We start from the raw sequence: 54,682 nt of genomic DNA, 5'->3' as shown, positions 1-54,682 counted from the left end.
CAATCGCAAAATCAAATTCCACAAAGCGGGCATTAGCCGGACTGCGTACGCGTACGTACTTTGTCAACGTGGGCAAGCTCGTGTCTGACATCGGTTCTCCTCCTGATCAAGCTGTTGCATGAGTGTCCACAGCCTGTCCATAGCAAACCGCGTGCCAACTTTACATTTGAAGAATTTAACCCTTTAGGATTAAAGAGATAGGAAGAGTCAGAGCCAGATACCATGCGCTGTTGGCTGGCGGCCTGAATAGAAAATTGATCATTTGATCAAGTGCTTAGCGCCGTTTTCATCAAATGCTGAGCTAGGGTAAAGCCCTAGAAAAAACCGTTTTATCCGTCCTCTGGACACTATTCTGTTTTCCTTGAGTCGCCCGAAAGACAGGCGGCATACTGATTTTTAAAACACCCAAAACCACAATAAGAAACAACAGATGGAGACAGCCATGGGGGCTACTGAACTCACACTGCCATTAAGTCAGGACCTGATCGACGCCATTCGCTTTGATGCGCGGGAAGGCAAAATCTGGTTTGGCGAGCAACGCATGCTCTTGCTGCACGCCAGCGGTTTTGGCCAGCTTCGCAAGGAGCTGATTGCCTCTTTAGGCAGCGAGCGCGCCAAATACTTTCTGATGCGCTTTGGCTACCACGCTGGCATGAAGGATGCCGAAGTATCACAAAAAGTGCGCCCGGACCTGTCATTGAAAGAGACCTTTCTGGCCGGCCCGCAAATGCACACCATCCGCGGTATGGTCAAAGTCGTGCCTACTTCGCTGACCTTTGATCGCGATGCTGGCCGGTATTACGGCGAATTTGACTGGTTTGACTCCTATGAAGTCAGCAATCACCAGAAAGAGCACGGCCAATCCAGCGAGCCGGTCTGTTGGAGCTTGCTGGGCTATGCCAGTGGCTACACCAGCTTCTATATGGGCAAGAGCATCATCTACAAAGAAACCCAATGCGGCGCCATGGGCCATAGCCACTGCAAGATCGTGGGCAAGCCTGCCGAGGAATGGGAGGAGGATGACCCCGAGATTGACCGCTTCATGCTGCCCGACCCGGTCCAGGACGAACTGTTTGCCTTGCGATGTGAGCTGGTGAAGTTGCGCGAACAGGAGTTCAAGCACTCCAGCGCCAACTTCACCTTGCCCAACTCCATTGGTCAGTCCGCCGCTTACCAAGCCGCCTGTCATCTGCTGGAAAAGGCGGCGCAAAGCAAAGTCTCCGTGCTGCTGCTGGGAGAAACCGGCGTGGGGAAAGAAGCCTTCGCGCGCGGCCTGCACGCCGCCAGCGACCGGGCGGATCAGCCCTTTATTGCGGTGAACTGTGCGTCCATTCCCCCGGAGCTGATTGAATCAGAGCTGTTTGGTGTGGAAAAAGGCGCATATACCGGCGCGCATAAATCCCGCCCCGGTCGTTTTGAGCGTGCCCAGAGCGGCACCATTTTTCTGGATGAGATCGTAGAACTGTCGCCACGGTCCCAAGCCGCCCTGCTTCGTGTTTTGCAGGAACAGGAGCTGGAGCGCGTGGGTGATGAGAACATCCGCCATATCGACGTGCGTGTCGTGGCCGCCACCAACGAGGATCTGGCCGAGGCCGTACAAAAAGGCACCTTCCGTGCCGACCTGTACTACCGCCTGAACGTCTTTCCCATCCACATCCCGCCACTGCGTGAGCGCAAGGAAGACATTCCACTGCTGACCGAATACTTTCTGAACAAATACTCCAGCATGTACAAAAAGCACGTGCTGGGCGTGAGTGACCGCAGCCGGGAATTGCTGATGCAATACGACTGGCCGGGCAATATCCGCGAGTTCGAGAACATGATCGAGCGTGGCGTCATCCTGACCGAACACAATCATGAAATCGAAACCCACCACCTGTTCCCGCAGCAGAAAAGCGCCTTGCAGTATCTGAGCAGTCTGAACACGCAAGGTTTTATGGCGAAGGAGCCCTGTTTCAGCGCGAACCAGACGCAATATCTGGAGCATCTGCTGGAAACCCCCTTCAATCTGGATGATCTGGAAGAACAAATCATCCAGCTGACCTTGAAAAAAACGAACGGGAATATTTCAGAAGCCGCACGCAGGCTGGGGCTAACACGGCCTGCGCTGGCATACAGGCTTAAAAAAGTGGCTATGCCAGCGTAAACACCACCAGGCGCACCGGTACCAAACCGCCCACCCGGCGTGCCGGGTGGGCCTGATCTGGCGCTTGCCTTAACCAAATAGATGCAGCCCTTGTAGCAGCCTTGCTCCTATACCTGCAGCACCCAAGGCAAGCAAACCGATCAAAATGGCGTAAAGCACTGTCAGATACCAGCCCAGTCGTTTACCGATACGCTGACTGGCTATCGGTAAAGCACAGCAAACACGGTCGTACGCGCGGTTCATGGCAAAAATCAAACCAGAAAAACACAGACCCAAGGCGGCAAATACATAATTGATCAACGCGAATTGACGCTGCGGGTTCGCAAACCCATCCACTAAAAACACCAAAGACAGGAGCAAGACTAATAAGGACAGCCCTAGTCCTGATGTAGAGGCAGCGCAATGGAAAAATACTTGTCTTTGACGTTCCACGGTTTATCCCAAAGAGCCTGCAGCGCGATAGCAAGACACGGCGCGTCAAGAGCCCATGCACACAGAAGCGGCAAGCACCTTGACCTCGCTATAGCGCCCTTGACTGGTCTTGACCATAACGCATGTTTGGCTGACACGATTCCACCAGGTCGTACTCAAACCTTTTGTGTTTACTGCGACATACCCTTCTCTTTGCAGCCTCATTTCTCCCCCGGCCGCACGAGCACCTTGAAGGCTGAGCGGATCAAACTTCGACGCCTGGCCCTGCCCAGACTGCACGGCTTGCACCTGAATGACCGAACCCTCTTGGCTAATGAGCGCCTCTTGACTGTGAATCACGCTATCTTTGCCGATCACCACTACATTGCCCGACGCTTTCAACGAATCCGTCCCCAGCATTTCAATGCGGTCCGCCTGCACATGAACCCGCCCCACACGGGCATTTTCTTGCCCGTTGGCGGCGAAAGCCGAGGTAGACACCCACACCAGCCCCGCGGTCAGCGTTATACGTAGCATCGTCATTATTTTCCTTTCCTATTTTTCATACAAGCGTTAAGAGTCCATAGACATTACAAGGTTCCGTGATCCGACTCATCCCCTCGCTTGTCAGCCCCCATAGAACCCGCATCCGCGGCACAACTCTGGCCTGATTTTCCCCACCTACTACAATGGGGGCTTATCTAAGGAGTCTTATGTTGGAATTTCAGCCCCGTGAACGGGCGTATTTATCTGGTATCCGTGCCCTGTCGCAAGATCAGGACGACCATGAAGTGTTTGTAGGTATGACCGTAGCCGAATCCATTTGGTACGCAAACTACGTAGCGCAGTCATACAAAGGGGATGTAGCGCGAGGCGATGAGGCCGAGGCACGTTACCTGGCCCTGCATGATCAGCACGAGCAGGCACGCCGTGCCGTACTGGCAGCAGAATCTCTGCTGCAATCGTTCGACACGCCCACTCAGCGATCCTGAGTACATCGCGACACACTCCAGGCCGGGCTTGCATGTCATTAGCCCTGTTTCATCAAGCCTGGATTACTCGCTCATAAAAAAGCCCGCCCATTTTTCAACAGGCGGGCTTTTTTTATGGATGCGCACTCCAGCGTCTGCTACGCACAGCTTGGCTTGGCTTGGCTTGGCTTGGCTTGGCTTGGCTTGGCTTGGCTTGGCTTGGCTTGGCTTGGCTTGGCTTGGCTTGGCTTGGCTTGGCAATCATCAAACCAGTTGCCGAGCAAAGACACAAGCTACAGACGCAGTTCCTTGGACAAAAAGGTTTGCACGCGCTGTGGTCGGCCCTCCAGATCACCAAAAAACACATCTGTGGGCACGTCCTCCAGAATCTGGCCCTGATCCATGAAAATCATCCGATCCGCCACTTTGCGGGCAAAGCCCATTTCATGGGTGACGCACATCATGGTCATGCCCTCTTCCGCCAAGCTGACCATCACATCCAGCACTTCGTTAACCATTTCCGGGTCCAAGGCCGAGGTAGGCTCATCAAACAGCATGCAGACCGGATCCATGCACAAGGCCCGTGCAATGGCGACACGCTGTTGCTGCCCGCCCGACAAGCTGGCCGGATAGCGATCCGCCATCGCTTTCAAGCCCACGCGATCCAGGTACAGCAAGGCCCGCTCATTGGCTTCATCACTACTCCTGCCCAGCACTTTACGTTGTGCCAAGGTCAGATTGGCCACGACATTCAAATGTGGAAACAGCTCGAAGTTCTGAAAAACCATCCCGACCCGACTGCGCAAGTCTGGCAGATTCGTTGCCGGGTCACCAACGGAAATCCCATCCACAACAATCCTGCCCTGCTGAAACGGTTCCAGACCATTGACGGTTTTCAACAAGGTGGATTTGCCTGAGCCCGAAGGCCCGCACACCACCACCACTTCCTGACGGTCCACTTGGGCCGTGCAATCCCTGAGCACCTGAAACGTGCCATACCACTTGGAAACACTATCGATACGGATCATTTGCCATCCAGTCGCAGATGTTTGTCATAACGTCGGGCCACCCGATTCGCAATCAACTCCAGCGTTGCGCAAATCACGTAGTACATCAGCCCGACAAACAAGAAGATTTCAGTGGGGTGCACCATGACCCGATTGCTGACCTGAGTGGCAACAAAAGACAGCTCCGCCACACCAATGACATAGGCCAGCGAGGTGTCCTTGATCAAGGCAACCCACTGATTAATAAAAGAAGGCAGCATCACCGGCAAGGCTTGCGGCAGGATGATGGACTTCATGATTTGAGCGGTTTTCAGGCCCAAGGCCTTGCCCGCTTGCCATTGCCCCGCCGGCAAGCTGCTGATACCCGCAAACACCGAGTGCGCCAGATACGCACCGCCAATCAAGGACAAGGCGCAGACCACGGTAAACAAGCCCGGCACATCCACCTTGAACAGAATGGGCAGTAGAAAATACACCCAGAAAATCAGCATGATGACGGGGATGGCGCGGAAAAAGCCCAGAAACAGCAGCAAAGCGGTATGCGCCACACCGCGGCTCAAAACCAGAGCCACCCCAAAAACCAGCCCCAGAACGGCGGACAAGCTAGCCGATAGCACGCTTAACAAAAGCGTCAGCGCCGCCCCACCTAAAGGGCCATGCGGATACGCCCCCACCAGGAAGTACAGCAGATTGTCATGAATTACGTCGAAGTTCATGACAGCCCACCTCTCACTTGCAGACGATGACGCTGCAACCACTGCCCACCCACTTCCACCAGCATGACCAGCAAGACATACAACAGCGTCGCAATCCCAAAGGACTGGAAAGTCTTGAAGGTTTCAGTTTCCACCTGACGGGAGGCATACGACAGCTCTGCCAAGCCGATAGCCATGGTCAGCGAGGTGTTCTTGATGACATTCATGTACTGCCCGATCAGCGAGGGAAAGGTATTACGCAAAGCCTGCGGCATCACTACATAGCGCCAGACCTGCATGGACGACATGCCCAAGGAGGCTGCTGCTGCCCATTGACCTTTGCGCACTGCCCGCACGCCGGAGCGGAACTCTTCAGCCACAAACGCCGTGGTGTAGATCGTCAAACCCACAAAGGCGGCCAGCATCTCGAAACTGGGCCAATGCACATCGAACAAGACCAACTGCAAGACATGCTGAGTATTCAACCATTGAACCAGCTCCGGCGGCATCAAGGCCGAGGCCCCGAAATACCAGAAGAACAATTGCACCAATAAGGGTGTATTACGGAACAGACTCAGGTAAGCACGTACCGGCCAGGCCAAGCAGGCAAAGGGCGACAGTCTGGCAATACACACCAGAAAACCCAAAACAGTTGCAGCGAAGGAGACGACTAAAGAGAGCTGAATCGTGACCCAGAACCCTTGAAGCAACCAGCCCACATAGTGGGGTGCCAGCCAGAAATCAGAAGACGGCATAGCAAACACCAAAAAGCAGGATCAAGCGATCCCGCTGTTAAAAACACAAACAGGAAAAGGCCAGCCTGAACATTCAAGGCTGGCCTGCAAGCAAGTGATGACTTACTGTTGCTGACCGATGCGGTACAAACGCTCCAGCGGCGTTTTGGACTGAGGGCCAAACCAGACGTCGTAAATGGCTTGTGCCTTGCCCTGGGTTTCCAGCTCCAGCAAGGTTTCATCCACAAAAGACTTCAGTGCTGTCTCGCCCTTGGGGATACCAATGCCGATCAAGTCCTCGGAAATGCTGAAGGCCGGGATTTCATAGTTTTCCTTGTCCGGCACATTGGCCAGCAAACCAATCAGCTTGGGACCATCCTGAGTGATGGCTTGTACATTGCCGTTACGCAAAGCGGTAAAGGCGAAGGGCGTATCGTCATAGGCCACCAGCTTGGCCTGAGGGTATTTTTCACGCAGGACGATCTCATTGACCGTCCCTTTATCCACGCCAATACGCAGCGAGTTCAACTGCTCGGGCGAGGACAAGACGCCTTTTTTAGCCAGGAACTGCTGGCCTGATGCAAAGTACGGAATGCTGAAATCAACCTGCTTGGCGCGCTCTTGCGTGATGGTGAAGTTGGCCAGAACCAGGTCTACTTTATTGGACGTCAGCAGCGGCACACGATTGGCCGGATTGGTTGGCAAGACTTCCAGCTTCACGCCTAGCTTGTCAGCCAGAGCCTGGGCAAAATCCACATCCAGACCTGTGATCTGACGGGACTTCTGATCCACAAAACCAAACGGTGGATTGCTGTCGAAAGACGCTACTTTCAAGACACCCGTTTTCTTGATGTCATCCAGACGATCAGCCTGGGCCACGCCAGCCACCAACGCCAGGGTAAGGGTCGCGGCAATGCTTAAAAACGACTTCATAGTAAAAACATTCCGATAAAAAAATGGCACGTCCGATACATACCGTCGTGCCATTCGACCACAGCCACAAGCTATTCAAAACGATCTAATTTCCCCATGCTTATTACTAAAAACCCTAAGGAGATGCTTTGATTTATGCAGGTGTTGATCGAGCCATTACCGAATACGCGCTACTTGTTGGTCGGTACTACCTTTTGCACCGCGAAGCCTTGCGCGGCTGCGTAATCCAGCAATTGGTTCACGACCTGCGGATCAGCCTGTTTTTCCCTGGATAGAACCCAGAGATATTTCCTGTCCGGTGTCCCGACTAAAGAGTATTGATAGTCCCCTTCCAGCTTCATGATCCAGTAATCGCCCCAGACCATGGGAAACCAGGACAACCACTTCGGAGCAAAGCGCACTTCCAATATTGCCGGATCCGCAGGTTCCATACTACTGGACAGTCGCCCTTGACCAATGGCTTCCTGCTCTTTTCCGTCCACACCCTGGCAGCGGTTGGTAACGGTAATCGTCTTGTCGGCTTCCATCACGTAATTGGCTTGCACATCCCCGGCGCACTCGCGCTGAAAACTATTGGGCAAACGCGCCTGCTCGTACCAGGTGCCCATGTATCTGTTCAGGTCTACGTCTTGCTGAGTCGCAAGGTCAGCGTTGGAAGAGGCGCAAGCGGCCAGTAACGCAGACAGCGACAGGAAAAGGATTGGTTTCATCACAGCGTTGTCCTTGTACATGAACCAGGATCAGGAAAACAACTTCACTACCTCTTCGCCCGTCATCTCCCGCGTTTTATTAGCAAACGCATAGTTATCAGGTTTATCATCAATAAAGACCTGCAGCGCGAACGGCCAGCTCCCACTATCCTTGAACAAGCCAGCAGAAATAGCATGAAAACCACCCGCCTTGAGCCGGTAAAACAAATGCGTGCCGCATACAGCACAAAAACTGCGCTCCGCCCACTCCGAGGAAGCATAGGAGCGTACGTGCTCCTCCCCTTCGACCACCGGGATTCCATGGGACTCCAGCGACAGGAACGGACCACCGGACCAATGGCGACAGATGCCACAATGACACGCACTGACCGAAGGCTTGTCTTGCTGAACACGGATTGAAACGGCACCGCACAGGCATTTGCCGTGAATCATGGACTTGTCGTTTTCCATATGCGCCTCTTTAGGTAGGTAGACATGTCATTTTAGCGGCTGGATCAGCCAATGACAGCAAGCCGATGTAAGACGTCCTCAAACCGGTTAAGCCCCCATTCCCGGCTCTACTCTTGTCTTCTGACATAAAGCCCCAAGATACGCCCCTGGTGCGTGAATACACCACCTCAACTGACTTTTTATGTGTTTATGAAGATGACTAAAAGCGCCCTTAACCCGCCCACTGTATTCAATTCTTTGCAATATGGTTTTAGCCAAGGTCTGGTTGTTACCGGCCAACGCCGTGTCATGCTGTCCGGCCAAGTGGGAGTCGACGCCCAAGAGCAAACCGTCAGCGGCGGTATGCGCGAACAAACCGACGCGGCACTGGACAATATAGAACGGGTTCTGGCTGAAGCAGGCGGCACCATCGACCAAGTCATCATGCTGCGGATTTTCATTCGGGAAGATGCCAGCTCGCCCCAAGAGCAAGAGGCCATTGCCGCCGCATTGCTCAAACGCTTCCCCGTCAATCCCCCGCCCTCATCCTGGATTCTGATCCATGGTCTGGCCCGTCCGGAATGGTTGATCGAGATTGAAGCGGAGGCCATGCTGGATTAAACCCAGGCCTTTTTGCACGCTGTTGCCCGGCTCACCTAGTCTGAGCTGGGCAACCGCAACCAAGCCAACGCCAACTACATTCGCATAAGTCGCGCGGCATGGACGTCTCTTAGGCAATCCATCACGTCTCTTACACGCTAAAGACGGAGCCCCTTAACAAGAGACATTTAGACACACTGCTAAAACAGCGTTGCCCAAAATAGCACCGACGACGCCGCTATACTAGGCGACCGATTGTTTAACCTACAGGGGAAGTTTGTTTTGCATACCGTCATCAAAATCGCCGCCATGAGCAGTGCTATCGTTTTGCTTGCCGCCTGCGGTAGTGCCAAAGATGCCAATAAAAGCAATTTCAGCACGGCGATTCAAACGTATCTGGATACTCAAAAGGGACTATGTGCTGCCATTCCGGCAAAGGGCTCGCCATTTACGCTATCCAATCGTGGCACGATAGGCAGCAGCAAAGAACGGGCCGATGCGTTGGTAGAAGCCGGCTTACTCAGCAAACGCGATACCGAAGTCAAAGCGATGTTCGGTAACAAGATGGAACCGGGCTCCGAGTATCAGTTGACTGAAACCGGCCAAAAATTCCTGGTTCCGAACGGGGCCAACACAATGGGCGGACACGATGCCTTTTGCACAGGTAAATTCACCGTTGTAGCGGTAGACAACTTTACTGAGCCCAGCGACATGATGGGTGTCAAAGTCTCACAAGTAAACTATCGCTTCAAGCTGGAAGATGCAGAAGACTGGGCCCAATCCGAGGGGATTGGCGCCACTTACAGAAACTTTGCGAAGCAGGCAAAGGCTGAGGAAATCTCGGGTAAAGCCGCTCTGATTCTGACCAACGACGGCTGGATGCACGAGCGTTTGTTCAAACGCGGCTAAGCCTTCGACTCCAAAGACAGCACAAGCCCCTGCTTCGGGGGCTGATGCTGTTACCTCATACGCCGTCCAGCCGCCTGACTGAAACACATAGGATTTATAGCCCCCAGTGTCCCAAATCCGGATAGCGAGAAAGTCGGCCAAGCGCATGTTCAACAAGATGGGCACAATCGAGCAAGGCCGCATCGTGTCCACGCGGTGTCAGTAATTGAACGCCTGTGGGCAAGCCCGGCTCATCAAAGCCGGTAGGCAGGGAAATGGCCGCTGCTCCCAAGAAGTTGCCGGGACGCAGTAACTTCCCCAAGCCCGCATGCCGGACATCCTCGGGATCCAGCCCTTGGGCCACCTGATCACAAGCGGGCATCAACAAGGCGGCCCACCCCTGCATTGCTTGCGCAAAAGTGTGCATGTCGGCCCTGCGTCTTTGTAAAGCGGCCTCATAAGACGCGCTATCAATCATCCCGCCTGCCAGAATACGGTCCCGCACCACCGGCCACAAGACTTGTCGAGAATCAGTGGCAAGCTCACCATAATAACGATAGGCCTCATAGGCAAGCACAATTGAATTATCGTCTGCCAAACGGGTAAACGATAAAGTGGGCGGTGGTGTCCACGTTTGTATCTCCAGGCCCGCCGCTAGCAGGCGATCCAGCGTGTCCTGCCAACTCAATTGCGTTGCGTGGTCCAAGGTGGCGGGCCAGGCCTGGGCATCCAATACCGCAATGGGGCTATGTATCGGTGCCGCATGTGCACGCAGGGCGGCCACACAAGCGGCGGGCAAAGCCAAAGTCGAGGGGTCTGCTATGTCCGGCCCCGCCAATACAGCCGCCAACTGGCGTGCATCGGCCACACTACGAGCAATCGGCCCCAGAACATCCAGGGTCGCAGACAAGGGCAAGCTGCCCGCGCAACTGATCATTCCGGTCGAAGGCTTATAACCCACAAGGCCATTCAATGTGGCAGGCGCGCGCACTGAACCACCGGTATCCCCTCCCATGGCGATGGGCGCCAAACCGGCCGCTACCGCCACGCCACTCCCACTGGACGAGCCACCCGGAGCGCGGGCTACCGTGGCATCCCACGGATTACGTGCCGTCCCCTGGGTCAGGTTCTGTCCAGACAAACCGAAGGCGAACTCAGTCATTCTGGTTTTGCCCAGCACCACCATGCCTTGTGCAGTTAGCGAACGCAGTACGGTGGCCGTCTGCGTACTGATCGTGCCGGCACGGCTTTGCGAACCCAGAGTCGCCTCGGTTCCTTCCCATTGCATACTATCCTTGACCACAACGGGCACACCATGAAAGGGCCCGAGCACGATGCCAGCAGCCAGCAGACGATCGGCCGCGTCTGCTTGTGCCAAGGCGCGCTCGGCTGTGATCACACTAAAGGCATTGAGCTCGGCGGCACGCTCGATACGGTCCAGAAAATAAGTGGCAACGTGCCGGGCGCTGAATCGGCCCTGTCGAATCTCGAGACCGATCTGAAGAGCATCTCGAAAATGAAGGGCGACATCTTGTTTCAACATGGAGCTTCCTGAAAGTCACACAGCCCGCCTGGCGGGCTGTAGATGCCCGGCCTGACACCGGGCGAAACGGGCGCGATCAGCGCAGTTTTTGTCCGACTGTCTCGGGCATACGGATGAACGTGACCAAGGTAATCACGGCACCGGCCAAGACATAGTAAAAGAACCAGCGTTCCAGGCCGTTGCTTTGCAACCAGGTCAACAAATAAGGTGTGGTGCCGCCCAGCAACGCCACCATCAGGTTATAGGGTGCCCCGATACCGACCGCACGTACACTGGTTGGGAACTGTTCAGACATAATGGCAGGGCCAATCGAGGTATACATGGCATACAGCACCAGGCCAAACAGCTCCACCATCAGGATGGAACCGAAAGACGGCCCCAGCGTACTCATGAGCGGATAAAAGAAGAACAAATACCCGGCAGCAAACACAATCAATTGCGGCTTGCGTCCGATACGATCAGACAAAGCGCCAAACAAGGGCTGCACCACCATGAACACAATCAACGCCACCGTGTTGGCCGCAAAGGCCACCTTGGGGTCGGCCTGCACATGGCGGATGGCGTAGGTCGGCACGTAAGCGACAAAGATATAAAATGCGAAGGTCGTCAGAATGGAAAAACCGATGATACGCAGCACTTCCACGGGATACTCACGCAACAAGGTGCGCAAAGGCTGTTTTTCAACACCCGCTTTTTTGCTTTCGGAAAAAGCCTCGGTCTCGGGAATCGAGCGCCGAATCCAAAGGCCAACCACACCGCCCAATGCCCCCAGCAGAAACGGAATACGCCACCCCCACTCGGACATCTCCGCCCGGCTCAACCAGGTCGTCAGCACCCAGCCCACGGCCGAGGCCGCCAAAATACCGACCGCCGCACTGAAAAAGACGAAACTGGAATAAAAACCACGGCGATGAGGGGGCGCCATCTCGGTCAAGAAAGTGGTGGCCGATGCATACTCCCCTCCCAGAGACAAGCCTTGCAGCAAACGGGCCAGCGTCAACAAAAGAGGCGCCGCCAAACCTATTGCAGCATAGGTCGGGGTTACTGCGATAATAAGCGACCCTCCGGCCATCATCAGGATAGTCAGCCCTAAAGCGGCCTTGCGTCCGTAACGATCGGAGAAGATGCCAAGCAACCAGCCACCGATGGGACGCATGAAAAAGCCCACCGCAAAAATGCCGAAACTAGCGAGCAAGGCCGTGGTTTCATTGCCTTCAGGGAAGAACTGGCTGGAAAAAAAGATAGCAAAGGAAGCGTAAATGGTCCAATCAAACCATTCAACCGCATTGCCTACACTGCCAGCCACAATGGTACGAACGCGCGAGACCGGGGCAGGGTCGAGACCAGGTGGGGCGCTCGGACGATGAGAGGGAGAGCTCATGAATTCCTCAATTTATTTATTTTTAGACAAAAAAAGATTAAAAAGTTTATTTTTTAGCAATTGAAGAAGGTTAATTAGATGAATATGGTCACGTCAAGCAAGGGTAAACCCTTGCTGCCCACGATCGATGACACCGATCTGGCCTGCTTGATTGCCTTGCAAGCAGACCCACGGGCCTCCTGGCGGGAGCTGGGCGCAGCCGCAAACATTGCCGAACGTACCGTGGGCAGGCGAATCAAACGTCTTTTGGAAACGGGCGCATTGCGCGTCATTGCAGAAACCGACCCACTGGCAACAGGCAAGGGGGTCGTACTGCATGCCTGGGTGCGTTGCCATGCCGGTCAGGTCCCTCACGTGGCTGACGCACTGGCTCAAATGGAGAACTGCCAATTGGTTGTCACCTTGGCCGGCTCGGCTGACCTGATGGCGGAACTGACTCTGGCCGATGAAGCGGACATGCCCGAACTGGTGACCCGCATTCTGCCCTGCATGCCAGGAGTCGAGCACGTCGATGCTCGCCTGGTATTACGGTCTTTTCGACGCGCAGGCCAATGGCGCATACAGGCCGACCCAAACGACAGTACAGACACACGCTCCGCACACACCCCTCTTGCCCTCACCGAGGCTGAACAGCGGATCGCCAACTGGCTAAAACAAGATGGACGGGCCAGTCTGGCCGAACTGGCGGAACAGGCAGGCGTGAGCGAACCCACTGCACAGCGACTGTTGCAACATTTGGTGGAACGTAAGGCGCTGTCATTCAGGGTTGAAGTGGAGCCCGCTTTAGTAGGATTCCCAGTTGAGGCGGTGGTATCCGTGCAGGTACGCCCCCAAGCCGTCAACACCTTGGCAGCACACCTGGCGCAAGACCCCAATACCCGTTGCCTGTTCGGTACCAGTGGCCCTTCACAGCTTTTCTGGCATATTTTGTGCAGAGACAGCCTGCAGCTCTGGGATGTGGTGACACGTCGACTGGGGGAAATAGAAGGCGTGCTCAACAGCAATGTTGCTGTCGTCATGCAAGCTCATAAACGCTGCGGCGTCGTGCGCGGCCAAGAAAAAGCACTGGAATAGTCAGCGCGAAACGGATGACGGGCCAGCCTGCTAACAGTCAAGCTGCACTGCTCATGCCGCCCAGCCGTAAGCGTCTGCACTTGGCAATCAACGCAAGGCTTGCCCGCTCCGGATCAACCATGCCCATCTGACGCTTACGATGGTCTCACCCAGGCGGGCGTGCCAGCGGCAAAGCCCGAGATACCAATGCAAACGGACACACGTTGACGTCCGCCCACCTGAATGACGAAGGCAGGCGGCACGGGTTTCTCATCTACTCCTCGACAACCGGAGCATCGGGTATCCCTTTCTTCACGGATTCAATACTGTTTTGCGCGCTCTGCTTGCTGGTATAGCCTTCCGAACTGACACAAATAATATTTCCATTCGCCGCTTTAAATCGCCACCGCCATTCGCCACCTTTGTCTTTATAAAGCACAAACTTCATGATTCTCCTCCCTGAACAAGAACGCACGTCGCGCTGTTCTTATCCTAGGGCCGGGCAGGTTCAGCAGAAATTAGGGTTTACCTGAGCGTCTCGGTACGCTAAACCACGTACCTAGGCGAGGACTTGATAAACACCAATGCGAGACCCTGATTTATCCACTACGCTTTCCCCTTACGACTACGGTCATGCAATGTACATGCAACCTACCTGGAGAGAAGAAAAAATCATGTATTACGGTGAACGATTCAATGCCTGGACCCATCTGATCGGTGCAGTTCTGGCTGTGGGCGGCGTATCCTGGTTGCTTGTCATGGCCAGTTTTACCGGTGATCCCTGGCGCATCACCAGCACGGCCATCTATGGCGCCACACTTATCCTGCTTTACCTGATCTCCACCCTGTACCACTGCTTCAAGGGACGAGCCAAAAACGTATTTCGCAAGATGGATCACTTTTCCATCTACTTGCTGATTGCGGGCAGCTACACGCCCTTCTGCCTGGTCACGCTGCGAGGGCCTTGGGGATGGAGTCTGTTCGGTGTGGTCTGGGGCTTGGCACTGATTGGCATCCTGCAGGATATCCGCCCTCGTTCGCCGGCACGCAGATTGTCCCTGGTGATTTATGCCGTTATGGGGTGGATTGTATTGTTGGCGTTAGGGCCACTGGCCTCCAATTTGGGCCCGCAGGGCTTTTCCTGGTTGGCAGCAGGTGGCGCAATTTATACCGCCGGAATCATTTTCTTTGTGTTTGACGAACGCTTTCGTCATTGGCACGGTATTTGGCATCTATTCGTGCTGGCTGGCAGCGCAGCGCATTTTTTTGCTATATCTCGGTATGTTGTGACGTAAGGTGAAGTACAAAGATCGCTGAACCAATGGGGGGGGCAGACTACCTGAACGAACAACTGGAGAAAGCGCCAAAATAGCCATGCCCTCCCCCATTCATGCCCCCAAAATACCTTAGCGGGGCTTGGCACAGCTTGGAACGCTGGGCAACAAAAAAGCCCCAAAGCATTGATCTTTGGGGCTTTTCTTGGCACAGCTTGGAGCTGTGTGCATGTATTCTGGTAGGCAGTACTGGATTCGAACCAGCGACCTCTACGATGTCAACGTAGCGCTCTAACCAACTGAGCTAACCGCCTGCGGTGAAGAAATGAAATAATAGATCTTCCCTATGAGGCTGTCAACACTATTTCGTGTTTTTATATAAAAAAAGGTGATCTTTTTTTTATGATTCTTCTACAAAAGTAGCCTCTTAGATAAAAAAGTATCGCAATTCTTTGTTTTATAAGAATTAAATGAAAAAACAGGCAGGTTTTCAAAAATTCACGTCCCTCCTGTCTCGGCAGAGTGATGAAACATATAGATACACACAATCTGTCTCCAGCCAGCATCAAGCTACCCCACTGCCACACGATTTTTCTATTCAAGTTCTTCGGGCAAAAATAAAATAATTGCTTTACGCCTGCAGATCATCGATCTCGTCTGAAACGGATCTGCGGCCGCTACGGGACACCTACGCACATGACTTGCTCTTCTCTCCCGCCTACCCCGACTCAATTCCTGGATTTACCCGGCACTCAGGAAACCACATTGGAATCGGTGCTTTATACGCCACCCAATGACGAGATTTTTGATGAAAACCCCTGTTTAAGCTGCGGCGTGTGCTGTTCCCATTTTCGGGTCTCTTTTTACAGCGGTGAGCTAAGCGGCGAAACAGGCGGTACGGTGCCTGTCGAGTTGACCACTCAGGTTGGCCCATTACGCGCTTGTATGAAGGGGACAGAGCAAGGTGAAGGTCGCTGTATTGCTTTACGTGGCACCTTAGGCCAGCCTGGGATTCATTGTGCGATTTATCCAGATCGCCCCACCCCTTGTCGCGACTACCAAATCTGGGAACTGGATGGCAGCCCCAATGTGGATTGCCAGCGTTTGCGCAGCAAGCACGGTTTGCCTTTGCTGCCGAATCGTCCACTACCTGCACCCCCTGCCTTGCCGGAGCATGATGAGGCGGCCTGAAACAGCTCGGCACTACAGTCGTGCCTCAACGCAAAGCCATCGCAAATAACTTGCGATGTTTTTTTTATGAAGAATCTGTTCAATCGGCACAGCGGCAGGCTGGCTAAATACGCTACCATGCACGGTTTGTAGGGCCGCCCGGCCCTGCGTTTTCGGGAGTCGAAGTAAATGAAATACCGCAAGCTGGGCAATACAGACCTGGACGTCAGCCTGATTGGTTTGGGCACCATGACGTACGGGGAGCAAAACAGCGAGGCCGATGCGCACGCTCAGTTGGACCTTGCCCTGGAACTGGGTGTGAATCTGGTGGATACCGCCGAGATGTACCCTGTTCCCCCCATGGCGGCCACACAAGGTTTGACCGAGCACTATATCGGCACCTGGCTGGCTAAAACCGGCCGCCGCAAGGACATTGTTCTGGCCAGCAAAATCGCCGGTCCCCAACGTGACCCCAAGCGCCCTGGCCATATCCGCAATGGCGGCACCAGCCTGGATCGCAAGAATCTGGAACAAGCCCTGCATGACAGCCTGCGTCGGCTGCAAACAGACTATCTGGACCTGTATCAGTTGCACTGGCCAGATCGCAGTACAGTGACGTTCGGGCAACGTAGCTACCCCTGGAAAGAAGAAGACACCATCCCCATCGAAGAGACCCTCTCGGTACTGGACGAGTTTGTGCGTCAAGGCAAGGTGCGTCACATCGGTGTGTCCAATGAAACACCCTGGGGTGTCTCGCGCTTTCTGGAGTTGTCGCGCTCCCGCTCTCTGCCTTTGATTGCCACGATCCAGAACCCCTACAACCTGCTGAACCGCGTGTTTGAAGAGGGGCTATCCGAATTCTGCCGTTATGAGGGCCTGGGTCTGCTGGCGTATTCGCCGTTGGCGATGGGCGTGTTGACGGGTAAGTATGACCACGGTGCGCGTCCCGAAAAAGGACGTTTGACCTTGTACAAGCGCTTCACCCGCTACGATGCCCCTCGTGCCCGTGAGGCCGCGCTGGCCTACAACGAGCTGGCTTGCGAATACGGTTTGACGCCCACCCAACTGGCCTTGGCCTGGGTGAACCAACAAGCCTTTACCAGCAGCAATCTGATCGGTGCGACCACGCTGGAGCAACTACGTGAAAACATCGCCAGTGTGGATGTTCAATTAAGTGATGAGCTGATCACCAAGATCAACGCGATTCATCATCACACCCCGAACCCTGCGCCTTAAAGGGTTTTCTCCCCGCTTTGAGCCCAAGAGTCCAAAGCGGGGCACCCCTCTTTTTTCTTCCCCTCTCCCGTTCTTGTGCTTGCAGAACACCGATTTTTTATTTATGCTCAAAAAAAGCATAACAATAGAGACACTCTTCTTTTCGCTCAAAAAGTCATATTTCCCATTTTTTTAATCCACTTATGCTCAAAGTGAGCATCAAGGACGAACATGATTCAGCATTTCCCCATTGATGTCTGTCAGCCCGGCGCTAAAGACGCGTTGAGCCGTCAGATTGCCTGGCATGAGGTCCCTTCCAAACTCAACCTGCAAAGCGATAAGGCCACCTTGAAACAAACCTTGGCCAAGCAGTTAAAGGAACAAGACGCCGTACTGGTCGCCCACTACTACACAGATCCTGATATTCAAGATCTGGCCTTGGAAACCGGGGGCTGCGTGGGTGACTCTTTGGAAATGGCACGCTTTGGGCAGGAGCATGCGGCCAGCACGGTGTTGGTGGCCGGTGTGGGCTTTATGGCTGAATCTGCCAAAATCCTGAGCCCTGAAAAGCGCGTACTGGCTGTACATGACGAGGCAACGTGCTCGCTGGATCTCGGTTGCGCGCCCGAGGATTTCAAGCAATTCTGTGCTGCGCACCCAGACCGGGAAGTGGTGGTGTATGCCAATACCAGCGCAGCCGTCAAGGCTCAGGCGGACTGGGTGGTAACGTCCTCTATCGCCCTGGACATCGTGCGGCATTTACACGCACAAGGCAAAAAGATTCTGTGGGCACCAGATCGTCATTTGGGCTCTTATATTCAGAAGCAAACCGGCGCAGACATGCTGCTCTGGCAAGGTTCCTGCCTGGTCCATGACGAGTTCAAGGCCGATGGATTGAAGGCCTTGATGAGCGAGCACCCCGATGCCCAAGTACTGGTGCATCCCGAATCGCCCGCCTCTGTCGTGGCGCTGGCAAATGTGGTTGGCTCAACAACGCAACTGCTGCGCGCTGCCATCAACCATCCTGCCAGCATCTTTATCGTCGCCACTGATCAAGGGATTTTGCATGCCATGCGCCAGCAGGCGCCGGGTAAAACCTTTCTGGCTGCTCCCACAGCGGGCGAAAGCGCCACCTGCAAAAGCTGCGCCTTTTGCCCCTGGATGGCTTTGAACAGTCTGGAGGCGTTGCATCAACGCTTGAGTCAAGCAGGTCCTGGTATTCAAGTGGACCCTGACCTGCGTGAAGGCGCACGACGTTCCTTGCAACGCATGATGGATTTTGCTGCTGCACTGCAAAACAATCTGCGCGTAAGCACGGACTTGGCCGAACACAGCCAGCAATTCCAGCATGTAGGAGCCGCTTGATGCAAGCAGGCTCAACACAGACGGAGGTGCTAATCATCGGCGCGGGACTGGCGGGTACCAGTCTGGCCCTGTCCTTGCCCTCCTCGATGCAGGTAACGTTGCTCAGCAGTACCCCCACGCCTTGCGGGGCCAGCCCCATGGCCTTGGGCGGTCTGGCCGCCGCACTCAATGCCGAAGACAGTCTGGAACAACACATTGAAGACACACTGGAAGCCGGTGCGCAGCACTCGGATCAGGAAGCGGTACGCGGAATTCTGCAAGCCGCACCCGCTGCAGTGCATTGGTTACTGGAAAGGCAGGTTCCTCTGGACAGAACGGAAGATGGCCAATTGCATCTGACTCGCGAAGGTGGGCACAGTCAGCGACGCATCGTACACGCAGCCGATGCCAGCGGTTACGCCATCATGCACGCTCTGTTTCCCCAATTGGCTCAAGCCCCTCATGTCCAGCAGCGTACGGACTGCCTGGCGCTAGCCCTACGCCGCAACGAACAAGGCGCGGTGGCGGGCGTGGATATCTACGACAAACACAGCCGCCGCTACGAAACCATTGTGGCTGACCACGTGGTGTTGGCAACAGGTGGGTTGGGCAGTCTGTATGCGCACAGCACCAATCCTGACAGCGCCTTGGGCGAAGGGATTGCCTTGGCCTGGCGCGTGGGTGCTGCGATACGCGATCTGGAATTTGTGCAGTTTCATCCGACCTGCCTGCATGCTCAGGGCCCGACCTTTCTACTGACCGAAGCCTTGCGTGGTGAAGGAGGACATCTGCTGGACAAGCAAGGCCGCCGCTTCATGCCGGACTACGACGCTCGGGCCGAGCTGGCGCCGCGCGATATTGTGTCGCGTGCTATCGCAGCGCAGNATAATCGATCAGATTCGAGGCAGTAATCATGATGCGTATCCTGAGGTGTCAACTAAAACAAGCTTGAAACCATGGTAACTGCCCACCTTCAGAACACGAAGTCAACGATTGTCAAGAACAGACACAGCGCAGACACAAAGACGAGAACCGAGCTACACAAACTTACTTCTGCGGCAAAAAAAACAGCAAAGGCTCACAACGCGCAACAACAGGCCACACAAAGACGCTTTGCATCTGTGCCCTATCACTTAAGAACGGTAAAAATCACATAAACCACAGGGACAGCCAAGGGCGTAATCATTAATAAAGCCGTATCCCGTTTCCATGTCTGGGGACGGGTATGACAGAGTGTGATGCCCAATAACACCATCACCAGCAGATATACGCCCACAATAATGACAGCAGCAGCCATCCCCTCTCCCTTGCGATTGTTCTACTCTGTTGTTTGTTGGGTAATCACAAAGCCAGAATATCCTCCGCGCTTTGCCCGAACAGAGGCGGAAACGTATTGGCCGCCCACTGTCCCAACCGTGCTGCCGCTGCCTGGTTGGCCAAATCCAGGGCCTCTGACGGTTTCAGGCCCCGTTTCCAGGCCAAGGCAAAGCTGGACAGGAACGCATCCCCGGCCCCAACTGTTGAACGCACCATGACTTTGCTCGCAGGCTGCACATACTGCTGTCCATTGAAAGCCAGCACCGCCCCCTGCACACCCAAGGTAATCAACACAGCTTGCCGGGAATGATGTTGCACATGTCGAGCCAGCTCGTACGCTTCCTGAATGGATAATTCCAGTTGAATATCAGCGTCCTGAACGCCTGCCAGCATTTGCGCCTCCACCGCATTCAAACCCAGCACATCTGCGCGTGCGTAGACCTGTTTGAACCCCTGGCCTTGATGCTGCAAACACGCCACACTGGGATTGACCACCAAGCAAGCTGAGGTATCCCTTCTTTCCGCCAAGGCCTGCGCCACACTTTCCATAGGCTGCAAGGCCAAGGGAGCCACATAAATCAGGTCTGCTTGCAAGTCTTGAGCCTGGACACGCAGGCAGGCATTTGCCCCACGTCGTGCCAGCACCGAAGCACTGCCGGACGGCTCGACCAGGACAATGGCTTTACCGGTGAGCTGATCAGGACAGATCTGCATACTGCTGACATCTATTCCCAACTGCTTGATCTGTGAGCGCAAACGCGCCCCCAGGCCGTCTCGACCCAGCGCCCCCAGCAGCCGAACCGACTCGCCTTGCCCCATAAAGCTGGCTGTCGCATTCAGCGCACCACCTCCGGGGTACAAATCGATCGAACCCACTTCCTGCTTGTCGCCACGCGCCAGCTCGGCTGGCATGCCTGAGACCACAATATCAACGGTAATACTGCCAATTACGACAAGCTGCACCCTGAACCTCGGCCATGAAAAAGAAAGCGTAAATCTGTTTGAAGCAGTATACCTACGGGCTCGGGTAGATCGTCTATGGTGGAAAATCAGGGCTGGGCGAGCTGTGCAAAGCCGAACAAGCGCACGCATCTTTTCAGCCTGTTTGGGGGTGCAAAAAAAAGCCGACTCATAGTTGATGCCACAGACATCACAAAAATCTGGCTCAAGATAAAAAGACATGCTAAATTACTGTTTATCCATACAGCAAAAAGAAGCATCATGTCCTATACCATCACTTTGCACGACGCTCCTTCCGATATCACCGAACGCGGCCGCCGCGAGGCTGAGGAGCGTTTTCGCCGCAGCTTAGAAAAAGTCATGCAAGGCCCGGAGGCCGTGGTCCAGGCCTATCGAGCGTGGCAACTGGCCGAAGAAACGGCAGAGACGGAATTGTCCGGGGAAGACATTGCCCTGGCCAAGAAATGGATTGCCGCCGCCACGCGCGCCATGAGCGATGGCTTTCGTGATCTGGGCGAGTCCGAAGCCTACTTTGAGGTCCGTATCGAACGCTAATATAAAAGCCAGCAAATAGCTGGCTTTTATGATCTGACATCAGGACTTTGCCGAAGGGTGGTCACGGCGCATCAGCTCCCACTCTTCAATCACCGTGCCATCCGGCAAGGTACACATGCCCACTTGCCCTGTTGGTGTGTTGACGATATCCAAACGCCCGCCCTTCTCCAGGCAATAAGCCGAGGCCGGATTGGCAATACCCACGGGTGGTTGTGTCGAGGCTTGATTGGCGCAAGCAGACAAGACGCCAACCAGTCCCAGGATTCCCCATTTCTTCATCGTGTTCTCCGGATAAGTTCTGTACTGCAGTGTACTGTGCACGGACTAGTTTTCGGGCTGATCTTTTGGTGCTGTCAAAGGATTGGAAATATTTCCCCAGTGCTGGCAGTGAACTGAACGGTGTTCGCCGTGTGAAATGAGCTTGCAATTCATACCAACCTTGGCTTTGCCCTCCACAAAAGGAAAGGCAAAATCGTAACGGGCCGGAATCCAGATTTTCAGTGATTGATCGTGAAAGCCCATCTTCCCTTTGGCGACGAAACGAGCCAGACCCTCTTCAAAATAATCGGGGCCGTTGTCGTAAATAAAGGGGCGCAGAACTGCTTCGCCCCTTTCATTTACATAAACCCAGCCTTGTTCATCCTGTATCAGGCTTTGCCCTTGTGCGGCGGGGCTGAATACAGGTTGTAGAACCAATATAAAAGCAGATAGGGCTGAAAGCATCCGTCGTCCGGATCCAAGTCCAACAGCTTGCAATCCTGCAATTGCTGTTGCTGTTGCTGTTGCTGTTGCTGTTGCTGTTGCTGTTGCTGTTGCTGTTGCCGTACCAGTATCCACGCATGAACCTATGCCATTGCTCATATCGCGTACGGTTTCCACCTTGGCCACCACACTAATACGATTACTGGCACCAGTCCCAGTCCCAGTCCCAGTCCCAGTCTTACAGCTTGCGCGCTTCAAACGAAATAATTCCGTCAGTGTCCTGCGGTGTCTTGCCGTACTGATACCCGCCGGAGATAACAATCTCGCCAAAGCCCACTTGCTCCAGCGCCATGCGCAGTTCCTGAACACCCCACCAGCGCAGCGAGAATTGTTCCAGCTGGGTTTCCAGCAAGACACCATGCTCCCACAACTCGTAGCGATGCATTTCACGGCTTACCTGGGCGCAGTAATCTTTGTCCAGAGCGGTGGCATTGAGGGTAATCAGTCCATGCGGAGGGGCCGACCAGGTCCGCATACCGGGATGCACATTGACAATCGCCGCGACCGGGTCCAGATCCAACAACAGCCGTCCACCTGGCTTCAGGTTGGCATGAAAACGGCGTAGCGCGGCCATGCCTTGCTCAAACGAGTCCAGTAGTTGAAAAGAGCCGGCCGGCACCACGATCGCCTCCCAAAGACGATCTGCTGTGAAATCCGTAAAACCGGCCAGTTGAATCTGTGAGTTCAAAGACCGCAGGTCCAATTCACGTTGGCAGTAATCCAACATTTCCTGCGACAGATCGAAGCCGCTGACCTCCAGCCCCGCTTGCAGCAAGGGAATCAAAATACGCCCTGTGCCTACTGCGGGTTCCAGAATTGGCCCGCTTGTTCCTCGCAGACGCTCCAGGTAGTACTCCACATCCCCGAAAGAGCGTCCTACCGGCTTATCCAGGTGATACACCAAAGAAGCCAGCTTGCCGTAGCGATTGTTCATCATCGTTCTAACACCCTGCTATTTATCTTGCTCAACAGCTTGAACACGCATTTCAGCACCTTCTACTGCCAAGACCACAACCGCAGCGCCCTGCTCCAGATTCCGGGTCGCAGTAGCACTGTAATAACTATCGTTCAGCCGAATACGTCCCCGGCCATTTACAAAACCTTCGCTAACCTGAGCATGAGCACCAACATAAGCACTCAAGCCGGTATTCAGAATGTCGGGCTGATTGCTCCGACTGCGCCGCTGCCAGCGCACACCGACCACCACCCAGCCCAGCATGGCAACGGCCAGAATCAGCCATTGCAACCAGGAGGGAGCATCCGGCCAGACGGCGGCAAACAAGCCCACCGTCAAGGCCCCCAGGCCCAGCCATAATAGGTAGACGCCGGAAATAAGGACCTCGGCGGCGACCAGCACGACACCAGACACCAGCCAATACCAAAAGGAATCGAAAATGAATGACAAGATCAGCACCTCCCGCTGTTCGCTTAGCCTTGCCCCGCCTTGTTAGCGGTGGTCTTGAGCAGCTCGGTCACACCCGCCACTGCACCAGTAATACCGCTTGCCTCCAAAGGCATCAGCACCAACTTGCTATTCGGGCCTGTACCCACCTCACGCAAGGCTTCCACATACTTCAAGCCAACAAAATACTGCAAGGCCTGAACGTCACCACTCTTGATGGCTTCGGACACTTCACGGGTGGCGCGGGCCTCAGCTTCGGCTTCACGTTCACGCGCTTCAGCACGCAAGATAGCAGCTTGCTTTTCACCTTCAGCACGCAATACGGCTGCTTGCTTTTCGCCTTCAGCCTGCAGCACTTCCGCTTCTTTCTGGCCACTGGCCTTGGTCACGGCAGCACGACGATGGCGCTCTGCCGTCATTTGCAAATTCATGGCTTCCTGCAACTCAGGCGCCATATTCAAATCACGGATTTCCACGCGAGTGACTTTCACCCCCCAAGGTGTGGTGGCCGCATCCACTGCCGCCAGCAAACGATCGTTAATGACTTCGCGGTTGGACAGCATATGGTCCAGTTCCATCGAACCCAGAACCGAACGCAGGTTCGTGGTCGTCAGGTTCACAATGGCCAGTTCCAAGTGATCAATCTCATAGGCAGCCTGGGCCGCATTGTCAATGCGATAAAACACGACGCCATCCGCTGTCACCGCCACGTTGTCGCGGGAAATCACACTTTGCGAAGGCACATCCAGCACAGACTCCATCATTTTGAGCTTGCGGCCCACGCGATCCATAAAAGGCACCAGCAAGGACAAGCCTGGTGTCAAGGTGCGGGTGTAGCGACCAAATCGCTCAACTGTCCATTGCTGACCCTGGGGCACAACTTTGACCCCCGCCATCACCACGATCACGGCCAAAAACGCCAATACCACCATAAAAGTAAAGGAGCCACTCATATCGATACCTTCTCCAAGAACACAACTGAAAAAGCGATTTTAGCCCAGCCTTAGTGACAGATCCGCTAAAGCGGATGTTTGACCACCCCGCAGCCTTTCTCAGTGCTGTTCAAGCTGAACGGCGATGAAAGCTATGCACGTAAAAGTCAACGAAAAGACACGATCAAGCTTTAGTAACGCGGTGCAGGGGCATAGTGCCCATTGCCCTTATCGGCAGGAAAAGGATTGGGCGACCGCACGGCGGGTTGGGCAGACGTCACCGGGCGCACTTCATACAGCACCGTACCGATCACCCCAATATTGCGCGCGTCGCCCGCCAAGGTATTCGCGGCATAGGACCTATCTTTAGGAGAAAAACGGAAAGCCGCCACTTCATCAGCACTTTTACGAAAGCCTTCAATACGCAAGACAGCGCCAGCCTGCAAGAGATAGCCGTTATGACTGCGGCTGCCCGGTTTGCCCGACAAGACATCCAGGCCATCTACCGTGGTGACGATCTCATAAGGCCTGGAGCTGCGATTGGTATAGACCAGGACGTACCGCTCGCCTGCTTTGCCCGCCAACTGATAGTTTTTCTGCCCGATGCTGCTGTAAATCGTCAAAGGCACGTCACGTCCATCATGCACAGACAATTCCACTTTACCTTGATCCAGCAAGATGCTGCGCTGGGCATCCAGGTTTCGGCCCAAAGCCTGATAAATACTACGCTCATCGGAATAGGTCAATTGCAGCTCATCGCGCTGTGGCTCGATGGGCTGGGCCTGGACGGAATAGACTCGAGACTCACGCCCTTCTCCCCATTGCGTACCCAAGGTCGAGGCCGTTTGTGGGACAGTCGCCAAGACCGCCTGGCGCTGTACCGATTGTTGAGGCACACTGCTGCAAGCCGATAGCAACAAGGCAGCGGCCAACACGCTCCAGCATCGATGATGGCGTGCAGATAATAATGATTGAGACAGACTCATGCGCTTCCCCTTTTGTCATTACAAGTGCCATGACGAACCCTTGTTGAGCGCGAGTATTACTGATCTGGCTGCGTTTGTGACATCAGCAAATTTCTAAATTGAAATCGCCTGTATCAGGAAAAATTGATAAGGCGGCAAATCAAACGCCGCAAACAGGCCTACTATAAACAGCCCCCCTTCAAACGAGCCACAAAAGCATGGATATTCAGAACCTACCCTTTTGCACCGTCAACTGGTCTGACATTACGCCCACTGAACACAAAGGCGAAACAGGCATGGCCTTGTGGCGCACCCAGCAATTTGGCCCCATTCGCGTACGCATGGTGGAATACAGCCCCGGTTATCTGGCCGACCACTGGTGCGTAAAGGGCCATATGTTGCTGTGCCTGGAAGGCAAACTTGATACTGAACTGAAAGACGGACGCTGCTTCACCCTGGAGCCAGGGCAGTCCTACCATGTGGCTGACAATGCCGAGCCGCATCGTTCCTCCACCCAGACGGGCGCCAAGCTCTACATCGTCGATTAAAGCTGGTTACGTAAAAACATCCTTTGGGCGGTCAGGGCTGGCTGCTTGAAGGAGCACTAGCATTTTGATTTCCCCTGCAGCAGGCAATTGGTTTTACGCTGCTCTCGAAGTTGCTCTTGCATCAATCTACGGTTTTCTTCTTGTTGCGCGCGCAGTTGCCGCAAGGTCTGCACCCGCAAACCGTAATCCGCGTCCTGTGCATAACCGTCTCCCAAAGGACGTTTGGCCATTTGATAGCCAAAAACCGGAATCCGGGGAAGGTGCACCCGATTGCTATACGAAACCCGGTATCCACTGAGCCACTGCGCATAACAAGAGTCCGTATAAAGAACTCCTATGCGCTTATCGTCATCGCTAAGCGCATAGCGAATGGTCAGTGGGGTCTCACCATAGACGTTGCCATTGCAAACGACAGTGGCTCCTTCGGGGTCGCTATGATAAGTAACGGCGATACTGGAGCAAGCGCCAAGAAGCAGGGGAAAACATAAAACAAACAAGGTCTTGACGCCCGTCATTCTTTTTCTGCTCCGTATTGTTTCAAGCCACCAAGCGCAATAAATCATAATTTAAGATAGCCCAGTGGGGATTCCCTGTCATAGGCGATTCAGCATTGAAATATTATCAATAAACGACAGGGTGAACCTTAAAATACATCACTACAAAAACCAGAACACTTAAACACCAATGAAAAAGCCGCCCATAGGGCGGCTTGGCTGGTTAATGGTCTCCGTTTTTCTTGGAAATCTTATATTGAATCGTGTTTACTCGGGAAATCACTGGGCCAGTTCATGGGCATATCATTCATATCCAAGCCTCCTGCTATTTATGTAATAAAAAAGCCTAGGACGAGTTTTCATCCTAGCAAAAAAATTACAAACTTCAAGGATTAAACAACATATTCAGTGTTTACCCTGTACAAATAGAAACACAAACAAAACGGGCACTTCCCACAACAACATGGGAGTTTTCAAGCTTTTTGTATTGAACTAAAAAAAACACCCATAAAAACATGAGGCTTGGCCTTGCCAAGCGGATGACAGACATAAAAAAGCTCTCGCAAGGAGAGCTCTTTTTCACAGACCTAGGCGGGCCTATCACATCAGGAACGTCGCGCCATGGCCAGGATCACACCAAAACCTATCATCATGCTGCCGCTAATGCGGTTCACCCAGCGCAGACCACGCGCATTTTGCATCACGCCGGACAGCCTGGTCCCCACATAGGCATACGCCGCAATCGCGATCACTTCCAGCAGCAGGAAAATCACACCCTGTGTCATGAAGCTGGCCCAATAGTTATTCATATCCACAAATTGCGGGAAGAAGGCGGTGAAAATCAGAATGGCCTTAGGATTACCAATCGCCACGAAGAACTCCTGACGCACCAGGCCCCAGATATCTTTTTTGCTCACCTCAGTCTGCTCTGCTGACGTTTTACCACTGGCACGCAGTACCTTGATGCCCAGCCAGATCAGATACGCCGCCCCCGCGAGCTTGACCACGGTAAAGGCCGTTTCCGAGACCATCAACAAGGTTCCCATTCCCAAGGCCGCCACCACAATCATGATGGCAAAAGCGACCAGACGCCCCATGGCCGCCACCAGGGCAGTCGACACGCCTTGCTTGGCCCCTACCGTCATGGACAGCAGGTTGTTGGGGCCGAAGGCCATATTCAGAGCAAAACAGGCGGGTAAAAATAACAAAAAACTGCTGGCGGTCATGATTCTGGCTAGCTCCATAGACAATGCCAGCCATTCAATTTGAAAGGCTGGCATGCGTCGATTGAAAACGGTGTAGATGAACCTTGCTTCTGGCAGCCCCACAATCAGGAAGCTGCCGGAAAGAACAAGTATAACGATCTGGAGCCTGTTGGCACGACTCAAGCCCGTTGAGAACTTGGCATGACCATTTCTCCACCTGCCCTGGTGCTTTCAACCTACCACAGCATTGAAAGCCACTTTAGGTGATGAACGCGAGGATGCCAGAAACACCAGAAACGCGAGCATGGCGATAAGTCCCGGTACGGCAAAGGCCATGAAATTCATCTGCAAGGGCAACTTCGCCGCCATCAAGGTACCGCCCAGGAAAGGCCCGGCAATGGCACCGATTCGCCCTACTCCTGACGCCCAACCCAGGCCCGAAGAACGCATGGACAAGGGATAGAACTGCGCCGTATTGGCGTACAGCAGGATCTGCGTGCCAATGGTGGTGGCACCGGCAATCACGATCAACACGTACAGCACCAGCGTCGGGCTCTTGAAACCCAGCAAGGTAATGGACACCGCCGACACCAAAAAGAACCAGGCGACCACTTTAGGCAAGCTGAAACGGTCTCCCAGCCAACCACCCAGAATCGCACCAAACATGCCGCCCAGGTTCAAGGCCACCAAAAAGGACAGGCTGGAACCCAGGCTATAGCCCGCATTGGCCATCAGTTTAGGCAACCAGGAACCGAGGGCATAGACCATCAAGAGGCAGCAGAAAAACGCCACCCAGATCATCAAGGTGCCCAGCAAGCGCCCTTCCTTGACCAGATCCAGCATGGGCACGCCCGTCTGTTTCTGTTCATTCAAAGTCAAAACGGTATCTTGAGACACGCCCATTTCAGGGGCCAGAGCCTGAACAATACGCCGTGCTTTTTCCTCTTGCCCCTGACGCATCAGAAACGCCAACGATTCTGGCAGCTTCCAGACAATGAAAGGCAGCAGCAACAACGGAATGGCCGCACAGAAAAACATGGACTGCCAGCCAAAACGCGGCAGCATGTAGATACCGATCGCCGCCGACAACAGGCCGCCCAATGAATAGCCACTGAACATGATCGCCACCAAGGTACTGCGCGAACGTTTAGGCGAATACTCATTCATCAAGGCTACGGCATTGGGCATCAAGCCGCCACAGCCCAGGCCAGCCAGAAAGCGATACACACCAAACTCGGTCGGTGAACTCGCAAAACCATTCAAGAATGTAGCCAGACTGAACAAGGCAAAGCAGATCGTCACGCCTTTTTTGCGGCCAATCTTGTCTGCCAGCGGCCCGAATACAAATGCACCAAACATCATGCCAAACAAGGCGTAGCTGCCCAAAGCCCCGGCTTGCACCGGCGTCAAATTCCACTCGTCCATCAGCACCGGCAAGACCACGCCGTAAATGAACAGGTCATAGCCATCGAATATCAGCAACAAGGCGCACAGGCTCATCACCATCCAGTGAAAGCGCCCGAAGCGCGCCTGCTCAATCACTTCATTAACTTCTCGTGTGTTCATGATTTGTCTCCCCCAAATGGAGTTTTTTTGTCTTGATGCCCTTCGCTCTACCAGCCGCGCGCATCGCTTGATCAGCCCTGGTCGCCGCCTCCTACTGGCAAGACAGTGCCGGTGATATAGGACGCCTCGTCCGAGGCCAAAAACAAAATGCTGGCGGCCTGTTCATCCAGGCTGCCGTAGCGCTTCATCAAACTGCTGGACACGGTCTGATCCACAATCTGCTGATACCAGATCGCTTCCTGGGGATCTTCCTGGTTCTGGGTATTGCGAGGAATGCGCCGTGGCGGTGCCTCGGTCCCGCCGGGTGAAACAGCATTGACCCGAATGCCGCGCTGGGCATTCTCGAAAGCCAAAGAGGCGGTCAAGGCATTGACGCCCCCTTTGGCCGCGGCATAAGGCACGCGGTTGATGCTGCGAGTGGCAATCGAGGACACATTCACAATGGCCCCGCTCCCCTGCTTTTGCATGCTGGGCAACACGGCATGACAGGACCACAGGGTTGGAAACAGGGAGCGGCGTATCTCGGCCTCGATCTGCGTCGGCGTGTAATGTTCGTAAGGACGCGTCCAGATCGTGCCCCCGACGTTATTGATCAAAACATCAATACGCCCCCACTTATCCAGCGCCGCCTGGGCTGCGGCCTGCGCACCTTCAACGGTTTCCAGATCCACTTCCAGCGTCAAGACCGCCTCGTCGGCCAGTTCCCGCACCAGTTCCGAACGGTCTACGGCCAGCACCCAAGCCCCTTCGGCCTGCAAACGCTCGGCAACACGACGACCAATGCCTTGGGCTGCGCCCGTAACAATGGCCACTTTTTGATGAAAACGCACAGGCGCAGTCATGATCTTTCCTTGTAAGAGTCATCCAGCACAGTACGCCCCGCCAAGGGGGCGCTGCTTGAATGCATTTATTGGCTGGTGATGAATTTTTCGTAATAGAAATTCATGGGGGCATGGGCTTGCGCATCAATGAACTGGCTGACCGCATCCACCATGGGGGGTGGCCCGCACAGGTACACATCCACCTGCCCCTCATGCCAATGCGCCGGATCCAGGTGCTGGGTGACGTAGCCTTTGCGTTCGTGGCGGGATTCTGGATCGACCACGCAGGTGGTGTAGCTGAATCCGGGCAAACGCTGGGTATAGGAATCCAGCTCAGCCAACATCACCAAGTCCTGATCACGCGTGACGCCATAAACCAGATGCACAGCTTGCGTACAGCCTTGCTGGACCAGGACTTCCAACATGGACAAGAACGGCGCCAAGCCTGTGCCACCGGCCAGGAACAGCAAGGGGCGCGTTACCTGACGCAGATAAAAACCGCCCAAAGGTCCGGTCATTTCCACCTGCTGACCTAGCGGCTGCGCCGCCAGCCAGGAACTCATCAGGCCGCCCGGCACTTGCTTGATCAGGAAACTCAAACGCGGCCCTCCCGGCGCAGAGCTGAAGGAATAGGAGCGATGCGCCTGCCCGCCGGGCACCGTGATATTCACGTACTGCCCAGGCAGGAAAGGCAAGGCCTCATCGGCCGCATCAATCTTCAGTTCGTAAGCCGCATCCTCATACTGACGGCATTCCGATACCTGCCCCTGCCACTTAGCCACGGCGGTCTTGCACACACCCGATGAAATCGGCACAGCAATCACGCAGTCCGACTTGGGAATCATCTGGCAGGTCAGAACCAAACCCTTGTCCGCTTCCTCTTGCGTCAGGGCATCCTCGATATAGTCATCGCCCTGCTCATACTGACCACTTTCGGCCTGACATTTACAAGTGCCGCACACCCCGTCCGAGCAATCCATAGGCAGATTGATCTGATGGCGATACGCGGCATCCAGCACTTTTTCGTGTTCCCCACAGTCCACGAAACGGGTGACACCGTCCTCAAAATTCAGCGCAATACGATAGCTGTTCACGACTAACCCCCGGCTTTAAATGTGATACACATCAATCACTTGACGGATATAGTCGTTCTTGAGCACTACCTTTTTTTGCTCGATCAACCAGCCCTGTTCCTGAGACGACAAAGTCAGATAAATGGTGCCGAAGAACTGATCCGTCACCCGGTAGCGATGGTTCATCGTCAAAAAGTTATAGCGGACGTCCACCTGTCCCTCGCGCTCGGCCAGAATCTCAATATTGCTGAGCATATGAGCAGTACGCGGCTCCGGCGTAGAAGCACCAGAACGCTCGGTCTTGATGCGAAACACCCGATCTTCCAGACCGTTACGATTGGGATAAAAGATCAAGGAGATCTCGCTGTGCGGATCTTCGGTCAGTTGATCATCATCGTCCCAGCAAGGCATCCAGTATTGGGCGTTGGGGCTATAGCATTCCAGCCATTCATCCCACTGACGATCGTCCAGCAAACGGGCTTCGCGATAGAGGAAAGCGCAAATCGAGTGATACGTTGCGTGCATGGCTTAGGCCTCCCCGTTTTCTGCTTTCAGTGCCTGGCTCATGGTCTTGGCCCAGTACTCGTGCTGGCAGACAAACAAGCCTTCATCTTCACTACGCCCGCCACTGATCAAGGGCTTCATGCCCATGGCAGTAGCGTTCTCGTCCGGGCCTTGCACCCACAGGGGGGCGCCTCGGCTCAAGTCATTCCAGGGGGCAGCCATACCGGCATAGCCTTCCTGACAGGCACGGAACTCCTCCAGATCGTCTGCCGTTCCCATGCCAGACACATTGAAAAAATCTTCGTACTGACGGATACGGATGGCACGCTGCTCGGCGCTTTCACCCTTGGGGCCAAAGCAGTAAATCGAGACTTCCGTCTTGTCCACGCTGATAGGACGCGTTACCCGAATCTGGGTAGAGAACTGGTCCATCAGATACACGTTCGGGTACAGACACAGGTTGCGGGTCTGATTCACGATGAACTCGGCACGTTCCTCGCCCAGACGCTGCTTCAGCTCCTCGCGGTGCTCATAGACCGGGCGCACGGTTGGATTCATGGTCTTGGTCCAGAGCAATATATGGCCATAATCAAAGCCATACACACCGCCCAGACTTTTGCTCCAGCCGTTCGCATCCACCGCTTGCGTGCCGCCCTCTTTGCGACGACCCATCGTGGCGGAATAATTCCAGTGCACGCTGCTGACGTGGTAGCCGTCGGCGCCGTTTTCAATCTGCAGCTTCCAGTTGCCGTCGTAAATATAGGAAGAATTGCCGCGCAGCACTTCCAGGCCTTCAGGGGCTTGATCCACGATCTGGTCGATGATGACCTTGGTTTCACCCAGATATTCGTCCAGAGACACCACATCCGGATTCAAACTGCCAAACAGAAAGCCGCGATAGTTCTCAAAGCGCGCGACACGCTTCAAGTCGTGCGAGCCTTCGGTATTGAACTGCTCGGGATACTGGGTGTTCTTCTCATCCTTGACCTTGAGCAGCTTGCCGGCGTTATTGAAGGTCCAACCATGAAAAGGACAGGTAAAGCTGCCCTTATTGCCATGTTTACGGCGACACAGCATGGCGCCCCGGTGCGCACAGGCATTGATAAAGGCATTCAAGCCGCCGTCTTTGCCGCGTGTCAGAAACACGGGCTGACGACCAATATAGGTCGTGAAGTAATCATTCACATTGGGCAGTTGGCTTTCATGCGCCAGATAGACCCAATTGCCTTCAAAAATATGCTTCATCTCCAGCTCGAACAAATCCGGATTCGTGAAGATGTCGCGACGGCAGCGATACACGCCTATTTCTGGGTTTTCTTCCAGGGCAGTATCAAGCAAGTGCCTGATATCGTTGGTTTTATCCATAAGGACTGACATGATGTGGCCTTTATGAGAGTGGCAGCCGTCCCTGCCCATGCCCTTGAAGGCATAGCAAGTACGCGTGATAGAAAAGAAAAATCGCTCCGGATTGAGACCGGACTGACTCGTGGCAGCGTATTGCTGGCTTAACCTTGAGCCTGATTCAAACCCGACAGGGACACCATCGGGCTGATATTGCCCAGCCCTTTTTATCTAAAAACCCTGGGCTGTTCTGCATGGCTTTCATTACAGTCTTTGGAGTGGCAGCCTTCCAATACCATATTGGTCCCGCTTCATAGCAAAATACTATAGTTTGTTTTTTTATGAATAAAATCAACACCTTGAAGAAAAACAAAAACAAAACCTATCGTTAACCCTAGAGCTTGTCGGGTATATGCTTGAAGCTTGGATGGTCGAGATAGGTGATATATTGGTCCGGATTTTCTGGACCTGGACCACAGGCATGGACTTGAAACAAATCCGCTATTTTGTTGCGGTCGCCAAAGCGCGTAATTTCACTCGTGCTGCCGAACAATTACACATCGCCCAACCTGCACTCAGCAGGCAGATCCAGTTGTTGGAACAAGAACTCAATGTGCTGCTGCTATCACGTGAGAGCCGCCCCCTGCAACTGACCGAGGCAGGCCGCATTTTTTACGAGCAATCCCTGCAATTGCTCAATCGTGTGGAAGTGATGAAGGCGGCGACCACTGAAGTCGGTCTGAACCAGCGCCCGCAATTATCAATTGGCTTTGTGGCCTCCACCTTGTACGGTGGCCTGCCCATCCTGATCCAGAAGTTCCGCCACGCCTACCCGGATATCCGCTTTCACTTTCTGGAGCTGACCTCCAGCCAGCAAATTGCCGCCTTGCGCGCCGGACGCATTGATATTGCTTTTGGACGTGTGCGTATTCATGACAGCGCGGTCTGTCGCACCGTTCTGCGTGAAGAACGCCTGGTGCTGGCGATCCCGCCCAAGATTGACTTGGCCAAGGACCGGGGGCCAGTGTCCTTGCAAGTCATCGCTGATCACGCCTTTATTGTGTATCCCAAGTCTCCACGGCCCAGCTTTGCCGATCATGTATTGAACATTCTGCACGACAACGCCGTTTTCCCCTCCGAAGTACACGAGGTTAAGGAACTGCAAACGGCCATGGGACTGGTCGCAGGCGGCGTGGGTTTGTGCCTGATTCCTTCCGCCGCCCAGATACGCAGCGATCTGGTGTACCGACTGATTGACGACGAGAAAGTAACCTCGCCCATTATTTTCAGCCACAGAAAAAACGACAACTCCTGGTACATCGCTCAGATGCATGCGTTTATTGAAGAGATGTATGCGGAAAAACCACCCTGGCTAATTCCAGGGCACAGCGCCTTTAGCAACGGGCCGCCATCCTGTTGATGGCTGCAAGCCTATGGGCAACTGGCCTGCTCAGGCTTGCAGCGAAACCTTCTGCCTCGGCTGCTTGCGCTGATACGGTCAGACGGCAAAGCTGCCACCGACTAATACAAAAAGGCCCTGCAAAGCGTCGTTAACGCGTCTTGCAAGGCCAGAAAGCTGCGGCGTTCACGACCACCAGCCGCAGATCTTTTCACTGAAAAAAGTCTGGTCGGCAGTCAGTTAAAACCGCTTAGATACGCTTGAACAGCGCTGAGCGTACCTTGCCGGTTGCACCATCCGCGGCTGTCAGGAATTGTTCCATGTGAATATCGCGCTCGAAGAGGCGGCTTTGCATCAGGGTGGAAATCGCCGCTTCAATCATGGGAGGCGGGCCGCACAAATAGGCTTTATTGCCTGAACAACGTTGCTCAAAGAACTGACCCACGGCTTCATGCACAAAGCCCACAAAACCTTCCCAGGCATCATCCGGCAAAGGTGCATTCAAGGCCGGAATGTAGTGGAAATTGTCGTGCTTTTCGGCCAGTTGATAGAAATGATCCGCGTGATACAGCTCGGCTTTATTGCGCGCACCCTGGAACAGATAGATAGGACGGGTATCGCCCTCTTCCAGCAAATCCATAATCATGGATTCGGGGCTGGACAGGCCCGAGCCGCCGGCGATGAAAATCGCGCCTTGCGGGTCGGACTTGCGCACAAAGAACTGACCATAAGGGCCGGACACATCCAGAGACTGCCCCACTTGCAGTTCATCATGAAGCCAGGTCGTGCCTGCGCCCCCTTCTACCTTGCGTACGTGCAAATCAATAATGCCGCTCATGGACGGCGGATTCGCAATGGAGAAAGCACGGGTACTGTCGATGGACGGCACATGCAGGTTGATGTACTGCCCGGCCTGGAACGCCATCGGACGATCCAGTTCCAGACGAATGTGCTTGATCGTGGGCGACAAGTCTTCAATCAGGACAACCTTGCCCTGATAATCCTCGACGGGCAGGCCTTGGAAATCCGGGTCCACGTCCACGTCGGCCTCGATGACCATATCGGATTCGGGCAGGCAGCAGCAAGCCAGCAGCTTGCCTTCGTCCCGCTCCGAATCCATCAGGGCAAAGCTGGACGCATCGCCTGCGTCTGCATAGCCTTCCAGCACCTGCACCTTGCAGGTGCCACACGTGCCATGTCCACAGGCAAAAGGCAACCAAACCCCTTGTCGCAACGCAGCGTCCAACAAGGTTTGTCCATCTTCCACCTCTACCACATCACCTGTGGGTTCTACGGTTACCTGATACGTCATTGCTGCCTCCGCCTCTTATACGCCTGTACCCTTGTAGCCATTCAGGCCAGGGGTTTTGAAACGCAACAAGGATTTGTGATCGAAACCCTTGGCACCCAAGGTGTCATCAGGATTCAGTTCGACCGCTTCGCCATTCAGATTCCATTGCACCTTGCTCCATTCGATCTGCTCAAAGTCAGGGTGCTGGGCAAAGCCGGCAGGCAACAGTTGCTGGATCATCTGAGACACGGTCATCTCGGGCTGAACCAGAAAGGCCTTGGCCGAGCAGAACAAAAGGTGCTCGTCCCAGCCTATATACAGCAACATGCTGTCGCCATAGTGCGACTGCTGGTCGCGCGCATAGCCTTGGTAGTCCGGGGTAATTGCAGTAACTGCCATATTGATCTCCAATTTTTATAGGTAGTGGCAGTGCCTACCGAGGCACTGCCCTTTTTCTCGTGTGACTAGGCCGTCACTCCTTTCCATTCGTTCCAGCGTGCCTCGTCCACCGAGCCCTTGAAGTCCATATTGTCGACACCCACGTTCAGTTGGTAGTAGTCGCTCAGGATCTTCTCCAATTCGGGGCCACCGCAACCGCCTTGCAGGATCTGGTTCACCGGCAGCCAGGCCTGGATGTACTTTTCAGGCTCGTGCTCGAAAATGTCGCGGCAGCCGTCCGAGCAGGTGTGGTAACGCTCGCCCTTGTACTGGCTTTGGCGGTAGGTAATTTCGTCGGGTTTTTCCATGTCGGTAAAGGTCATGGGCACCTGACATACCTGGCACAGCTGGGGCAGACCGCTGGAGTAGAAGCGCTTGCCTTCGGCTTCCATTTTCTTGGCCATTTCCCAGCGTGGGCGGTAGTACTTGTCGAAGGTGTCGGGGTACTTGGCGCTGAGCCAATCCAGTTCCTCGTCGCTGGGGATCCAGGTGTGGAAACCAGCAGCGTGACCGAAGTTGTAGAAAATCCACCAGGCCTGGTGCGAGATGTGCTCTTTCTCTTTCTCGATCACTTCGCTGTACTTGGGCATACGAATGCCGTAGCGAGCCAGATCCTTGAACAGAGCACCACCAGCCTGCTCGAAATAAACCTCCCAAGCTTCTTTCCAGGACATGACCTTGTTGGGCAACATATAGTCCATCATCATGCCGACCACGGACAGCAAACGGGTACCACGCCAGAACCACTTGTCGATCCACTGCTGAACGATAGGTACGTTGTCCTCGTGCTGCTCCAACAGGAACTTGATCACTTCCAGGCCCAGCGTCATGTGGCGTGCTTCGTCAGACTGCGAGCTGAAGCCGAAAGTCACCGTGGCCATATCGCCGTTGTAAGCCGCGCCCGACATGAAGGGCACAAACAGCAGGTTGGTCAGCACGTACTCGAAGGAGAAGCTGATTGCCAGCAGGAACTCGAAGGGACCAGCAGCACGGGCATCTTCAAAAAAGGACTTGGGCACGGACAGGTACCAGACGCGGTCGTGCATATGGCTCCAGTCCTGGAAGCCATTGAAAAACTTGTTGTAATGGCTCATGGCGTGAACCTGCGTCTGGACGTGACGCAGCTCGTCAATCGACTGCATCTGGCACGCAATACGTGCGCCGATGCCGCTGAATTGACGGCCCACATGGGAGTAGCCCTGATAAGCCTGGTACTCCAACGGGGTCACCGCGGTCAGGAACACCTTGATCGCGTTCAGGTAACGCGGATCGGAAATATTCATCTGGCCATTATTCTGCGCGAAGGCATCAAAAATGGCGTACAGCTTCTTTTCTTTTTCGGCCTGGTACTTCCAGTACGCGTCCATTGTCAGACGGAACGGATCTTCCCATTTGGACCAATCGGTAATCTTGATGCCCTCGAACTCCTCGTAGGGGAAGGCGTCCTTGCGATCCTGGTAGCTGAATTCCCAGTCCAGATCACGCGTCAAATAGCGATATTTGTCTTTGATATTTAGTTTTTTCGTGGCCATATTGCCCCCTTTTCTGATTTAGCTGTTCCAGTGCAAAAACAAGCGGTCTTCATCTTCATCCACGTTGCCACCCAAGGTGATCAGATTCAGATGCAGCTCCTGCATGTCCCACTGCTGTCCATACTTTTCTTCCACGGTCTCGCGCTTGACGGTCAACTGGCCCACGCACTCAATGCGAATCATGGCTGGCTGATAAATCACCGTGGCGTCCGGGTTGTCTTCTTCGATGGCCTCGACGATGTAGCGCGACATGTCGTTATCTTGCAGACCGATATAAACCTTGGATGTCATCAGGCTTCTCCACCCAGGCTCAGGCCTGCTTTCGTGACGCGTTTGGCAATGGTTTCCTGCGCTTGTGTCCAGACTTGATCAGCCTGGTCGGCAAAGGCAGCCTGGATATAGGGCATGAAGGCGGCTTGCACTTGCGGCAACCACTGATTCAGCCAGTTTTGCAGTTGCTGCTTGTTTTCCTCGCTTTCAGCAGCCGCAATCTTGAAGACGCTATCGCTCCAGTTGGACAGGTCTTTATGGCACTCCAGCATGAACTCCAGCAGCATATCCAGATCGCGGCCGCCCTCCTTGGCCAGATCCGCCACCAAACCCTGATACACCACGTGATGCACCACGGTGTTGATCAGCAAGGACTGCACCAGCAGCAGTTCAAACCAGTCTTTCTGGACCAGCGTTTTTTCGCACAAGGCGCGCAGACCTTGCCAGGCCGCATCCTGCATCCAGGCGTCTTTGGCCTGGCTCAGGGAATCGGCGCTATTGCCATCAATCAGCAGGCCAATACGGGAGACGTACTGCGCCATACCCAACGAGTCCATTCCGGCATAGAGACAGGCTTGGGTAATGGTGGTGCCATAACCGTAGGCCGAGCCGGACATGAAATTCAGGTTCGCGGTTTGCTCGATGTGACGCAAAGGCAGCAGCAGGCGGGTGACCTTGGCTTTGACGTCCTCGCTCAGGTATTGGGCCAGCTCGCGCTTTTCAAAAAAGCCGTAATTGGTTTCAGCCGATTCCTGCATGCGAGCACGGTTCTGCACGTAAGCGCCGTAGTAGAACTGGCGTGGGTCACGGAACACATACCAGTCCTTCATCTGAATGGCAGTGTGTGTAGGGTCGTTCAGGGTCTTGTCCGGCATCCACAGGGGCCGGTAATGAAAGTTGGCCGTTGCCTGGGCGTCGTATGTTGCTTCCTGGTAGCGGGTAGCCGGCTTTTCACCAAAGCGGCGGGCCACGTTGGCGAAGGTTTGCCGCACGGGCTGCAAACTGGCCGTTTTAATTTCTAATGTCATCCTCTTGTTCTCCTGAATAAAACCTACTGGGCTTCAGCCTGGCGGCTGTTACCGACCAAAGTGTCATAACCAAAACGCCATTTTTCTTCGTTCTCGTCATTGACCCGCATTTGCTCTTCGCTCATGGGCTGGACATTGTTCTGCAGGCAAAACTGCTCAAATGCCGCTGGCGGCATGACCAATTCCACAAACAGGTCCGCCTGGCCAATCGCAAAATCAAATTCCACAAAGCGGGCATTAGCCGGACTGCGTACGCGTACGTACTTTGTCAACGTGGGCAAGCTCGTGTCTGACATCGGTTCTCCTCCTGATCAAGCTGTTGCATGAGTGTCCACAGCCTGTCCATAGCAAACCGCGTGCCAACTTTACATTTGAAGAATTTAACCCTTTAGGATTAAAGAGATAGGAAGAGTCAGAGCCAGATACCATGCGCTGTTGGCTGGCGGCCTGAATAGAAAATTGATCATTTGATCAAGTGCTTAGCGCCGTTTTCATCAAATGCTGAGCTAGGGTAAAGCCCTAGAAAAAACCGTTTTATCCGTCCTCTGGACACTATTCTGTTTTCCTTGAGTCGCCCGAAAGACAGGCGGCATACTGATTTTTAAAACACCCAAAACCACAATAAGAAACAACAGATGGAGACAGCCATGGGGGCTACTGAACTCACACTGCCATTAAGTCAGGACCTGATCGACGCCATTCGCTTTGATGCGCGGGAAGGCAAAATCTGGTTTGGCGAGCAACGCATGCTCTTGCTGCACGCCAGCGGTTTTGGCCAGCTTCGCAAGGAGCTGATTGCCTCTTTAGGCAGCGAGCGCGCCAAATACTTTCTGATGCGCTTTGGCTACCACGCTGGCATGAAGGATGCCGAAGTATCACAAAAAGTGCGCCCGGACCTGTCATTGAAAGAGACCTTTCTGGCCGGCCCGCAAATGCACACCATCCGCGGTATGGTCAAAGTCGTGCCTACTTCGCTGACCTTTGATCGCGATGCTGGCCGGTATTACGGCGAATTTGACTGGTTTGACTCCTATGAAGTCAGCAATCACCAGAAAGAGCACGGCCAATCCAGCGAGCCGGTCTGTTGGAGCTTGCTGGGCTATGCCAGTGGCTACACCAGCTTCTATATGGGCAAGAGCATCATCTACAAAGAAACCCAATGCGGCGCCATGGGCCATAGCCACTGCAAGATCGTGGGCAAGCCTGCCGAGGAATGGGAGGAGGATGACCCCGAGATTGACCGCTTCATGCTGCCCGACCCGGTCCAGGACGAACTGTTTGCCTTGCGATGTGAGCTGGTGAAGTTGCGCGAACAGGAGTTCAAGCACTCCAGCGCCAACTTCACCTTGCCCAACTCCATTGGTCAGTCCGCCGCTTACCAAGCCGCCTGTCATCTGCTGGAAAAGGCGGCGCAAAGCAAAGTCTCCGTGCTGCTGCTGGGAGAAACCGGCGTGGGGAAAGAAGCCTTCGCGCGCGGCCTGCACGCCGCCAGCGACCGGGCGGATCAGCCCTTTATTGCGGTGAACTGTGCGTCCATTCCCCCGGAGCTGATTGAATCAGAGCTGTTTGGTGTGGAAAAAGGCGCATATACCGGCGCGCATAAATCCCGCCCCGGTCGTTTTGAGCGTGCCCAGAGCGGCACCATTTTTCTGGATGAGATCGTAGAACTGTCGCCACGGTCCCAAGCCGCCCTGCTTCGTGTTTTGCAGGAACAGGAGCTGGAGCGCGTGGGTGATGAGAACATCCGCCATATCGACGTGCGTGTCGTGGCCGCCACCAACGAGGATCTGGCCGAGGCCGTACAAAAAGGCACCTTCCGTGCCGACCTGTACTACCGCCTGAACGTCTTTCCCATCCACATCCCGCCACTGCGTGAGCGCAAGGAAGACATTCCACTGCTGACCGAATACTTTCTGAACAAATACTCCAGCATGTACAAAAAGCACGTGCTGGGCGTGAGTGACCGCAGCCGGGAATTGCTGATGCAATACGACTGGCCGGGCAATATCCGCGAGTTCGAGAACATGATCGAGCGTGGCGTCATCCTGACCGAACACAATCATGAAATCGAAACCCACCACCTGTTCCCGCAGCAGAAAAGCGCCTTGCAGTATCTGAGCAGTCTGAACACGCAAGGTTTTATGGCGAAGGAGCCCTGTTTCAGCGCGAACCAGACGCAATATCTGGAGCATCTGCTGGAAACCCCCTTCAATCTGGATGATCTGGAAGAACAAATCATCCAGCTGACCTTGAAAAAAACGAACGGGAATATTTCAGAAGCCGCACGCAGGCTGGGGCTAACACGGCCTGCGCTGGCATACAGGCTTAAAAAAGTGGCTATGCCAGCGTAAACACCACCAGGCGCACCGGTACCAAACCGCCCACCCGGCGTGCCGGGTGGGCCTGATCTGGCGCTTGCCTTAACCAAATAGATGCAGCCCTTGTAGCAGCCTTGCTCCTATACCTGCAGCACCCAAGGCAAGCAAACCGATCAAAATGGCGTAAAGCACTGTCAGATACCAGCCCAGTCGTTTACCGATACGCTGACTGGCTATCGGTAAAGCACAGCAAACACGGTCGTACGCGCGGTTCATGGCAAAAATCAAACCAGAAAAACACAGACCCAAGGCGGCAAATACATAATTGATCAACGCGAATTGACGCTGCGGGTTCGCAAACCCATCCACTAAAAACACCAAAGACAGGAGCAAGACTAATAAGGACAGCCCTAGTCCTGATGTAGAGGCAGCGCAATGGAAAAATACTTGTCTTTGACGTTCCACGGTTTATCCCAAAGAGCCTGCAGCGCGATAGCAAGACACGGCGCGTCAAGAGCCCATGCACACAGAAGCGGCAAGCACCTTGACCTCGCTATAGCGCCCTTGACTGGTCTTGACCATAACGCATGTTTGGCTGACACGATTCCACCAGGTCGTACTCAAACCTTTTGTGTTTACTGCGACATACCCTTCTCTTTGCAGCCTCATTTCTCCCCCGGCCGCACGAGCACCTTGAAGGCTGAGCGGATCAAACTTCGACGCCTGGCCCTGCCCAGACTGCACGGCTTGCACCTGAATGACCGAACCCTCTTGGCTAATGAGCGCCTCTTGACTGTGAATCACGCTATCTTTGCCGATCACCACTACATTGCCCGACGCTTTCAACGAATCCGTCCCCAGCATTTCAATGCGGTCCGCCTGCACATGAACCCGCCCCACACGGGCATTTTCTTGCCCGTTGGCGGCGAAAGCCGAGGTAGACACCCACACCAGCCCCGCGGTCAGCGTTATACGTAGCATCGTCATTATTTTCCTTTCCTATTTTTCATACAAGCGTTAAGAGTCCATAGACATTACAAGGTTCCGTGATCCGACTCATCCCCTCGCTTGTCAGCCCCCATAGAACCCGCATCCGCGGCACAACTCTGGCCTGATTTTCCCCACCTACTACAATGGGGGCTTATCTAAGGAGTCTTATGTTGGAATTTCAGCCCCGTGAACGGGCGTATTTATCTGGTATCCGTGCCCTGTCGCAAGATCAGGACGACCATGAAGTGTTTGTAGGTATGACCGTAGCCGAATCCATTTGGTACGCAAACTACGTAGCGCAGTCATACAAAGGGGATGTAGCGCGAGGCGATGAGGCCGAGGCACGTTACCTGGCCCTGCATGATCAGCACGAGCAGGCACGCCGTGCCGTACTGGCAGCAGAATCTCTGCTGCAATCGTTCGACACGCCCACTCAGCGATCCTGAGTACATCGCGACACACTCCAGGCCGGGCTTGCATGTCATTAGCCCTGTTTCATCAAGCCTGGATTACTCGCTCATAAAAAAGCCCGCCCATTTTTCAACAGGCGGGCTTTTTTTATGGATGCGCACTCCAGCGTCTGCTACGCACAGCTTGGCTTGGCTTGGCTTGGCTTGGCTTGGCTTGGCTTGGCTTGGCTTGGCTTGGCTTGGCTTGGCTTGGCTTGGCTTGGCTTGGCTTGGCAATCATCAAACCAGTTGCCGAGCAAAGACACAAGCTACAGACGCAGTTCCTTGGACAAAAAGGTTTGCACGCGCTGTGGTCGGCCCTCCAGATCACCAAAAAACACATCTGTGGGCACGTCCTCCAGAATCTGGCCCTGATCCATGAAAATCATCCGATCCGCCACTTTGCGGGCAAAGCCCATTTCATGGGTGACGCACATCATGGTCATGCCCTCTTCCGCCAAGCTGACCATCACATCCAGCACTTCGTTAACCATTTCCGGGTCCAAGGCCGAGGTAGGCTCATCAAACAGCATGCAGACCGGATCCATGCACAAGGCCCGTGCAATGGCGACACGCTGTTGCTGCCCGCCCGACAAGCTGGCCGGATAGCGATCCGCCATCGCTTTCAAGCCCACGCGATCCAGGTACAGCAAGGCCCGCTCATTGGCTTCATCACTACTCCTGCCCAGCACTTTACGTTGTGCCAAGGTCAGATTGGCCACGACATTCAAATGTGGAAACAGCTCGAAGTTCTGAAAAACCATCCCGACCCGACTGCGCAAGTCTGGCAGATTCGTTGCCGGGTCACCAACGGAAATCCCATCCACAACAATCCTGCCCTGCTGAAACGGTTCCAGACCATTGACGGTTTTCAACAAGGTGGATTTGCCTGAGCCCGAAGGCCCGCACACCACCACCACTTCCTGACGGTCCACTTGGGCCGTGCAATCCCTGAGCACCTGAAACGTGCCATACCACTTGGAAACACTATCGATACGGATCATTTGCCATCCAGTCGCAGATGTTTGTCATAACGTCGGGCCACCCGATTCGCAATCAACTCCAGCGTTGCGCAAATCACGTAGTACATCAGCCCGACAAACAAGAAGATTTCAGTGGGGTGCACCATGACCCGATTGCTGACCTGAGTGGCAACAAAAGACAGCTCCGCCACACCAATGACATAGGCCAGCGAGGTGTCCTTGATCAAGGCAACCCACTGATTAATAAAAGAAGGCAGCATCACCGGCAAGGCTTGCGGCAGGATGATGGACTTCATGATTTGAGCGGTTTTCAGGCCCAAGGCCTTGCCCGCTTGCCATTGCCCCGCCGGCAAGCTGCTGATACCCGCAAACACCGAGTGCGCCAGATACGCACCGCCAATCAAGGACAAGGCGCAGACCACGGTAAACAAGCCCGGCACATCCACCTTGAACAGAATGGGCAGTAGAAAATACACCCAGAAAATCAGCATGATGACGGGGATGGCGCGGAAAAAGCCCAGAAACAGCAGCAAAGCGGTATGCGCCACACCGCGGCTCAAAACCAGAGCCACCCCAAAAACCAGCCCCAGAACGGCGGACAAGCTAGCCGATAGCACGCTTAACAAAAGCGTCAGCGCCGCCCCACCTAAAGGGCCATGCGGATACGCCCCCACCAGGAAGTACAGCAGATTGTCATGAATTACGTCGAAGTTCATGACAGCCCACCTCTCACTTGCAGACGATGACGCTGCAACCACTGCCCACCCACTTCCACCAGCATGACCAGCAAGACATACAACAGCGTCGCAATCCCAAAGGACTGGAAAGTCTTGAAGGTTTCAGTTTCCACCTGACGGGAGGCATACGACAGCTCTGCCAAGCCGATAGCCATGGTCAGCGAGGTGTTCTTGATGACATTCATGTACTGCCCGATCAGCGAGGGAAAGGTATTACGCAAAGCCTGCGGCATCACTACATAGCGCCAGACCTGCATGGACGACATGCCCAAGGAGGCTGCTGCTGCCCATTGACCTTTGCGCACTGCCCGCACGCCGGAGCGGAACTCTTCAGCCACAAACGCCGTGGTGTAGATCGTCAAACCCACAAAGGCGGCCAGCATCTCGAAACTGGGCCAATGCACATCGAACAAGACCAACTGCAAGACATGCTGAGTATTCAACCATTGAACCAGCTCCGGCGGCATCAAGGCCGAGGCCCCGAAATACCAGAAGAACAATTGCACCAATAAGGGTGTATTACGGAACAGACTCAGGTAAGCACGTACCGGCCAGGCCAAGCAGGCAAAGGGCGACAGTCTGGCAATACACACCAGAAAACCCAAAACAGTTGCAGCGAAGGAGACGACTAAAGAGAGCTGAATCGTGACCCAGAACCCTTGAAGCAACCAGCCCACATAGTGGGGTGCCAGCCAGAAATCAGAAGACGGCATAGCAAACACCAAAAAGCAGGATCAAGCGATCCCGCTGTTAAAAACACAAACAGGAAAAGGCCAGCCTGAACATTCAAGGCTGGCCTGCAAGCAAGTGATGACTTACTGTTGCTGACCGATGCGGTACAAACGCTCCAGCGGCGTTTTGGACTGAGGGCCAAACCAGACGTCGTAAATGGCTTGTGCCTTGCCCTGGGTTTCCAGCTCCAGCAAGGTTTCATCCACAAAAGACTTCAGTGCTGTCTCGCCCTTGGGGATACCAATGCCGATCAAGTCCTCGGAAATGCTGAAGGCCGGGATTTCATAGTTTTCCTTGTCCGGCACATTGGCCAGCAAACCAATCAGCTTGGGACCATCCTGAGTGATGGCTTGTACATTGCCGTTACGCAAAGCGGTAAAGGCGAAGGGCGTATCGTCATAGGCCACCAGCTTGGCCTGAGGGTATTTTTCACGCAGGACGATCTCATTGACCGTCCCTTTATCCACGCCAATACGCAGCGAGTTCAACTGCTCGGGCGAGGACAAGACGCCTTTTTTAGCCAGGAACTGCTGGCCTGATGCAAAGTACGGAATGCTGAAATCAACCTGCTTGGCGCGCTCTTGCGTGATGGTGAAGTTGGCCAGAACCAGGTCTACTTTATTGGACGTCAGCAGCGGCACACGATTGGCCGGATTGGTTGGCAAGACTTCCAGCTTCACGCCTAGCTTGTCAGCCAGAGCCTGGGCAAAATCCACATCCAGACCTGTGATCTGACGGGACTTCTGATCCACAAAACCAAACGGTGGATTGCTGTCGAAAGACGCTACTTTCAAGACACCCGTTTTCTTGATGTCATCCAGACGATCAGCCTGGGCCACGCCAGCCACCAACGCCAGGGTAAGGGTCGCGGCAATGCTTAAAAACGACTTCATAGTAAAAACATTCCGATAAAAAAATGGCACGTCCGATACATACCGTCGTGCCATTCGACCACAGCCACAAGCTATTCAAAACGATCTAATTTCCCCATGCTTATTACTAAAAACCCTAAGGAGATGCTTTGATTTATGCAGGTGTTGATCGAGCCATTACCGAATACGCGCTACTTGTTGGTCGGTACTACCTTTTGCACCGCGAAGCCTTGCGCGGCTGCGTAATCCAGCAATTGGTTCACGACCTGCGGATCAGCCTGTTTTTCCCTGGATAGAACCCAGAGATATTTCCTGTCCGGTGTCCCGACTAAAGAGTATTGATAGTCCCCTTCCAGCTTCATGATCCAGTAATCGCCCCAGACCATGGGAAACCAGGACAACCACTTCGGAGCAAAGCGCACTTCCAATATTGCCGGATCCGCAGGTTCCATACTACTGGACAGTCGCCCTTGACCAATGGCTTCCTGCTCTTTTCCGTCCACACCCTGGCAGCGGTTGGTAACGGTAATCGTCTTGTCGGCTTCCATCACGTAATTGGCTTGCACATCCCCGGCGCACTCGCGCTGAAAACTATTGGGCAAACGCGCCTGCTCGTACCAGGTGCCCATGTATCTGTTCAGGTCTACGTCTTGCTGAGTCGCAAGGTCAGCGTTGGAAGAGGCGCAAGCGGCCAGTAACGCAGACAGCGACAGGAAAAGGATTGGTTTCATCACAGCGTTGTCCTTGTACATGAACCAGGATCAGGAAAACAACTTCACTACCTCTTCGCCCGTCATCTCCCGCGTTTTATTAGCAAACGCATAGTTATCAGGTTTATCATCAATAAAGACCTGCAGCGCGAACGGCCAGCTCCCACTATCCTTGAACAAGCCAGCAGAAATAGCATGAAAACCACCCGCCTTGAGCCGGTAAAACAAATGCGTGCCGCATACAGCACAAAAACTGCGCTCCGCCCACTCCGAGGAAGCATAGGAGCGTACGTGCTCCTCCCCTTCGACCACCGGGATTCCATGGGACTCCAGCGACAGGAACGGACCACCGGACCAATGGCGACAGATGCCACAATGACACGCACTGACCGAAGGCTTGTCTTGCTGAACACGGATTGAAACGGCACCGCACAGGCATTTGCCGTGAATCATGGACTTGTCGTTTTCCATATGCGCCTCTTTAGGTAGGTAGACATGTCATTTTAGCGGCTGGATCAGCCAATGACAGCAAGCCGATGTAAGACGTCCTCAAACCGGTTAAGCCCCCATTCCCGGCTCTACTCTTGTCTTCTGACATAAAGCCCCAAGATACGCCCCTGGTGCGTGAATACACCACCTCAACTGACTTTTTATGTGTTTATGAAGATGACTAAAAGCGCCCTTAACCCGCCCACTGTATTCAATTCTTTGCAATATGGTTTTAGCCAAGGTCTGGTTGTTACCGGCCAACGCCGTGTCATGCTGTCCGGCCAAGTGGGAGTCGACGCCCAAGAGCAAACCGTCAGCGGCGGTATGCGCGAACAAACCGACGCGGCACTGGACAATATAGAACGGGTTCTGGCTGAAGCAGGCGGCACCATCGACCAAGTCATCATGCTGCGGATTTTCATTCGGGAAGATGCCAGCTCGCCCCAAGAGCAAGAGGCCATTGCCGCCGCATTGCTCAAACGCTTCCCCGTCAATCCCCCGCCCTCATCCTGGATTCTGATCCATGGTCTGGCCCGTCCGGAATGGTTGATCGAGATTGAAGCGGAGGCCATGCTGGATTAAACCCAGGCCTTTTTGCACGCTGTTGCCCGGCTCACCTAGTCTGAGCTGGGCAACCGCAACCAAGCCAACGCCAACTACATTCGCATAAGTCGCGCGGCATGGACGTCTCTTAGGCAATCCATCACGTCTCTTACACGCTAAAGACGGAGCCCCTTAACAAGAGACATTTAGACACACTGCTAAAACAGCGTTGCCCAAAATAGCACCGACGACGCCGCTATACTAGGCGACCGATTGTTTAACCTACAGGGGAAGTTTGTTTTGCATACCGTCATCAAAATCGCCGCCATGAGCAGTGCTATCGTTTTGCTTGCCGCCTGCGGTAGTGCCAAAGATGCCAATAAAAGCAATTTCAGCACGGCGATTCAAACGTATCTGGATACTCAAAAGGGACTATGTGCTGCCATTCCGGCAAAGGGCTCGCCATTTACGCTATCCAATCGTGGCACGATAGGCAGCAGCAAAGAACGGGCCGATGCGTTGGTAGAAGCCGGCTTACTCAGCAAACGCGATACCGAAGTCAAAGCGATGTTCGGTAACAAGATGGAACCGGGCTCCGAGTATCAGTTGACTGAAACCGGCCAAAAATTCCTGGTTCCGAACGGGGCCAACACAATGGGCGGACACGATGCCTTTTGCACAGGTAAATTCACCGTTGTAGCGGTAGACAACTTTACTGAGCCCAGCGACATGATGGGTGTCAAAGTCTCACAAGTAAACTATCGCTTCAAGCTGGAAGATGCAGAAGACTGGGCCCAATCCGAGGGGATTGGCGCCACTTACAGAAACTTTGCGAAGCAGGCAAAGGCTGAGGAAATCTCGGGTAAAGCCGCTCTGATTCTGACCAACGACGGCTGGATGCACGAGCGTTTGTTCAAACGCGGCTAAGCCTTCGACTCCAAAGACAGCACAAGCCCCTGCTTCGGGGGCTGATGCTGTTACCTCATACGCCGTCCAGCCGCCTGACTGAAACACATAGGATTTATAGCCCCCAGTGTCCCAAATCCGGATAGCGAGAAAGTCGGCCAAGCGCATGTTCAACAAGATGGGCACAATCGAGCAAGGCCGCATCGTGTCCACGCGGTGTCAGTAATTGAACGCCTGTGGGCAAGCCCGGCTCATCAAAGCCGGTAGGCAGGGAAATGGCCGCTGCTCCCAAGAAGTTGCCGGGACGCAGTAACTTCCCCAAGCCCGCATGCCGGACATCCTCGGGATCCAGCCCTTGGGCCACCTGATCACAAGCGGGCATCAACAAGGCGGCCCACCCCTGCATTGCTTGCGCAAAAGTGTGCATGTCGGCCCTGCGTCTTTGTAAAGCGGCCTCATAAGACGCGCTATCAATCATCCCGCCTGCCAGAATACGGTCCCGCACCACCGGCCACAAGACTTGTCGAGAATCAGTGGCAAGCTCACCATAATAACGATAGGCCTCATAGGCAAGCACAATTGAATTATCGTCTGCCAAACGGGTAAACGATAAAGTGGGCGGTGGTGTCCACGTTTGTATCTCCAGGCCCGCCGCTAGCAGGCGATCCAGCGTGTCCTGCCAACTCAATTGCGTTGCGTGGTCCAAGGTGGCGGGCCAGGCCTGGGCATCCAATACCGCAATGGGGCTATGTATCGGTGCCGCATGTGCACGCAGGGCGGCCACACAAGCGGCGGGCAAAGCCAAAGTCGAGGGGTCTGCTATGTCCGGCCCCGCCAATACAGCCGCCAACTGGCGTGCATCGGCCACACTACGAGCAATCGGCCCCAGAACATCCAGGGTCGCAGACAAGGGCAAGCTGCCCGCGCAACTGATCATTCCGGTCGAAGGCTTATAACCCACAAGGCCATTCAATGTGGCAGGCGCGCGCACTGAACCACCGGTATCCCCTCCCATGGCGATGGGCGCCAAACCGGCCGCTACCGCCACGCCACTCCCACTGGACGAGCCACCCGGAGCGCGGGCTACCGTGGCATCCCACGGATTACGTGCCGTCCCCTGGGTCAGGTTCTGTCCAGACAAACCGAAGGCGAACTCAGTCATTCTGGTTTTGCCCAGCACCACCATGCCTTGTGCAGTTAGCGAACGCAGTACGGTGGCCGTCTGCGTACTGATCGTGCCGGCACGGCTTTGCGAACCCAGAGTCGCCTCGGTTCCTTCCCATTGCATACTATCCTTGACCACAACGGGCACACCATGAAAGGGCCCGAGCACGATGCCAGCAGCCAGCAGACGATCGGCCGCGTCTGCTTGTGCCAAGGCGCGCTCGGCTGTGATCACACTAAAGGCATTGAGCTCGGCGGCACGCTCGATACGGTCCAGAAAATAAGTGGCAACGTGCCGGGCGCTGAATCGGCCCTGTCGAATCTCGAGACCGATCTGAAGAGCATCTCGAAAATGAAGGGCGACATCTTGTTTCAACATGGAGCTTCCTGAAAGTCACACAGCCCGCCTGGCGGGCTGTAGATGCCCGGCCTGACACCGGGCGAAACGGGCGCGATCAGCGCAGTTTTTGTCCGACTGTCTCGGGCATACGGATGAACGTGACCAAGGTAATCACGGCACCGGCCAAGACATAGTAAAAGAACCAGCGTTCCAGGCCGTTGCTTTGCAACCAGGTCAACAAATAAGGTGTGGTGCCGCCCAGCAACGCCACCATCAGGTTATAGGGTGCCCCGATACCGACCGCACGTACACTGGTTGGGAACTGTTCAGACATAATGGCAGGGCCAATCGAGGTATACATGGCATACAGCACCAGGCCAAACAGCTCCACCATCAGGATGGAACCGAAAGACGGCCCCAGCGTACTCATGAGCGGATAAAAGAAGAACAAATACCCGGCAGCAAACACAATCAATTGCGGCTTGCGTCCGATACGATCAGACAAAGCGCCAAACAAGGGCTGCACCACCATGAACACAATCAACGCCACCGTGTTGGCCGCAAAGGCCACCTTGGGGTCGGCCTGCACATGGCGGATGGCGTAGGTCGGCACGTAAGCGACAAAGATATAAAATGCGAAGGTCGTCAGAATGGAAAAACCGATGATACGCAGCACTTCCACGGGATACTCACGCAACAAGGTGCGCAAAGGCTGTTTTTCAACACCCGCTTTTTTGCTTTCGGAAAAAGCCTCGGTCTCGGGAATCGAGCGCCGAATCCAAAGGCCAACCACACCGCCCAATGCCCCCAGCAGAAACGGAATACGCCACCCCCACTCGGACATCTCCGCCCGGCTCAACCAGGTCGTCAGCACCCAGCCCACGGCCGAGGCCGCCAAAATACCGACCGCCGCACTGAAAAAGACGAAACTGGAATAAAAACCACGGCGATGAGGGGGCGCCATCTCGGTCAAGAAAGTGGTGGCCGATGCATACTCCCCTCCCAGAGACAAGCCTTGCAGCAAACGGGCCAGCGTCAACAAAAGAGGCGCCGCCAAACCTATTGCAGCATAGGTCGGGGTTACTGCGATAATAAGCGACCCTCCGGCCATCATCAGGATAGTCAGCCCTAAAGCGGCCTTGCGTCCGTAACGATCGGAGAAGATGCCAAGCAACCAGCCACCGATGGGACGCATGAAAAAGCCCACCGCAAAAATGCCGAAACTAGCGAGCAAGGCCGTGGTTTCATTGCCTTCAGGGAAGAACTGGCTGGAAAAAAAGATAGCAAAGGAAGCGTAAATGGTCCAATCAAACCATTCAACCGCATTGCCTACACTGCCAGCCACAATGGTACGAACGCGCGAGACCGGGGCAGGGTCGAGACCAGGTGGGGCGCTCGGACGATGAGAGGGAGAGCTCATGAATTCCTCAATTTATTTATTTTTAGACAAAAAAAGATTAAAAAGTTTATTTTTTAGCAATTGAAGAAGGTTAATTAGATGAATATGGTCACGTCAAGCAAGGGTAAACCCTTGCTGCCCACGATCGATGACACCGATCTGGCCTGCTTGATTGCCTTGCAAGCAGACCCACGGGCCTCCTGGCGGGAGCTGGGCGCAGCCGCAAACATTGCCGAACGTACCGTGGGCAGGCGAATCAAACGTCTTTTGGAAACGGGCGCATTGCGCGTCATTGCAGAAACCGACCCACTGGCAACAGGCAAGGGGGTCGTACTGCATGCCTGGGTGCGTTGCCATGCCGGTCAGGTCCCTCACGTGGCTGACGCACTGGCTCAAATGGAGAACTGCCAATTGGTTGTCACCTTGGCCGGCTCGGCTGACCTGATGGCGGAACTGACTCTGGCCGATGAAGCGGACATGCCCGAACTGGTGACCCGCATTCTGCCCTGCATGCCAGGAGTCGAGCACGTCGATGCTCGCCTGGTATTACGGTCTTTTCGACGCGCAGGCCAATGGCGCATACAGGCCGACCCAAACGACAGTACAGACACACGCTCCGCACACACCCCTCTTGCCCTCACCGAGGCTGAACAGCGGATCGCCAACTGGCTAAAACAAGATGGACGGGCCAGTCTGGCCGAACTGGCGGAACAGGCAGGCGTGAGCGAACCCACTGCACAGCGACTGTTGCAACATTTGGTGGAACGTAAGGCGCTGTCATTCAGGGTTGAAGTGGAGCCCGCTTTAGTAGGATTCCCAGTTGAGGCGGTGGTATCCGTGCAGGTACGCCCCCAAGCCGTCAACACCTTGGCAGCACACCTGGCGCAAGACCCCAATACCCGTTGCCTGTTCGGTACCAGTGGCCCTTCACAGCTTTTCTGGCATATTTTGTGCAGAGACAGCCTGCAGCTCTGGGATGTGGTGACACGTCGACTGGGGGAAATAGAAGGCGTGCTCAACAGCAATGTTGCTGTCGTCATGCAAGCTCATAAACGCTGCGGCGTCGTGCGCGGCCAAGAAAAAGCACTGGAATAGTCAGCGCGAAACGGATGACGGGCCAGCCTGCTAACAGTCAAGCTGCACTGCTCATGCCGCCCAGCCGTAAGCGTCTGCACTTGGCAATCAACGCAAGGCTTGCCCGCTCCGGATCAACCATGCCCATCTGACGCTTACGATGGTCTCACCCAGGCGGGCGTGCCAGCGGCAAAGCCCGAGATACCAATGCAAACGGACACACGTTGACGTCCGCCCACCTGAATGACGAAGGCAGGCGGCACGGGTTTCTCATCTACTCCTCGACAACCGGAGCATCGGGTATCCCTTTCTTCACGGATTCAATACTGTTTTGCGCGCTCTGCTTGCTGGTATAGCCTTCCGAACTGACACAAATAATATTTCCATTCGCCGCTTTAAATCGCCACCGCCATTCGCCACCTTTGTCTTTATAAAGCACAAACTTCATGATTCTCCTCCCTGAACAAGAACGCACGTCGCGCTGTTCTTATCCTAGGGCCGGGCAGGTTCAGCAGAAATTAGGGTTTACCTGAGCGTCTCGGTACGCTAAACCACGTACCTAGGCGAGGACTTGATAAACACCAATGCGAGACCCTGATTTATCCACTACGCTTTCCCCTTACGACTACGGTCATGCAATGTACATGCAACCTACCTGGAGAGAAGAAAAAATCATGTATTACGGTGAACGATTCAATGCCTGGACCCATCTGATCGGTGCAGTTCTGGCTGTGGGCGGCGTATCCTGGTTGCTTGTCATGGCCAGTTTTACCGGTGATCCCTGGCGCATCACCAGCACGGCCATCTATGGCGCCACACTTATCCTGCTTTACCTGATCTCCACCCTGTACCACTGCTTCAAGGGACGAGCCAAAAACGTATTTCGCAAGATGGATCACTTTTCCATCTACTTGCTGATTGCGGGCAGCTACACGCCCTTCTGCCTGGTCACGCTGCGAGGGCCTTGGGGATGGAGTCTGTTCGGTGTGGTCTGGGGCTTGGCACTGATTGGCATCCTGCAGGATATCCGCCCTCGTTCGCCGGCACGCAGATTGTCCCTGGTGATTTATGCCGTTATGGGGTGGATTGTATTGTTGGCGTTAGGGCCACTGGCCTCCAATTTGGGCCCGCAGGGCTTTTCCTGGTTGGCAGCAGGTGGCGCAATTTATACCGCCGGAATCATTTTCTTTGTGTTTGACGAACGCTTTCGTCATTGGCACGGTATTTGGCATCTATTCGTGCTGGCTGGCAGCGCAGCGCATTTTTTTGCTATATCTCGGTATGTTGTGACGTAAGGTGAAGTACAAAGATCGCTGAACCAATGGGGGGGGCAGACTACCTGAACGAACAACTGGAGAAAGCGCCAAAATAGCCATGCCCTCCCCCATTCATGCCCCCAAAATACCTTAGCGGGGCTTGGCACAGCTTGGAACGCTGGGCAACAAAAAAGCCCCAAAGCATTGATCTTTGGGGCTTTTCTTGGCACAGCTTGGAGCTGTGTGCATGTATTCTGGTAGGCAGTACTGGATTCGAACCAGCGACCTCTACGATGTCAACGTAGCGCTCTAACCAACTGAGCTAACCGCCTGCGGTGAAGAAATGAAATAATAGATCTTCCCTATGAGGCTGTCAACACTATTTCGTGTTTTTATATAAAAAAAGGTGATCTTTTTTTTATGATTCTTCTACAAAAGTAGCCTCTTAGATAAAAAAGTATCGCAATTCTTTGTTTTATAAGAATTAAATGAAAAAACAGGCAGGTTTTCAAAAATTCACGTCCCTCCTGTCTCGGCAGAGTGATGAAACATATAGATACACACAATCTGTCTCCAGCCAGCATCAAGCTACCCCACTGCCACACGATTTTTCTATTCAAGTTCTTCGGGCAAAAATAAAATAATTGCTTTACGCCTGCAGATCATCGATCTCGTCTGAAACGGATCTGCGGCCGCTACGGGACACCTACGCACATGACTTGCTCTTCTCTCCCGCCTACCCCGACTCAATTCCTGGATTTACCCGGCACTCAGGAAACCACATTGGAATCGGTGCTTTATACGCCACCCAAT

General features: G+C 54.3%; 64 protein-coding genes and 2 tRNA genes (2 of these 66 cut by a window edge). 20 read left to right on the top strand and 46 right to left on the bottom strand.

The window, feature by feature from the left end; translation table 11 throughout:
• On the bottom strand, positions 1–91 hold the beginning of the coding sequence (locus ACDI13_RS16875; protein WP_316991071.1) for a phenol hydroxylase subunit. The gene continues 182 nt to the left of window position 1, outside the view; the window shows 91 of its 273 coding nt (coding positions 1–91); it begins with the start codon at positions 89–91; the stop codon falls past the left edge of the window.
• Positions 92–442: 351 nt separating this feature from the next.
• Here ACDI13_RS16875 and ACDI13_RS16870 point away from each other — a divergent pair, with 351 nt between their 5' ends.
• Positions 443–2,146, top strand: a complete 1,704-nt coding sequence (locus tag ACDI13_RS16870) for a sigma 54-interacting transcriptional regulator (protein ID WP_316991070.1) — start codon at positions 443–445, stop codon at positions 2,144–2,146.
• 69 nt (positions 2,147–2,215) lie between these two features.
• On the opposite strand, the gene ACDI13_RS16865 is transcribed toward ACDI13_RS16870, so the two are convergent.
• Complete coding sequence (locus ACDI13_RS16865; RefSeq protein WP_316991069.1) at positions 2,216–2,578, bottom strand: hypothetical protein; 363 nt, start codon at positions 2,576–2,578, stop codon at positions 2,216–2,218.
• Between the two features lie 45 nt (positions 2,579–2,623).
• The gene (locus ACDI13_RS16860; protein WP_316991068.1) at positions 2,624–3,100 is read right to left on the bottom strand and encodes a hypothetical protein; all 477 of its coding nucleotides are present in this window, start codon (positions 3,098–3,100) and stop codon (positions 2,624–2,626) included.
• Positions 3,101–3,270: 170 nt separating this feature from the next.
• Between ACDI13_RS16860 and ACDI13_RS16855 the strand changes: the two genes are divergently transcribed.
• A complete protein-coding gene (locus ACDI13_RS16855; RefSeq protein ID WP_316991067.1) occupies positions 3,271–3,549 on the top strand; it encodes a hypothetical protein in 279 nt (92 codons plus the stop codon).
• Between the two features lie 272 nt (positions 3,550–3,821).
• Here the strand turns inward: ACDI13_RS16855 and ACDI13_RS16850 are convergent, their stop codons facing one another.
• The 6 genes from ACDI13_RS16850 to ACDI13_RS16825 form a co-directional block, all read right to left on the bottom strand.
• Positions 3,822–4,556, bottom strand: a complete 735-nt coding sequence (locus tag ACDI13_RS16850; RefSeq protein ID WP_316991066.1) for an amino acid ABC transporter ATP-binding protein — start codon at positions 4,554–4,556, stop codon at positions 3,822–3,824.
• The gene (locus ACDI13_RS16845; RefSeq protein WP_042480267.1) at positions 4,553–5,251 is read right to left on the bottom strand and encodes an amino acid ABC transporter permease; all 699 of its coding nucleotides are present in this window, start codon (positions 5,249–5,251) and stop codon (positions 4,553–4,555) included. The genes ACDI13_RS16850 and ACDI13_RS16845 overlap by 4 nt, the downstream gene beginning before the upstream one ends.
• On the bottom strand, positions 5,248–5,985 hold the full coding sequence (locus ACDI13_RS16840; protein WP_316991065.1) for an amino acid ABC transporter permease: 738 nt from the start codon (positions 5,983–5,985) through the stop codon (positions 5,248–5,250). The genes ACDI13_RS16845 and ACDI13_RS16840 overlap by 4 nt, the downstream gene beginning before the upstream one ends.
• A gap of 102 nt (positions 5,986–6,087) precedes the next feature.
• The gene (locus tag ACDI13_RS16835) at positions 6,088–6,897 is read right to left on the bottom strand and encodes an ABC transporter substrate-binding protein (protein WP_316991064.1); all 810 of its coding nucleotides are present in this window, start codon (positions 6,895–6,897) and stop codon (positions 6,088–6,090) included.
• A 170-nt stretch (positions 6,898–7,067) separates the two neighbouring features.
• Positions 7,068–7,607 (bottom strand): lipocalin family protein, encoded by a 540-nt coding sequence (locus tag ACDI13_RS16830; RefSeq protein ID WP_316991063.1) that lies wholly within the window; start codon positions 7,605–7,607, stop codon positions 7,068–7,070.
• 30 nt (positions 7,608–7,637) lie between these two features.
• Complete coding sequence (locus ACDI13_RS16825; RefSeq protein WP_316991062.1) at positions 7,638–8,057, bottom strand: GFA family protein; 420 nt, start codon at positions 8,055–8,057, stop codon at positions 7,638–7,640.
• Between the two features lie 195 nt (positions 8,058–8,252).
• On the opposite strand from ACDI13_RS16825, the gene ACDI13_RS16820 reads away from it, so the two are divergent.
• Both ACDI13_RS16820 and ACDI13_RS16815 read left to right on the top strand, forming a co-directional pair.
• A complete protein-coding gene (locus tag ACDI13_RS16820; RefSeq protein ID WP_316991061.1) occupies positions 8,253–8,657 on the top strand; it encodes a RidA family protein in 405 nt (134 codons plus the stop codon).
• Between the two features lie 288 nt (positions 8,658–8,945).
• A complete protein-coding gene (locus ACDI13_RS16815; protein WP_372372524.1) occupies positions 8,946–9,545 on the top strand; it encodes a hypothetical protein in 600 nt (199 codons plus the stop codon).
• A gap of 94 nt (positions 9,546–9,639) precedes the next feature.
• Here ACDI13_RS16815 and ACDI13_RS16810 read toward each other — a convergent pair whose 3' ends face one another.
• Complete coding sequence (locus ACDI13_RS16810; protein WP_316991059.1) at positions 9,640–11,067, bottom strand: amidase; 1,428 nt, start codon at positions 11,065–11,067, stop codon at positions 9,640–9,642.
• 76 nt (positions 11,068–11,143) lie between these two features.
• Positions 11,144–12,448 carry an MFS transporter gene (locus ACDI13_RS16805; protein WP_316991058.1) on the bottom strand — a complete coding sequence of 435 codons (1,305 nt, stop codon included), beginning with the start codon at positions 12,446–12,448 and terminating at the stop codon, positions 11,144–11,146.
• Positions 12,449–12,526: 78 nt separating this feature from the next.
• Here ACDI13_RS16805 and ACDI13_RS16800 point away from each other — a divergent pair, with 78 nt between their 5' ends.
• A complete protein-coding gene (locus tag ACDI13_RS16800) occupies positions 12,527–13,522 on the top strand; it encodes an Lrp/AsnC family transcriptional regulator (protein ID WP_316991057.1) in 996 nt (331 codons plus the stop codon).
• A gap of 253 nt (positions 13,523–13,775) precedes the next feature.
• Here the strand turns inward: ACDI13_RS16800 and ACDI13_RS16795 are convergent, their stop codons facing one another.
• Positions 13,776–13,949: a YegP family protein gene (locus tag ACDI13_RS16795; protein WP_003800466.1), complete on the bottom strand. Its 174-nt coding sequence runs from the start codon at positions 13,947–13,949 to the stop codon at positions 13,776–13,778.
• Between the two features lie 226 nt (positions 13,950–14,175).
• Between ACDI13_RS16795 and ACDI13_RS16790 the strand changes: the two genes are divergently transcribed.
• On the top strand, positions 14,176–14,796 hold the full coding sequence (locus ACDI13_RS16790; protein ID WP_316991056.1) for a hemolysin III family protein: 621 nt from the start codon (positions 14,176–14,178) through the stop codon (positions 14,794–14,796).
• A gap of 216 nt (positions 14,797–15,012) precedes the next feature.
• Here ACDI13_RS16790 and ACDI13_RS16785 read toward each other — a convergent pair.
• Positions 15,013–15,089: transfer RNA gene (locus tag ACDI13_RS16785), tRNA-Val, on the bottom strand.
• 460 nt (positions 15,090–15,549) lie between these two features.
• On the opposite strand from ACDI13_RS16785, the gene ACDI13_RS16780 reads away from it, so the two are divergent.
• The 4 genes from ACDI13_RS16780 (at position 15,550) to ACDI13_RS16765 (ending at position 19,415) form a co-directional block, all read left to right on the top strand.
• The gene (locus ACDI13_RS16780) at positions 15,550–15,966 is read left to right on the top strand and encodes a YkgJ family cysteine cluster protein (RefSeq protein WP_316991078.1); all 417 of its coding nucleotides are present in this window, start codon (positions 15,550–15,552) and stop codon (positions 15,964–15,966) included.
• Positions 15,967–16,134: 168 nt separating this feature from the next.
• Entirely contained in the window at positions 16,135–17,181 is a 1,047-nt protein-coding gene (locus tag ACDI13_RS16775) for an NADP(H)-dependent aldo-keto reductase (protein ID WP_316991055.1), read from the top strand.
• A 210-nt stretch (positions 17,182–17,391) separates the two neighbouring features.
• Positions 17,392–18,525 carry a quinolinate synthase NadA gene (gene nadA / locus ACDI13_RS16770; RefSeq protein ID WP_316991054.1) on the top strand — a complete coding sequence of 378 codons (1,134 nt, stop codon included), beginning with the start codon at positions 17,392–17,394 and terminating at the stop codon, positions 18,523–18,525.
• Entirely contained in the window at positions 18,525–19,415 is an 891-nt protein-coding gene (locus ACDI13_RS16765) for an L-aspartate oxidase (RefSeq protein ID WP_372372526.1), read from the top strand. Before nadA ends, ACDI13_RS16765 begins: the two co-directional genes overlap by 1 nt.
• Positions 19,416–19,633: 218 nt before the next feature.
• Here ACDI13_RS16765 and ACDI13_RS16760 read toward each other — a convergent pair whose 3' ends face one another.
• On the bottom strand, positions 19,634–19,801 hold the full coding sequence (locus tag ACDI13_RS16760) for a hypothetical protein (protein ID WP_316989977.1): 168 nt from the start codon (positions 19,799–19,801) through the stop codon (positions 19,634–19,636).
• A 44-nt stretch (positions 19,802–19,845) separates the two neighbouring features.
• On the bottom strand, positions 19,846–20,784 hold the full coding sequence (locus ACDI13_RS16755; protein ID WP_316989978.1) for a carbohydrate kinase family protein: 939 nt from the start codon (positions 20,782–20,784) through the stop codon (positions 19,846–19,848).
• A gap of 258 nt (positions 20,785–21,042) precedes the next feature.
• On the opposite strand from ACDI13_RS16755, the gene ACDI13_RS16750 reads away from it, so the two are divergent.
• Positions 21,043–21,336 (top strand): hypothetical protein, encoded by a 294-nt coding sequence (locus ACDI13_RS16750; protein WP_003800394.1) that lies wholly within the window; start codon positions 21,043–21,045, stop codon positions 21,334–21,336.
• 39 nt (positions 21,337–21,375) lie between these two features.
• On the opposite strand, the gene ACDI13_RS16745 is transcribed toward ACDI13_RS16750, so the two are convergent.
• The 6 genes from ACDI13_RS16745 to ACDI13_RS16720 all read right to left on the bottom strand — a co-directional run bounded on the left by ACDI13_RS16745 (position 21,376) and on the right by ACDI13_RS16720 (position 25,418).
• A complete protein-coding gene (locus ACDI13_RS16745) occupies positions 21,376–21,615 on the bottom strand; it encodes a DUF333 domain-containing protein (protein ID WP_316989979.1) in 240 nt (79 codons plus the stop codon).
• A 45-nt stretch (positions 21,616–21,660) separates the two neighbouring features.
• Positions 21,661–22,215, bottom strand: coding sequence for a WG repeat-containing protein (locus ACDI13_RS16740; protein ID WP_316989980.1), 555 nt, complete (start codon positions 22,213–22,215; stop codon positions 21,661–21,663).
• Between the two features lie 61 nt (positions 22,216–22,276).
• Positions 22,277–23,035, bottom strand: a complete 759-nt coding sequence (locus ACDI13_RS16735; RefSeq protein WP_316989981.1) for a class I SAM-dependent methyltransferase — start codon at positions 23,033–23,035, stop codon at positions 22,277–22,279.
• 15 nt (positions 23,036–23,050) lie between these two features.
• A complete protein-coding gene (locus ACDI13_RS16730) occupies positions 23,051–23,512 on the bottom strand; it encodes an NfeD family protein (protein ID WP_316989982.1) in 462 nt (153 codons plus the stop codon).
• Positions 23,513–23,526: 14 nt separating this feature from the next.
• Positions 23,527–24,453: an SPFH domain-containing protein gene (locus tag ACDI13_RS16725; RefSeq protein WP_316989983.1), complete on the bottom strand. Its 927-nt coding sequence runs from the start codon at positions 24,451–24,453 to the stop codon at positions 23,527–23,529.
• 170 nt (positions 24,454–24,623) lie between these two features.
• Positions 24,624–25,418 (bottom strand): hypothetical protein, encoded by a 795-nt coding sequence (locus ACDI13_RS16720; protein ID WP_316989984.1) that lies wholly within the window; start codon positions 25,416–25,418, stop codon positions 24,624–24,626.
• A gap of 197 nt (positions 25,419–25,615) precedes the next feature.
• Between ACDI13_RS16720 and ACDI13_RS16715 the strand changes: the two genes are divergently transcribed.
• Entirely contained in the window at positions 25,616–25,945 is a 330-nt protein-coding gene (locus ACDI13_RS16715) for a DHCW motif cupin fold protein (RefSeq protein WP_316989985.1), read from the top strand.
• Between the two features lie 56 nt (positions 25,946–26,001).
• Here ACDI13_RS16715 and ACDI13_RS16710 read toward each other — a convergent pair whose 3' ends face one another.
• The 7 genes from ACDI13_RS16710 to ACDI13_RS16680 form a co-directional block, all read right to left on the bottom strand.
• Complete coding sequence (locus ACDI13_RS16710) at positions 26,002–26,460, bottom strand: PEGA domain-containing protein (protein WP_316989986.1); 459 nt, start codon at positions 26,458–26,460, stop codon at positions 26,002–26,004.
• Between the two features lie 584 nt (positions 26,461–27,044).
• Positions 27,045–27,665 carry a LysE family translocator gene (locus ACDI13_RS16705; RefSeq protein ID WP_316989989.1) on the bottom strand — a complete coding sequence of 207 codons (621 nt, stop codon included), beginning with the start codon at positions 27,663–27,665 and terminating at the stop codon, positions 27,045–27,047.
• Between the two features lie 210 nt (positions 27,666–27,875).
• Complete coding sequence (locus ACDI13_RS16700; protein ID WP_316989987.1) at positions 27,876–29,210, bottom strand: MFS transporter; 1,335 nt, start codon at positions 29,208–29,210, stop codon at positions 27,876–27,878.
• A 71-nt stretch (positions 29,211–29,281) separates the two neighbouring features.
• Complete coding sequence (locus ACDI13_RS16695; protein ID WP_372372525.1) at positions 29,282–30,052, bottom strand: 1,6-dihydroxycyclohexa-2,4-diene-1-carboxylate dehydrogenase; 771 nt, start codon at positions 30,050–30,052, stop codon at positions 29,282–29,284.
• Between the two features lie 65 nt (positions 30,053–30,117).
• Positions 30,118–31,125, bottom strand: coding sequence for a benzoate 1,2-dioxygenase electron transfer component BenC (gene benC / locus ACDI13_RS16690; protein ID WP_316991076.1), 1,008 nt, complete (start codon positions 31,123–31,125; stop codon positions 30,118–30,120).
• Between the two features lie 15 nt (positions 31,126–31,140).
• Entirely contained in the window at positions 31,141–31,629 is a 489-nt protein-coding gene (benB, locus tag ACDI13_RS16685; RefSeq protein WP_316991075.1) for a benzoate 1,2-dioxygenase small subunit, read from the bottom strand.
• Positions 31,630–31,632: 3 nt separating this feature from the next.
• A complete protein-coding gene (locus ACDI13_RS16680; protein WP_316991074.1) occupies positions 31,633–32,985 on the bottom strand; it encodes a Rieske 2Fe-2S domain-containing protein in 1,353 nt (450 codons plus the stop codon).
• A gap of 445 nt (positions 32,986–33,430) precedes the next feature.
• Between ACDI13_RS16680 and ACDI13_RS16675 the strand changes: the two genes are divergently transcribed.
• Positions 33,431–34,369, top strand: a complete 939-nt coding sequence (locus ACDI13_RS16675) for a LysR family transcriptional regulator (protein ID WP_316991073.1) — start codon at positions 33,431–33,433, stop codon at positions 34,367–34,369.
• A gap of 229 nt (positions 34,370–34,598) precedes the next feature.
• Here the strand turns inward: ACDI13_RS16675 and ACDI13_RS16670 are convergent, their stop codons facing one another.
• The 6 genes from ACDI13_RS16670 to ACDI13_RS16645 form a co-directional block, all read right to left on the bottom strand.
• On the bottom strand, positions 34,599–35,660 hold the full coding sequence (locus ACDI13_RS16670; protein WP_035267734.1) for an NADH:ubiquinone reductase (Na(+)-transporting) subunit F: 1,062 nt from the start codon (positions 35,658–35,660) through the stop codon (positions 34,599–34,601).
• A 15-nt stretch (positions 35,661–35,675) separates the two neighbouring features.
• Positions 35,676–36,038, bottom strand: a complete 363-nt coding sequence (locus ACDI13_RS16665; RefSeq protein WP_045931447.1) for a phenol hydroxylase subunit P4 — start codon at positions 36,036–36,038, stop codon at positions 35,676–35,678.
• 65 nt (positions 36,039–36,103) lie between these two features.
• A complete protein-coding gene (locus tag ACDI13_RS16660; RefSeq protein WP_021446663.1) occupies positions 36,104–37,609 on the bottom strand; it encodes an aromatic/alkene/methane monooxygenase hydroxylase/oxygenase subunit alpha in 1,506 nt (501 codons plus the stop codon).
• Between the two features lie 18 nt (positions 37,610–37,627).
• Positions 37,628–37,900, bottom strand: coding sequence for an MmoB/DmpM family protein (locus tag ACDI13_RS16655; RefSeq protein WP_003800437.1), 273 nt, complete (start codon positions 37,898–37,900; stop codon positions 37,628–37,630).
• Positions 37,900–38,907, bottom strand: a complete 1,008-nt coding sequence (locus ACDI13_RS16650; protein ID WP_316991072.1) for an aromatic/alkene monooxygenase hydroxylase subunit beta — start codon at positions 38,905–38,907, stop codon at positions 37,900–37,902. The genes ACDI13_RS16655 and ACDI13_RS16650 overlap by 1 nt, the downstream gene beginning before the upstream one ends.
• Positions 38,908–38,930: 23 nt before the next feature.
• Entirely contained in the window at positions 38,931–39,203 is a 273-nt protein-coding gene (locus ACDI13_RS16645) for a phenol hydroxylase subunit (protein WP_316991071.1), read from the bottom strand.
• A 351-nt stretch (positions 39,204–39,554) separates the two neighbouring features.
• Here ACDI13_RS16645 and ACDI13_RS16640 point away from each other — a divergent pair, with 351 nt between their 5' ends.
• Positions 39,555–41,258: a sigma 54-interacting transcriptional regulator gene (locus ACDI13_RS16640; RefSeq protein WP_316991070.1), complete on the top strand. Its 1,704-nt coding sequence runs from the start codon at positions 39,555–39,557 to the stop codon at positions 41,256–41,258.
• 69 nt (positions 41,259–41,327) lie between these two features.
• Here the strand turns inward: ACDI13_RS16640 and ACDI13_RS16635 are convergent, their stop codons facing one another.
• The gene (locus ACDI13_RS16635) at positions 41,328–41,690 is read right to left on the bottom strand and encodes a hypothetical protein (protein ID WP_316991069.1); all 363 of its coding nucleotides are present in this window, start codon (positions 41,688–41,690) and stop codon (positions 41,328–41,330) included.
• Between the two features lie 45 nt (positions 41,691–41,735).
• Positions 41,736–42,212 (bottom strand): hypothetical protein, encoded by a 477-nt coding sequence (locus ACDI13_RS16630; protein ID WP_316991068.1) that lies wholly within the window; start codon positions 42,210–42,212, stop codon positions 41,736–41,738.
• Positions 42,213–42,382: 170 nt separating this feature from the next.
• Between ACDI13_RS16630 and ACDI13_RS16625 the strand changes: the two genes are divergently transcribed.
• Positions 42,383–42,661, top strand: coding sequence for a hypothetical protein (locus ACDI13_RS16625; protein ID WP_316991067.1), 279 nt, complete (start codon positions 42,383–42,385; stop codon positions 42,659–42,661).
• Positions 42,662–42,933: 272 nt separating this feature from the next.
• Here ACDI13_RS16625 and ACDI13_RS16620 read toward each other — a convergent pair whose 3' ends face one another.
• From ACDI13_RS16620 to ACDI13_RS16595, 6 genes are all read right to left on the bottom strand, one after another.
• On the bottom strand, positions 42,934–43,668 hold the full coding sequence (locus tag ACDI13_RS16620) for an amino acid ABC transporter ATP-binding protein (protein ID WP_316991066.1): 735 nt from the start codon (positions 43,666–43,668) through the stop codon (positions 42,934–42,936).
• Positions 43,665–44,363, bottom strand: a complete 699-nt coding sequence (locus tag ACDI13_RS16615; protein ID WP_042480267.1) for an amino acid ABC transporter permease — start codon at positions 44,361–44,363, stop codon at positions 43,665–43,667. The genes ACDI13_RS16620 and ACDI13_RS16615 overlap by 4 nt, the downstream gene beginning before the upstream one ends.
• Positions 44,360–45,097: an amino acid ABC transporter permease gene (locus tag ACDI13_RS16610; RefSeq protein ID WP_316991065.1), complete on the bottom strand. Its 738-nt coding sequence runs from the start codon at positions 45,095–45,097 to the stop codon at positions 44,360–44,362. The genes ACDI13_RS16615 and ACDI13_RS16610 overlap by 4 nt, the downstream gene beginning before the upstream one ends.
• A gap of 102 nt (positions 45,098–45,199) precedes the next feature.
• The gene (locus ACDI13_RS16605) at positions 45,200–46,009 is read right to left on the bottom strand and encodes an ABC transporter substrate-binding protein (protein ID WP_316991064.1); all 810 of its coding nucleotides are present in this window, start codon (positions 46,007–46,009) and stop codon (positions 45,200–45,202) included.
• 170 nt (positions 46,010–46,179) lie between these two features.
• Positions 46,180–46,719, bottom strand: a complete 540-nt coding sequence (locus ACDI13_RS16600; protein ID WP_316991063.1) for a lipocalin family protein — start codon at positions 46,717–46,719, stop codon at positions 46,180–46,182.
• Positions 46,720–46,749: 30 nt separating this feature from the next.
• A complete protein-coding gene (locus ACDI13_RS16595; RefSeq protein WP_316991062.1) occupies positions 46,750–47,169 on the bottom strand; it encodes a GFA family protein in 420 nt (139 codons plus the stop codon).
• Positions 47,170–47,364: 195 nt separating this feature from the next.
• Between ACDI13_RS16595 and ACDI13_RS16590 the strand changes: the two genes are divergently transcribed.
• Positions 47,365–47,769, top strand: a complete 405-nt coding sequence (locus ACDI13_RS16590; RefSeq protein ID WP_316991061.1) for a RidA family protein — start codon at positions 47,365–47,367, stop codon at positions 47,767–47,769.
• A 288-nt stretch (positions 47,770–48,057) separates the two neighbouring features.
• Positions 48,058–48,657 (top strand): hypothetical protein, encoded by a 600-nt coding sequence (locus tag ACDI13_RS16585; RefSeq protein WP_372372524.1) that lies wholly within the window; start codon positions 48,058–48,060, stop codon positions 48,655–48,657.
• Between the two features lie 94 nt (positions 48,658–48,751).
• Here ACDI13_RS16585 and ACDI13_RS16580 read toward each other — a convergent pair whose 3' ends face one another.
• Entirely contained in the window at positions 48,752–50,179 is a 1,428-nt protein-coding gene (locus ACDI13_RS16580; RefSeq protein ID WP_316991059.1) for an amidase, read from the bottom strand.
• Positions 50,180–50,255: 76 nt separating this feature from the next.
• Complete coding sequence (locus ACDI13_RS16575; protein WP_316991058.1) at positions 50,256–51,560, bottom strand: MFS transporter; 1,305 nt, start codon at positions 51,558–51,560, stop codon at positions 50,256–50,258.
• A 78-nt stretch (positions 51,561–51,638) separates the two neighbouring features.
• On the opposite strand from ACDI13_RS16575, the gene ACDI13_RS16570 reads away from it, so the two are divergent.
• Positions 51,639–52,634 carry an Lrp/AsnC family transcriptional regulator gene (locus ACDI13_RS16570; RefSeq protein WP_316991057.1) on the top strand — a complete coding sequence of 332 codons (996 nt, stop codon included), beginning with the start codon at positions 51,639–51,641 and terminating at the stop codon, positions 52,632–52,634.
• A 253-nt stretch (positions 52,635–52,887) separates the two neighbouring features.
• On the opposite strand, the gene ACDI13_RS16565 is transcribed toward ACDI13_RS16570, so the two are convergent.
• Entirely contained in the window at positions 52,888–53,061 is a 174-nt protein-coding gene (locus ACDI13_RS16565; RefSeq protein ID WP_003800466.1) for a YegP family protein, read from the bottom strand.
• Between the two features lie 226 nt (positions 53,062–53,287).
• Between ACDI13_RS16565 and ACDI13_RS16560 the strand changes: the two genes are divergently transcribed.
• The gene (locus ACDI13_RS16560) at positions 53,288–53,908 is read left to right on the top strand and encodes a hemolysin III family protein (RefSeq protein WP_316991056.1); all 621 of its coding nucleotides are present in this window, start codon (positions 53,288–53,290) and stop codon (positions 53,906–53,908) included.
• A gap of 216 nt (positions 53,909–54,124) precedes the next feature.
• Here the strand turns inward: ACDI13_RS16560 and ACDI13_RS16555 are convergent.
• Positions 54,125–54,201 (bottom strand) — tRNA-Val (locus ACDI13_RS16555).
• Positions 54,202–54,661: 460 nt separating this feature from the next.
• Here ACDI13_RS16555 and ACDI13_RS16550 point away from each other — a divergent pair.
• Positions 54,662–54,682, top strand: partial view of a YkgJ family cysteine cluster protein gene (locus tag ACDI13_RS16550; protein ID WP_316991078.1) — the beginning only. Its footprint extends 396 nt past the window's final position; the window shows 21 of its 417 coding nt (coding positions 1–21); the start codon lies at positions 54,662–54,664; its stop codon lies off the right edge, out of view.

Source organism: Alcaligenes faecalis (genome assembly GCF_041521385.1).
GTDB lineage: Bacteria > Pseudomonadota > Gammaproteobacteria > Burkholderiales > Burkholderiaceae_B > Alcaligenes > Alcaligenes faecalis_E.
Note: the sequence above shows the minus strand (reverse complement) of the source record. Positions and strands in the feature narration are given on the sequence as shown.

What these genes read in the sequence shown, in the direction of transcription:
- ACDI13_RS16870 (WP_316991070.1), top strand. Translation starts at nt 443, where the DNA reads ATGGGGGCTACTGAACTCACACTGCCATTAAGTCAGGACCTGATCGAC.
- ACDI13_RS16860 (WP_316991068.1), bottom strand. Translation starts at nt 3,100, where the DNA reads ATGACGATGCTACGTATAACGCTGACCGCGGGGCTGGTGTGGGTGTCT.
- ACDI13_RS16855 (WP_316991067.1), top strand. Translation starts at nt 3,271, where the DNA reads ATGTTGGAATTTCAGCCCCGTGAACGGGCGTATTTATCTGGTATCCGT.
- ACDI13_RS16850 (WP_316991066.1), bottom strand. Translation starts at nt 4,556, where the DNA reads ATGATCCGTATCGATAGTGTTTCCAAGTGGTATGGCACGTTTCAGGTG.
- ACDI13_RS16845 (WP_042480267.1), bottom strand. Translation starts at nt 5,251, where the DNA reads ATGAACTTCGACGTAATTCATGACAATCTGCTGTACTTCCTGGTGGGG.
- ACDI13_RS16840 (WP_316991065.1), bottom strand. Translation starts at nt 5,985, where the DNA reads ATGCCGTCTTCTGATTTCTGGCTGGCACCCCACTATGTGGGCTGGTTG.
- ACDI13_RS16835 (WP_316991064.1), bottom strand. Translation starts at nt 6,897, where the DNA reads ATGAAGTCGTTTTTAAGCATTGCCGCGACCCTTACCCTGGCGTTGGTG.
- ACDI13_RS16830 (WP_316991063.1), bottom strand. Translation starts at nt 7,607, where the DNA reads ATGAAACCAATCCTTTTCCTGTCGCTGTCTGCGTTACTGGCCGCTTGC.
- ACDI13_RS16825 (WP_316991062.1), bottom strand. Translation starts at nt 8,057, where the DNA reads ATGGAAAACGACAAGTCCATGATTCACGGCAAATGCCTGTGCGGTGCC.
- ACDI13_RS16820 (WP_316991061.1), top strand. Translation starts at nt 8,253, where the DNA reads ATGACTAAAAGCGCCCTTAACCCGCCCACTGTATTCAATTCTTTGCAA.
- ACDI13_RS16815 (WP_372372524.1), top strand. Translation starts at nt 8,946, where the DNA reads ATGAGCAGTGCTATCGTTTTGCTTGCCGCCTGCGGTAGTGCCAAAGAT.
- ACDI13_RS16810 (WP_316991059.1), bottom strand. Translation starts at nt 11,067, where the DNA reads ATGTTGAAACAAGATGTCGCCCTTCATTTTCGAGATGCTCTTCAGATC.
- ACDI13_RS16805 (WP_316991058.1), bottom strand. Translation starts at nt 12,448, where the DNA reads ATGAGCTCTCCCTCTCATCGTCCGAGCGCCCCACCTGGTCTCGACCCT.
- ACDI13_RS16800 (WP_316991057.1), top strand. Translation starts at nt 12,527, where the DNA reads ATGAATATGGTCACGTCAAGCAAGGGTAAACCCTTGCTGCCCACGATC.
- ACDI13_RS16795 (WP_003800466.1), bottom strand. Translation starts at nt 13,949, where the DNA reads ATGAAGTTTGTGCTTTATAAAGACAAAGGTGGCGAATGGCGGTGGCGA.
- ACDI13_RS16790 (WP_316991056.1), top strand. Translation starts at nt 14,176, where the DNA reads ATGTATTACGGTGAACGATTCAATGCCTGGACCCATCTGATCGGTGCA.
- ACDI13_RS16775 (WP_316991055.1), top strand. Translation starts at nt 16,135, where the DNA reads ATGAAATACCGCAAGCTGGGCAATACAGACCTGGACGTCAGCCTGATT.
- nadA (WP_316991054.1), top strand. Translation starts at nt 17,392, where the DNA reads ATGATTCAGCATTTCCCCATTGATGTCTGTCAGCCCGGCGCTAAAGAC.
- ACDI13_RS16760 (WP_316989977.1), bottom strand. Translation starts at nt 19,801, where the DNA reads ATGGCTGCTGCTGTCATTATTGTGGGCGTATATCTGCTGGTGATGGTG.
- ACDI13_RS16750 (WP_003800394.1), top strand. Translation starts at nt 21,043, where the DNA reads ATGTCCTATACCATCACTTTGCACGACGCTCCTTCCGATATCACCGAA.
- ACDI13_RS16745 (WP_316989979.1), bottom strand. Translation starts at nt 21,615, where the DNA reads ATGAAGAAATGGGGAATCCTGGGACTGGTTGGCGTCTTGTCTGCTTGC.
- ACDI13_RS16735 (WP_316989981.1), bottom strand. Translation starts at nt 23,035, where the DNA reads ATGATGAACAATCGCTACGGCAAGCTGGCTTCTTTGGTGTATCACCTG.
- ACDI13_RS16725 (WP_316989983.1), bottom strand. Translation starts at nt 24,453, where the DNA reads ATGAGTGGCTCCTTTACTTTTATGGTGGTATTGGCGTTTTTGGCCGTG.
- ACDI13_RS16720 (WP_316989984.1), bottom strand. Translation starts at nt 25,418, where the DNA reads ATGAGTCTGTCTCAATCATTATTATCTGCACGCCATCATCGATGCTGG.
- ACDI13_RS16715 (WP_316989985.1), top strand. Translation starts at nt 25,616, where the DNA reads ATGGATATTCAGAACCTACCCTTTTGCACCGTCAACTGGTCTGACATT.
- ACDI13_RS16710 (WP_316989986.1), bottom strand. Translation starts at nt 26,460, where the DNA reads ATGACGGGCGTCAAGACCTTGTTTGTTTTATGTTTTCCCCTGCTTCTT.
- ACDI13_RS16705 (WP_316989989.1), bottom strand. Translation starts at nt 27,665, where the DNA reads ATGACCGCCAGCAGTTTTTTGTTATTTTTACCCGCCTGTTTTGCTCTG.
- ACDI13_RS16700 (WP_316989987.1), bottom strand. Translation starts at nt 29,210, where the DNA reads ATGAACACACGAGAAGTTAATGAAGTGATTGAGCAGGCGCGCTTCGGG.
- ACDI13_RS16695 (WP_372372525.1), bottom strand. Translation starts at nt 30,052, where the DNA reads ATGACTGCGCCTGTGCGTTTTCATCAAAAAGTGGCCATTGTTACGGGC.
- benB (WP_316991075.1), bottom strand. Translation starts at nt 31,629, where the DNA reads ATGCACGCAACGTATCACTCGATTTGCGCTTTCCTCTATCGCGAAGCC.
- ACDI13_RS16680 (WP_316991074.1), bottom strand. Translation starts at nt 32,985, where the DNA reads ATGTCAGTCCTTATGGATAAAACCAACGATATCAGGCACTTGCTTGAT.
- ACDI13_RS16675 (WP_316991073.1), top strand. Translation starts at nt 33,431, where the DNA reads ATGGACTTGAAACAAATCCGCTATTTTGTTGCGGTCGCCAAAGCGCGT.
- ACDI13_RS16670 (WP_035267734.1), bottom strand. Translation starts at nt 35,660, where the DNA reads ATGACGTATCAGGTAACCGTAGAACCCACAGGTGATGTGGTAGAGGTG.
- ACDI13_RS16665 (WP_045931447.1), bottom strand. Translation starts at nt 36,038, where the DNA reads ATGGCAGTTACTGCAATTACCCCGGACTACCAAGGCTATGCGCGCGAC.
- ACDI13_RS16660 (WP_021446663.1), bottom strand. Translation starts at nt 37,609, where the DNA reads ATGGCCACGAAAAAACTAAATATCAAAGACAAATATCGCTATTTGACG.
- ACDI13_RS16655 (WP_003800437.1), bottom strand. Translation starts at nt 37,900, where the DNA reads ATGACATCCAAGGTTTATATCGGTCTGCAAGATAACGACATGTCGCGC.
- ACDI13_RS16650 (WP_316991072.1), bottom strand. Translation starts at nt 38,907, where the DNA reads ATGACATTAGAAATTAAAACGGCCAGTTTGCAGCCCGTGCGGCAAACC.
- ACDI13_RS16645 (WP_316991071.1), bottom strand. Translation starts at nt 39,203, where the DNA reads ATGTCAGACACGAGCTTGCCCACGTTGACAAAGTACGTACGCGTACGC.
- ACDI13_RS16640 (WP_316991070.1), top strand. Translation starts at nt 39,555, where the DNA reads ATGGGGGCTACTGAACTCACACTGCCATTAAGTCAGGACCTGATCGAC.
- ACDI13_RS16630 (WP_316991068.1), bottom strand. Translation starts at nt 42,212, where the DNA reads ATGACGATGCTACGTATAACGCTGACCGCGGGGCTGGTGTGGGTGTCT.
- ACDI13_RS16625 (WP_316991067.1), top strand. Translation starts at nt 42,383, where the DNA reads ATGTTGGAATTTCAGCCCCGTGAACGGGCGTATTTATCTGGTATCCGT.
- ACDI13_RS16620 (WP_316991066.1), bottom strand. Translation starts at nt 43,668, where the DNA reads ATGATCCGTATCGATAGTGTTTCCAAGTGGTATGGCACGTTTCAGGTG.
- ACDI13_RS16615 (WP_042480267.1), bottom strand. Translation starts at nt 44,363, where the DNA reads ATGAACTTCGACGTAATTCATGACAATCTGCTGTACTTCCTGGTGGGG.
- ACDI13_RS16610 (WP_316991065.1), bottom strand. Translation starts at nt 45,097, where the DNA reads ATGCCGTCTTCTGATTTCTGGCTGGCACCCCACTATGTGGGCTGGTTG.
- ACDI13_RS16605 (WP_316991064.1), bottom strand. Translation starts at nt 46,009, where the DNA reads ATGAAGTCGTTTTTAAGCATTGCCGCGACCCTTACCCTGGCGTTGGTG.
- ACDI13_RS16600 (WP_316991063.1), bottom strand. Translation starts at nt 46,719, where the DNA reads ATGAAACCAATCCTTTTCCTGTCGCTGTCTGCGTTACTGGCCGCTTGC.
- ACDI13_RS16595 (WP_316991062.1), bottom strand. Translation starts at nt 47,169, where the DNA reads ATGGAAAACGACAAGTCCATGATTCACGGCAAATGCCTGTGCGGTGCC.
- ACDI13_RS16590 (WP_316991061.1), top strand. Translation starts at nt 47,365, where the DNA reads ATGACTAAAAGCGCCCTTAACCCGCCCACTGTATTCAATTCTTTGCAA.
- ACDI13_RS16585 (WP_372372524.1), top strand. Translation starts at nt 48,058, where the DNA reads ATGAGCAGTGCTATCGTTTTGCTTGCCGCCTGCGGTAGTGCCAAAGAT.
- ACDI13_RS16580 (WP_316991059.1), bottom strand. Translation starts at nt 50,179, where the DNA reads ATGTTGAAACAAGATGTCGCCCTTCATTTTCGAGATGCTCTTCAGATC.
- ACDI13_RS16575 (WP_316991058.1), bottom strand. Translation starts at nt 51,560, where the DNA reads ATGAGCTCTCCCTCTCATCGTCCGAGCGCCCCACCTGGTCTCGACCCT.
- ACDI13_RS16570 (WP_316991057.1), top strand. Translation starts at nt 51,639, where the DNA reads ATGAATATGGTCACGTCAAGCAAGGGTAAACCCTTGCTGCCCACGATC.
- ACDI13_RS16565 (WP_003800466.1), bottom strand. Translation starts at nt 53,061, where the DNA reads ATGAAGTTTGTGCTTTATAAAGACAAAGGTGGCGAATGGCGGTGGCGA.
- ACDI13_RS16560 (WP_316991056.1), top strand. Translation starts at nt 53,288, where the DNA reads ATGTATTACGGTGAACGATTCAATGCCTGGACCCATCTGATCGGTGCA.